Origin of the sequence: Psychrobacter sp. MES7-P7E (assembly GCF_002863645.1) — a bacterium.
Classification (GTDB): domain Bacteria; phylum Pseudomonadota; class Gammaproteobacteria; order Pseudomonadales; family Moraxellaceae; genus Psychrobacter.
Map to the genome: position 1 here is coordinate 1 of NZ_PJBU01000100.1, position 51,136 is coordinate 51,136.

Below are 51,136 nucleotides of genomic sequence, written 5' to 3' on the forward strand. Positions count from 1 at the left end.
AGCAAACTTTTGTAGGTTTTTATACAGTATTTTTAGGCAAGAGTTGAAGAGTAGTAATAGACGTATGGACATACGATTATTTAGTAAGCTATCGAACTTCAATATTCCGATATGTATAAAGTGGTAAAAGTACAGAGTTCACTGGCGAGCTAACAGCAAAACAATGAGCCTATAAAATCTTGCTTTGGCTTGTGCTACACTAGCTGAGCAATATATCATTCACACAATAATAATAGGCAATACGCCATTTAAAATAAGGAACATCTACAATGTCAGAATCAAAAGCAAGCGTCATATGGCAAGAGAATAAAGCTTTTATGGGCGTGTCACCATCAGGACATAATGTACAAATCGATGCTGATAAAGAAAAAGGCTCAAGCCCAATGGAGCTGATTTTGCTAGGACTAGGTGGTTGCGCCAGTTATGATGTCGTAGAGATTTTACAAAAATCACGCCAAGCAGTGACGGATGTACGTTGTGAGCTAACCGCCCAGCGCGCTGAAACTGTACCAGCGGTCTATACTGATATTCATATGCATTTCGTTGTCACTGGTCAAGATGTCAAAGAAAAACAAGTCGAAAAAGCCATCCAGTTATCAGCAGAAAAATACTGTTCTGCCAGCCGTATGTTAGTAGCAGGTGGGGTCAATATCACCCATGATTTCGAAGTGGTTGCAGGCTAGGGACTTATATAATGATAAGTGCATTCTTTGAGTTGGTAACTGATAAAGTGGCGTCTGCCATTTTAGCCATGGTGGTAGCAAGTCTATTGCCATGGGCGGTGTCAATCGTTGCGAAAGTATCTGGTGGCTTTAGAATCAGAAATAATGCACATCCTCGCGAATTTTTTCAAAATGTGACAGGCATGGCAGCACGTGCTAATGCAGCACAACAAAACAGCTATGAAACCTTGCCAGTATTTTTGGCGGCAGTGTTGGTAGCGATGCTGTTCTTTGTACCGCAGTCGATTATCAACGTATTGGCTTGGCTGTATGTGATGATACGAATTGGTTTTTGTGTGGCATATATTACTAATTTGGCAATGTTCCGCTCTATCCTTTGGGTATTATCAATGACCTGCTGTCTAATGCTATTTTATTTAGCGATACGAGTCAGCGTCTAGGGCATGTCCTCAATTCAAAAGACAGTTATCTAAACGGATTAAAAATGGCTAAGTTTTGCCAAACAGCGTCAAATCGCTTGCTAGTATCTCGATATTATCTACGCTATTTTTCTCGTTTGACGGCAATTTATCTCATTTTTATCTCCATTTTTGAAATGAGGACACACCCTAGTAAAAATACCCGTAACCGCCAAAACGCTCAAATACAAGCAAGTGATTAATCTCGTACGCTTGCTTGTAGGGCGCTAATAATCACCGCTTTATTTTTTTCTCGTTTGATACTTTCCCACACTGTTTGTGCCTCAACATAGCCTTTGGTAAGCATGCCTAGCCATTGTTTATAACGACCGACCAATACCACATCGTTCTTTGCTTCACCTTCCAAAAACTTGATCTGATGCGCGATTAAATCTTGCCATAACAATGTAGCCGTATTCTCTACGCTGTTAGTACTTTTTTCAGTATCATTATCAACCTGTGCCACTAAATCAGGACGCGTTACTACGCCGCGACCTAACATTAAATGCTGTGTACCTGCTTGCGTCATACAGTTTTGCGCATGCTCAAAGTTCCAAATTTCTCCATTGGCAATGACTGGAATATCGAGCGCATTAAAACTCTGAATTTTGTCCCAATAGGCGGGCGGCTTATAGCCTTGGGTTTTAGTGCGTGCATGGATGGTGAGCCAATCAGTGCCGCTAGAAGCAATTGCGCCGCGAATATCATCCATGCGACTGGTATCGGTGTAGCCCAAGCGAATCTTAGCTGATACTGGTATGTGAGCGGGAACGGCTTGGCGTACGGCACTGATAATCTGATACATGGTTTCAGGTTCATCTAACAATACAGAACCACCGCGATGGCTATTTACTGTTTTTGCAGGACATCCAAAGTTGATGTCGATAGCAGGCGCACCGAGCTCACAAGCGTACGCGGCGTTTTCGGCCATAAGCTGTGCTTCGCTACCCAAAATCTGTACATGAATGGGCGTACCAGAGGCCGTTTTGGCATCATGATGTAGCTCAGGCACATATTTATAAAACACATGCGCAGGTAAGACGTGCTGAGTGATGCGAATAAACTCACTGACCGACCAATCATAAGGACACCCCAAGTCAGACGCAATTTGGGTTAAGATTTGGCGCATTAATGGATCGGTTAAGCCCTCCATAGGCGCGAGCAAACGCACGGGAGATGCAAATAACTGATTAATAGTATTTTGACGCGTTTGAAGTTGCTGGCTATTATTCATGCTGGTGATTCACTGCTAAAGGGTCGTTATAAGAGATTGAATAAAACTTGAGGCTGACAAAGGTGTAGGGTAATTAAGTATTACCAAAAATCACTTTTTTGCCCGTCTGTAATCCTGATATCAAGTCTTTAATATTATGAATATCCAAATTGCTTTGCGCACGCGTGCAAGCAACATAAAGCAAACGCAGCTCTTCTGGACTGATCTTGACTGCATTGGTTGTCACATCGTAGTAAAAATCATCATCTAGTTGTACTTTTCCCCATTCAAGCCCTTTGGCTTTATGAGCAGTAGAGATGACATAGTCAGCGTTTTCAATGCTAGTCAGACTATTGACCGCTTGGCTTAGTACATTTGTACCGTGGTCATCGACCAGTTTGACCAGTGTTTTGAGGTCGCTACCCTCATTGGTTTCGGCGTACTCTTGCACATCACCCCAATTATAAAAATAAGCCAGCTCAGGTACACCGTAAGCCGATTTACCATTTTTTAAGTTTTCGGCTGCCTGACAGAATTTGAGCATACGGTCGGTATCCGCTTGTAGCGCCACGCGATGCCCGTGTTTTAATCCTGTCAACAGTTGCGACATAGCAGCAGCATTGGTACGGCACAAAATAGCATCTTTCTTACTGTGTACCATGCCCTTATCGGTAGAGGATTGCTTGTTTGGATTACCCTTTAGCGGTACGTCTTCTTGTAGCGCTTTTAATAAGGTATTGGCCACTTCTGCAATCGGCTCGCCAAAGCGAAAAGACTGTGTCAATAATGTCTGCGGTAGCGGCAGTTTTTTCATCGCATTGACCGCACCGCGCCATTCATAAATCTGCTGGTGTGCATCGCCCACATAGATGACTTGTCTCGACTGCTGAGTCAAGATACCCATCATCAAGGGATCGGCATCTTGGGCTTCATCAAATAAGATAAAGTCCGCTGGAATACTGGGCTTAGACAACGCCCAAAGCTTGAGATAAATATCATGGCCAATACCAGCAGGGTGACGCGCATCAATCGACTGTAACCAGCGCTGCTCAACAGCGGGGTAGAGCATCTCGCGCAGCTGCTCTGCATCTGAGTCATCGAGCCAACTTGGGAAGAGTATGTGCCTTGGCGCAGGGTAGCTGGCATGCGTGCTGCAAAAATTACTTACCGCATCGCTGACGAACCGAGACAATCGTGCGGGTGTCAGCGTAATGTATTTATTAACCCCATCCATTTGTCGACGTACTTGTACAGGCTGTAGTCCTAAATCATCACCGAGACGCTTAGGTGAAAAGCGCGGCAACGACAGCTTGGCAGTAATATCACGAGCGACATGACGATAAGCTAATGAGTGAAAAGTACGACACTCTACATGCGGCGGAAACTTTGAACGAGCATCATTGGCGATCGCTTTGTTAAAGGCTAGATACAGTCCGCGGCCACGTAAGCGCTCACCGATTAGCTTGAGCGTCGTTGTCTTACCGGCGCCCGCATAAGCGACCACTTTAAACGACTTGTGATCCATCGCCATATTCAGCGCGCTCAGCTGCTCGTCAGTGGGATCGCTCATATAAGCTGGCATAGATGCGGACATAATAAAGCTACCTAAATACAAAAATTGATTAAAAATAAAAGGGGCAAAAAAAGCCACTGGGTAAACAATGGCTTATAGATGATGGTGATGCTAAAACGTGATAATAAGCAATCAGCTTACTAATGAGGCAAGAATAAAACGGTGTAATGGTAGTTTAACGCATAGCTATATGTAATCAATAACTTTATTTTAGTCTAGATTAGACTGATAAGTGTTTTATTCTTTGTCTGACGACACGAGAGTAGGACTGGGCTCTTCTTTGATCAAAATCTTCGCCAAAAACAAACCAAGCTCAAACAACAACCACATCGGAATCGCTAGCATGAGCATCGATACACCATCTGGCGGCGTGACAACGGCAGCCACAGCAAAACAGCCTACAATGATATAACGACGTTTTTCTTCTAAGCTCTGAATGGAGACAATACCTGCCAATATCAATAGCAAAGTGACAACTGGAATCTCAAACGTTAAGCCGAATACCATAAATAATTTTAAGGCAAAACTGAGATAGCTGTCGATATCCGTCATGGGTAGTACGTTTTGCGGGGCAAACATGATAAAGAACTTTAAGACCCCTTTGAGCACAATAAAGTAAGAAAAAGCCACGCCTGCATAAAACAAAAATATAGAGGATAGCAGCACTGGAATAGCGATTTTCTTTTCTTTTTTATACAGACCGGGCGCTACAAATGACCAAATTTGATAAAGAATGTAGGGCATCGCCAAAAACGCGGCTACGAATACGGTCAGACGTATCGGTGCCATAAAGTTTGACGTGATATCGGTGGCAATCATGGTCGAATTGGCGGGTAACTGTGCCACCAACGGGTCAGACAATAAGTTATATAGCTCGCGCGAATAACCGACCAAACCTAAAAATATTATCAGTACTGCCACACATATTTTGATCAAATGCCGACGCAGCTCAATCAAATGCTCGGTAATAGGCATATCAGCCAAAGGGCTTAAAATATCCTCTGATTTTTTATCTTGAGTGGTATTGGTCGTTGCTTCAGCACCTTTATTGAGGGTTTTTTGATCAATAGCTTCTTGATCAATGACATTTGGGTCAGTAACGGCGATTTTCTCTTGACGACTTTTTTTGCGCTTGAATAATGACATCAATCAGTCTCCTGCTTATGGTCAGAAGTCTGCATGTTGGCAGGACTGTTGAGTAGAGCGTCCGCTTTATAGTTTGGCACATATGGCGGCATTGGGAGCCGACGTGCTTTGTCATAAGCACCAAGTCGAAACCACATATTTTCCCATGGACGGGTAGTGATGGTCTGAACAACTGGCGCTGCCTTGGCGTTGTCACCTATATTTGCATCACCTACATTTGCATCATCCACATCGTCACCGCTGTGACCGCGCTTCGATAAGTGACCATTTTCTAATGTATCTGGCTGCTCTTCAGTGGCATAAGCATAGTCGAATGCTTTTGGCGTGGCTGGTTGCTGCTTTTGTGTGCGGTTATTTTCATGAGCTTCGTCACCCTTACTATTTTCAGCATTCGTAGATGCTTCAGAAGCTATCGAAGCAGGACTATGTGAGCTTTCAAAAGCTTTCATATTGCCGCGCATTTCAGCCATTTCACGCCTCATCTCAGCTTCGGTCTGGCGAATTTTGGCCAGTTCTTTTTGCATTTGCTGACGTGTCTCAGCCAAGTCAAGCTCAGCCTCTATTTCAGACTGCAATGTTGAGACTGTGCGGCGAATTTTGGCATACCATTGCCCAGCCGTGCGCGCTGCCTGCGGCAGTTTTTCTGGGCCCAGTACGATTAGGGCGATAACGCCAAAGAGGAGTAGTTCAGAAAACCCGATATCAAACATAATGGTCCGATGTCACTGTTTAGATGCTATACGTTATGCTTATCATCAACTTTGGTGGTTGAGCGCTCTTCAGTGTGTGCCGTTGTATCGTGGTCAAGAACCGCGTGTTTCTTAGCATGCTCTGTATTTTCATCTTTAACAGCTTCTTTAAAGCCTTTAACAGCACCGCCCAAATCTTTACCAGCATTTCTGAGTTTTGAGGTGCCAAACACGACAACGACAACTACCAATAGTATCAGCCAATGTGTAATAGAAAAACTACCCATAATGGTATCCTTGTGACTTGGTTTTGTGACCTAGTTTTGTGACTTGGTTTTCAGTCTTTATATGCCTGCTTTTAGTCTGCAAAAAGGTCTATCTAGCAAACAAAAAGCATCGACATATAATGCGAGATAAAACAGAGCTATATTATAACCTGCACTTATTACAAATAGGTGAAAGCAACAATAATCAAATAAAATAGACGTTTATTTTTTATTTAGGCTTATCTAGCGGCTTTTTCATCGATACCGGATAACCCAAAACGTCTGCCTAGCTCGTTTAACACAGCATCCGACTCTATATCAAACCATGCCAGTCCAACCAAGGTATGGAACCAGACATCGGCGACTTCATAGATTAGCTCATGACGAGCTTCATCGTAGCTTGCTTTGTCTGTACTCTCATCGCAGTTAGCAAAATCTTTGGCAGCGATGATACTCTCTGTGCTCTCCTCACCGACTTTTTCTAATATCTTATTTAATCCTTTAGCATACAGACTGGCGACATAAGAGCTGTCGGCATCGGCTTGTTTGCGCTCTGCTAATACGCTATCAAGCTGCTGTAAGACAGAAACTTTATCGACTTGTGCTTGAGCAGTAACAGATTGTGATTGAGACATATCAGTAGAATCAGTATTCGAACCAGTGTTTTCAATTTCAAGAGTTTCGCTAGTAGAGTCATGAGAATGATAAATATCTGCAGGGTCTTTTAATACTTTATCGACAGTTTGCCATACAGGCGTTTGACCTGATAAATCCAACCGCTGATAAAAGCAAGATTCACGTCCCGTATGGCAAGCAATGCCGCCAGCCTGAGTGACACTAAGCACAATCACATCTGCATCACAGTCTAGACGAATATCATGCACAGTTTGCGTATGACCTGATGACTCACCTTTATGCCACAGCTTGGCACGTGAGCGTGAAAAATAAACCGCTGTTTGGGTTTGCGCGGTTAGCTGCAATGCTTCTGCATTCATCCACGCCATCATCAAAATACGACCTGTCTGATGATCTTGAGCAATTGCAGGAATCAAACCATCATCATTAAAAGTTACGGCAGTCAGCCAAGCAGGTAAAGTCATAATGTATTTGTCGTCTTATAGGTAGAAAGTGAAAAAGAGTGATAAGCAATTATACTACTTATGATTAAAGCGGGGAGATTATCTGAAATGCTCTGCAATATGCTGACAGCTAGCAATATGATGTCAGCTAAATGCGCTATAGAGTGCAATTATGCTAAATCTAAATGAACAGCATACTATTGATAATAAGCGATTCTACAGTCTAAATAAATGCGGATACAACGCTTCTTTAATCGTATTATCAAGCTTAGTCACTTTATTGAGGTTAAAGTCGTAACCTCTAAAATGCTGGCGCGCTTTTGCTACTATTTCGCCCGTGTGCATCCGCGTGACCTTTAGGATTATATTACCGCCATTATCATATATTGGCTCAACACCAACTTCAAATAACAGCTCTTCTCGTACGCGGATACGGCTTACAATATCTAGCTGCAATTTATCTATTATCAAGCCTTGATGGTCTGCGTTGATTTCTTTGACACCTTTAGCATATAGAAACCTTAGCCGTGCTTCGGACAATAGTGCTGTTAGAGATTCGACCGTCATGTGTTGTCCTGCGTCGGCTTCCGTATGACGCACACGCATCACTGTCTCAAAAACAAACAAGTCGTCGTCGAATACTAACTCTTGTTTTGACACACTATCTCCTAGAGTGATGGCCAAAGATTATTCTACTTATCGTGCTGTAGGTTGGCAGCATTGTTATCGTTATCATCGTTATGACTATACATTACAGCCTAAGTATTCACGGTGAAAAAGTGGGTTTTAATAGGGTTTATATGAAGATATAGCTTAGTCTCTACTAAAGCACAGCTTAGGCTGACATTCAATCTATTTGGATAAAAATCAGCCGTTTTATTAGCGTTTTTAGGAGAGCTGCTATCGCTTATTTGATGCTGATTACTTGTCTATATTGTCTACTAAAACCTCGCCAAAACTTTACTTGGCAAAACAAGGCACTATCTGCTAAAATAGCGCCTCCCACCTCGAGGCAAATAGAGGTTTAGTGGTTATTTATATAACGATTATTCAGTATGACTATTTGACGACCAGGTTCTAAAACAGAAAAAGAGGCAAATCATCATGAAAGTTAAGATGAAAACCAGAAGCGGCGCAGCTAAACGCTTCAAAAAAACAGCGAATGGCTTCAAGCGTAAGCAAGCATTCAAAAGCCATATTTTGACCAAGAAATCAGCTAAGCGTATTCGCCAATTGCGTGGTCTTAAGTTGGTGCACAAGTCTGACGAAGCAGCAGTTCGTCGTATGTGCCCATACATTTAATAGCCTACCGTCATCTATCTTTGATTGAAAATATTTGACTTTGCAATCTGACAATGATGTTTGTTATTTAACGGCATCATCACTCGCTTAACAGTGATTAAAAAATCTTGGAGTAAATTATGGCCCGTGTAAAACGTGGTGTACAGGCAAATCGCCGTCACAAAAAAATCTTAAAGCGCGCAAAAGGCTACTACGGTGCCCGTTCACGTGTTTACCGCGTAGCGGTACAAGCAGTGACCAAAGCTGGTCAATATGCTTATCGTGACCGTCGCAACAAGAAACGTACTTTCCGTCGTCTTTGGATCGCACGTATCAATGCTGGTGCACGCTTAAACGGCTTAAGCTATAGCCGCTTCATCAATGGCATGAAAAAAGCAAACATCGCAATCGATCGTCGCGTTCTAGCAGACATCGCTATGCATGATGCAGCGACTTTCACAGCATTGGTCGAAAAAGCAAAAGCGGAATTGGCCTAAATATTAACCGTCCTTTAGGTATGATGCTTTTAAATAATTATTTATAAGCAATTGTCTAAATGGATAGGACTAATATTGATTAATAGTATGATATTAATAAAAGCTACCGCTGGTCGGTGGCTTTTTTTATATTAAATTATTTTAAGCGTGCTCTATATTGAACCTTGTTGAGCAAAAATACGCTTATCATCGTCTAAATATTCAAGCCATTCTTATAACCAGCCTTTATATCAATTTTTTATATAAACATAACTGGATAAATGGTTTGCAATATTTGGTCAAATCCCTACAATTAATAGTCCGTTCAAATCAGGAATAATGCGTCTTATGACTAACCCTGCTGCCACCAACGACTTGTCGGCGCTACCGACCTTGTCTTCAGAGCTCAATGAGCTTAACGAAGCTCAGCTTACCGAATTTGCGAGTGCTGCTGAAGCTCTAATCCTACAAGTAACTGATGCGCGTACACTGCAAGATTTGCGTGTGCAATTGACTGGTAAAAAAAGTTCGTTAACGGGCTGGTCAAAGCAGATGGGCAAGCTCGATGCTGACGATAAAAAAACTTATGGCGGCTGGTTGCATCAAGTGCGTAGCCGCATTCAGCAAGCACTGACAGACCAACAGCAGCAACTAGAAGTCGCAGCGCTCAATGCCAAGTTAGAAAGCGAGAGCATTGATATTACTTTGCCTGCTCGCGGTGGTCAAAAAGGTCATCTGCATCCAGTGACCATGATTACTCAGCGTATGCAGCAGTACTTTATTCAAGCGGGCTTCAATGTCGCAACCGGCCCTGAAGTCGAGAGCGACTACTATAATTTTGAAGCGTTAAATATCCCGTCGCACCATCCTGCGCGCGCGATGCATGATACCTTTTATTTTGATGCGCATTATCTATTGCGTACGCATACTAGTCCTGTCCAGATTCGTACCATGGAAAAAAATGAGCCGCCGATTCGCATCATTTGCCCAGGTCGTGTTTATCGTAATGACTCAGACCAAACTCATTCGCCGATGTTCCATCAGCTAGAAGGCCTTATGGTCACCGAGTCGAGCACTTTTGCTGAGCTAAAAGGTTTAATCAGTGAGTTTCTAGAAGCGTTTTTTGCCAAAGAGCTGACCGTACGTTTCCGTCCGTCATTTTTCCCGTTCACTGAGCCTTCTGCAGAAGTGGATATCTTAGATGACAATGGCAAGTGGCTTGAAGTGATGGGTTGCGGCATGGTGCATCCACAGGTATTAACCAATTGCGGTATTGATAGCGATAAATATACTGGCTTTGCTTTTGGTATGGGTATCGAGCGCTTTGCGATGCTTTATTACGGTATTGATGACTTGCGCTTATTTTTCCAAAATGACGTGCGCTTCTTAAAGCAATTTGGCTAGAGTTTTCTTTATACCTATATAGTCAGTTTAAGATAATTTAGATCCAAGGAACGTGAGTGAAAGTGCTACAAATCGTAGACTGAGCGAGCCTGACATTGTATCTAATTTATATAGGATTGACTATAGCAAGCGAATTCGCCAAGCTTTACTCCAACATCTTTATTATAAAATTCTGATCCGAGATATTTATGAAAATTAGCGAACAGTGGCTACGTCAGTGGGTAAACCCTACAAATACTAGCGAACAGTTAGCCGAACAGTTGACTATGGCAGGTCTTGAAATTGATGATCGCTATGCGGTTGCCCGTGCTTTTAGCGGTGTGGTAGTCGGTGAAGTCATCAGTGTTGAGCAGCATCCTGATGCAGATAAACTACGTGTTACTCAAGTAAATATCGGCGATGTTGAGCCATTACAAATTGTCTGCGGCGCGCCTAATGTGACCGTCGGTATGAAAGCACCGGTTGCTACCGTTGGTGCGGTATTGCCAAGCGATGATAAGAAAGGGTTTAAAATCAAAAAGAGTAAGCTACGCGGTGTGGCCTCAAATGGCATGCTATGTGGCGCTTCTGAAATTGATTTAGTCGATGATATAGATGGCTTGCTTGAGTTGCCTGAAGATGCACCAATCGGTACTGATATCCGTGAATATCTAGGTCTAGATAATCAAATATTGGATATCTCTATCACCCCAAACCGTGGTGATTGCTTTAGCGTACGTGGTATCGCTCGCGAAATATCAGTCATCAACGATTTACCTGTACAAATGCCAGAAATCTCGGCCAATACTGCTGGCACTGCTGCAACGCCAGCCGTGACAGTCGATGCAAAGGAAGCGTGTCCTCGCTATCTGCTGCAGTCGATTAGCAATATTGACCGTAGCATCGATACTCCAAAATGGATGCAAGATGCGCTAGTACAGTCAGGCCTACGTTCACACAATTTCTTGGTCGATGTGACCAACTATGTGTTGATGGAGTTGGGTCAACCGTTACATGCGTTTGACGCAGACACGATCGAAGGTGATATCGTTGTACGTTTGGCACAGCCTGATGAAACCATTACTTTGCTAAATGAGCAAACTGTTACCTTGACCGGTGACGAGCTTGTGATTGCTGATGACAAAGGTGCCTTGGCACTGGCTGGCATTATGGGTGGTCAGCGTAGCAGTGTCACCGATAGCACTACCAATATCGTTGTAGAAAGTGCTTTCTTTAATCAGTTAGCTATCGCTGCGCGCGCACGCCGTTTTGGGCTGCATACGGACGCATCTCAGCGTTTTGAGCGTGGCGTCGACTTTGAATTGCCAGCATTAGCGTTGGCACGAGCTTGTGATTTAATCACCAGTATTACTGGCGGGGAAGCAGGACAAATAGTCACGGCCGAAAATCTTGAGCATTTGCCAGCACGCGCACCGATTACATTGCCAATCGCGAAAGTTAGCGATGTCATTGGGATTGATATTGAGCCATCTGAGATGGTACGTATCTTGACCCAACTGGGTTTTGACGTAGAGCAGCAAAGCGATTCACTGATTTGTAAGCCGCCATCTTACCGTTTTGATATGAGTATCCGCGAGGATTTAATCGAAGAGATTGCTCGTATCTATGGCTATGACAATATTCCAAGCGTCCTGCCACATTTGCAAGTCAGCATGGATTATGATGATACTGCAGATTTAACCCATGAAATGAAGCTATCATTAGTCGACAACGGCTATATGGAAGCGATTAGCTTTAGCTTTAGTGATGCAAAACTAGAAGCATTGCTTGATGACGAAGCGCTAGGGGAGGTGTTGGCACTGGCAAACCCTATCTCTAGTGATTTGGCGGTTATGCGTCGTACCTTGCTATCGAGCCTATTACCTTGCGTGCAATATAACTTGAATCGTCAACAGCCACGTGTACGTTTCTTTGAAACGGGTCTTAGCTTTGTTGGACAAAGTGTTAGTGACTTAGTACAAACGCCAAGTATTGCTTTCGTCGCAGTTGGTGATATATGGAGCGAGCAAGCTTATCAAAACCGTGCGTTAGATTTTTATGACCTAAAGCATGACATTGAGCAGCTATTACCAGCACAAATCGATAGCGCACGTATCCGCTACGAGCGTAGTACGCTAAGCTTCCTGCATCCAGGACAAAGCGCTGAGTTGTATATTGATGATGTATATATTGGTTGGTTGGGTCAGTTGCATCCAAATACTGCTAAGCAATTAGATCTGCCGAATACATGGGTCGCTCAATTGTCACTGGCACCGCTATTGACGATTGCACGTGAGCAGCATGCTATCACAACACCAAGCAAGTTCCCGCAGGTACGCCGTGATATTGCTATCTTGGTAGACAGTGACATCAGTTTGCAGACGCTAGAGACAACCGTGCGAGCTGCAGCAGGTAATATGCTGACTGATCTTTGGTTATTTGATGTTTATCAAGGTGACAAAGTACCAGCAGGCCAGCGCTCACTAGCGTTTGCACTGATATGGCAAGACAGTACGCAAACGTTGTCTGACGAAGCTGTTAAGGCTGCTACAGATAAAGTGGTACAAGCGCTAACTGGCCAGCATTCTGTACAGCTGCGCGACAGCTAACATTTAGTAAGTATTATACCCAATGCTCTGTAGTCTTTTTACCATGAGGCTACGGAGCATTGCTATTCATAGAATAAGTTAAGTAGTTATTAATAAAGGATTTTAATGAAGACTTTGTTAAAAAACGGTCAAAAAACCTTTATAATAGCTAGCCTTAACCCTCATACCGCTAAACCATGATATTCGACATCACGACATAGCATAGGAGTCGTACTGTGAGCACCTTAACCAAATCTGACATGATTGAGCATTTGATGAGTCACCTAAACCTAACACGCCAAGAAGGCCGCTGTCTGGTGGAGAACTTTTTTGATGAGCTGTCAGAGAGTTTGATTGATGGCAAAGAGGTCAAGTTTTCAGGCTTTGGCAACTTTGAGCTTAAAGATAAAAACAGCCGTCCAGGCCGTAACCCGAAAACAGGGGAGCCTGTTGCAGTATCTGCACGCCGTGTGGTTACTTTTAAGACAGGGCAAAAATTTCGTCAGAAGGTTGACGAGCGTTTGTTTGATAGCTAATACTTAGTTTGGCACTGCGCTGAACGATAGTGTGTCTGTTTTATCGTGAGTTTATAAGAATGCTAGTGCGTATTTGCACTTAGTTATTTTTGCGTACATCTATATATTTCGATATTGCAGCACGCATCTTATATTAGAGTTATCTATAAAGTAGAATCCTACTAAATTCATAAATGATAGACATAAAAAAAGAGAGCATAGGCTCTCTTTTTTTTACTACAGTTTATCTATTGTATGAACAATAAATTACTGAGCTTCTTCAACTACTACTTCGTCAGAAGCTTCAACAGCAGCAGTATCAGTTTCGCTAGCTACGTCTACGCTAGTGGTATCGCCGTCTACAGGAACTTCAGCGTCCATTTCGTCAGTAGCAGTTGCAGCTTGTGCATCAGCGATGTCAGCTTCAGCGCCAGCAACAGCAGCGTCAGCATCAGCAGTCATTTCGCCTTCAGCAGCAGCTTCGTTTAGCTCTTCAGAAGCGTCTTGCACTTCTTCTTGCGCGTCAGATAAATCTTCAGCAGCGTTTTCTTTGCTGCTATCACAGGCAGTAAGGCCCATAGTTGCAGTCATGATACCAGCTAGAGCAAGTAATTTAAGTTTCATATGGTTTTCTCCGGAAAAATGAAATGAGCAGTAGCAGCAACAAAGGTCGAAATCCGAGATTTCTTCAGAATTCAACTAGTCTTAGTCGCAGCTACTCAGCTTCCACGCATTCTATAGGTTTTCTAAGTAAATAGAAATAGCCTGTACAATTAAGTAACAATAAAATTTAAAATAATATTTTACTTTCTCTATCCGATATACTTTTTAATACAAGAGGCTAGATTAATCGACGTATAATCAATGACATCAGAGGGATTAAGACCTCTTTTGGTTCTCATTTTTTGTCTCGAATTTTCGATATTAGCCCCGTTTTTATGGGTGAGAATTGAATTAAATAGTCCGATTATGGTCCTATATTACATAAATCCTAGTTAAGTTAGCAATTTTATGGGTTTCTACTTGCTTTTAGGATAGTAGACTAGGTCATAGCGTGGATTAACCAGCCAAATAACATATAACATAAGTAAAGATTAATAGAAGTAGTGGTTAATAGAGATAGTGGTTAGTAGAAATAACGAATCAATCTATATTTGAGGAATAGAATTATGAAATGGCAAGGTAGACGAGGTAGCTCGAATGTGCGCTCTAGCACAGGTGGCGGTAAGATGCTCGGCGGTGGTATTGGCGGTATTATTATCGCTGGTATTTTATGGTTGGTATTTGGGGTAAACCCAATGACCGCATTACAGACAGGTCAGGCGGTCACAGGTGGTGGCAGTGAATCATCTACTGAGCTGGCAACCAGCACAGACCGAGACACGCAATTTGTGAAAGTTGTACTAGCAGATACAGAAGAAGTCTGGCATCAAATCTTTAATGAAGCTGGTAGTACTTATCAAGAACCGTCATTGATTTTGTTTAATGGTCAGGTCAGCTCAGCATGTGGTAGTGCTAGCTCTGCAACCGGTCCATTTTATTGTCCAGGGGATCAGACTGTTTATTTGGATACGTCATTCTTTGTAGAGATGCGTCAGAATCTTGGTATTTCAGGCGATCAGCAAGGCTCTGGTGGTGAAGAGAACCAAGGCAAGGCTGGCGATTTCGCACAGGCCTACGTGATAGCGCATGAGGTCGGTCATCATGTTCAGACGCTACTGGGCATTAGCCAACAGGTCAATGAAGCTCGTCAGCAAGTGACCCAAGCACAGTCCAATAAGCTATCAGTATTGCAAGAGTTGCAAGCGGATTGTTTTGCTGGTGTATGGGCACAGCGCAATCAAGAGCGTGTACAGTTTTTAGAAGCTGGAGATCTTGATGAAGCGGTGAATGCAGCTAGTCAAATTGGTGATGATCGTCTAGCGAAAGCGAGTGGTGGTGCAGTAGTGCCCGATAACTTTACTCATGGTACCAGTCAACAACGTGTCGAATGGTTCACCCGTGGTCTAGAAAGCGGTAATGTACAATCTTGCGATACGTTCAGCGGTGCACTTTAATGGCCATATGTATTAATAACTGTGTATTTGACTAATGATGTATTTCTAATACTAATGTTTTTGATTATAAGTCTAGCGCATGGACTTATAATCAAAATTAAGACATAAAAAAGTCTGCAACGAATTGCAGGCTTTTTTATCATCTTTTATCTGATATTACTCAATCAATTGTCAAATAATATCAGCGTAGAAAGATTTAGTTGTTGTCAAGAACATAACCACCAGCACCGCCAATCGCTGCACCAGCCAATGCGCCACGAGCGATATCTTTGCTGTCGCCTTTGCTTCTAATAAGAGCACCAGCTGCTGCGCCAGCGGTAGCACCTTTAGCTGTATTGCTCATACCGCTATAAGAGTTACAACCAGTCATGATTAGGGCTGAGCTAGTAATTGCAGTCATTGCGATCGTTTTAGCAAATTTCATATTATCACCTATTAAGTCATCAAGTTTAAAATACAATACCTTTAACATACTATAGTCTAATCCAAATAAAACCGATACAATCTTATTAACAATTGCATTTAATGAAATAAACGATGACTTATTCAATAGACTATCGCAAACAGGTACTTTCTAGCATCACTGATGGTATGACCATACGAGAAGCTGCGCTATTTTATGGACTTAGCACCAGCACCATTCACAGCTGGCAGAAGAAATTAGCGCCTAAAACAACCAGAAATAAAGCACCGACTAAAATACCTGATGACGCATTGATTGAAGACGTAAAAAGATACCCAGATGATTATAACTATGAAAGAGCTCGTCGCTTGAACTGTAGTAAAACGGGCATCTTTAATGCTTTAAAGCGTCTTGGTATCAGTCAAAAAAAAGACCTTGGAACATCCAAAAGCGTGTCCGATAAAAAGAGCGATATTCCAGAGTAGGCTTGATCGCTTTACGCAGCAAGGCTATCCCATTGTCTATATGGATGAAAGCGGCTTTGAGGCTGAAACCATTCGTTCTCATGGCTATGCACCGATTGGTAAACCCTGTATCGATAGCTACAACTGGCAAGCTTCGAGACGTACTAATGTCATCGGAGCTCTCTATGAAAAAATGCTATTTGCGCTTGAGTACGTTGAGCAGAATATCAATAGCAATATATTTTATGATTGGTGTAAGTTCACACTTATTCCAAGTCTTAAAACCAAGTGCGTGATTGTCATGGATAATGCTCGGTTTCATAAGAGTAAGCGTATTCAAAAGCTACTTAATAGACATGGTCATCGTATTTTATGGCTGCCGCCGTACAGCCCTGATCTAAACCCTATCGAGAAAAAATGGGCACAGGCTAAGTTTCTACGCCAAGGATGGATGGAGAATAATCTACCTAAACTGTTTCATGATATGGGCTGTATCGATTTTATAAAGACTTAACTATATGTCCATGATATTTTCAAGTATATTCCTACTGTCTGTCATAATAGTCGGTTACTAATAATATAGTCGTAGTAAAAGCGCTAAACTTTGCAAACGAGATGTAAGCGATGTTGCCGTACTGTATCATCAGCAACGCATGTGAGCGACAGTGCAGATTACGTCCTAATGGGTTTAACCATTAATATTTTGATGCTGTCATAAAAAAGACTACCTATAGGTAGTCTTAATATCAAATCGAAGCTGAATATGTCTAGCAAACTAACTAAGAATTAGTTTTGTGATTTACGCTTCATTTGCTCAAAGAATTCATCATTGGTTTTCGCTTCTTTTAGGCGGTCCAACAAGAATTCAGTGGCTTGTACGCCATCCATCGGTTGAAGCAGTTTGCGTAAAATCCATACTTTACGCAGCTTGTCTTCGTCCAATAGACGCTCTTCGCGGCGTGTACCAGATTTTTTGATATTAATCGCAGGGAATACACGTTTCTCAGCCAAGTCACGCTCAAGCGTAATCTCTTGGTTACCCGTTCCCTTAAATTCTTCAAAAATAACGCTATCCATCTTACTACCAGTATCAATCAATGCACTGGCAATAATAGTCAAACTACCACCTTCTTCCACGTTACGCGCAGCACCAAAGAAACGTTTTGGACGTTCTAGAGCATTGGCATCCAGACCACCCGTCAACACTTTACCTGACGATGGAATAACCGTGTTATAAGCACGTGCTAGACGCGTAATTGAATCAAGTAAAATCACCACGTCTTGCTTATGTTCAACCAAACGCTTGGCTTTTTCGATGACCATTTCAGCCACTTGTACGTGACGCTGTGGCGGCTCATCAAAAGTAGAAGCAACCACTTCACCGCGTACTGTACGCACCATCTCGGTGACTTCTTCTGGACGTTCATCAATCAATAATACGATTAAATAGCATTCAGGATTATTACGAGTGATTGATTGTGCGATGGTCTGTAGCAACATCGTTTTACCCGCTTTTGGCGGTGCAACGATGATAGAACGCTGACCTTTACCAATCGGAGCGATTAGATCGATGATACGACCAGTCAAATCTTCAGTGGTTCCGTTACCAAGCTCAAGTTTTAAATGCTCAGTTGGGAATAGAGGCGTCAGGTTCTCAAAGATAAGCTTATGACGTGAGCGATCTGGCGTATCAAAGTTGATTTCGCCAACTTTTAATAACGCAAAATAACGCTCAGAATCTTTTGGTGGACGAATCGTACCAGCGATACTGTCACCAGTTTTTAGACTGAAACGGCGAATCTGGCTTGGGCTGACATAAATATCATCAGGACCGGCTAAATATGAGCCTTCTGATGAGCGCAAAAATCCAAAACCATCAGGAAGAACCTCAAGTACGCCGTCACCATAAATGGCTTCACCGTTACGCGCATGGGTTTTTAGAATAGCAAAGATAATGTCCTGTTTACGGCTACGCGCCATATTATCAAGACCCATTTCTTTGGCGATAGCCAATAGCTCAGCGATTGATTTTTTCTTTAATTCTGTAAGATTCATAGATAGGTCATTAGCAATTGATCAGATGAGAGATGCCATTAGCAGCACAAGTCACGACAGTGATTAAAATAACGGTAATATGATGATATGGGTGTGTGCACAGCGCTGTAGTTTATGTAGTTTTGGTTTTATATGTCTGCTTATGTACGCATTGCCATCATTGGAGGCAAGGTAATAAGAAATAAGGATAAAAAAGGCTACATAAGAGTCTGCGTCAAAAACTCAATATCAGTAATTGCGTTTAGTCATTTTGTTCAGCAATGGTGTTTATAATGACGATTGTGTTTTTGTTGATAAACACGAGGAGAATAGCGACAAGATACTTAGGAAAACAGTTGGTTTTCTCTTGTCAGCAGACTATACGGTCTTCACAATAGCGTTGTCAATAAATTTTGCCAAAAAAGTCATATTATCGAGTTTTTTGCACAAAAAACAAGCAAAAAAGCCACTATCTTAGTCAGATAATGGCTTTCTCGGTTATTCTATTTTACCCGCTCAAGGTAACCTAGAGCGAGCAAATGTAGCTTATAAATGCTTGTCTAGTACTTTAGCCAACTCAGCTTTTGGCTGTAGGCCCATTACTGAATCAACTTTTTCGCCGTCTTTGAACACAAATAGCGTTGGGATGTTACGAATACCAAAACGGCTAGCCGCTTGTGGGTTGTTGTCTACGTCTACTTTAACGATTTTAACTTTACCTTGGTACTCAGTCGCTAGATCTTCTAAAATAGGAGCAATGGCTTTACAAGGACCACACCATGGTGCCCAGAAGTCTACTAGTACAGGTACGTCTGATTGTAGAACGTCTTGATCAAAGTCTGTGTCGGTAGTATGTACAATAAGGTCTGACATAATTTTATCTCTCTTGTTTTATTACTTCTATCACCACTCATCAACCTATATATTGGTTTAATAATAAATCAGTTGGTGGTCAAAGAATTGTTTAGAAGGGGTGAAAATGTGCCATTATATTAACATGTTTGCCCTAATTTGACAGATACAGGCTGGTTAAATTGTTTAACAACTAGTATTAGCACAATAAATCGAAACGGTGCAGCACAAGAGTGTCTAATCTGTTATTCAATACGATTATCCTTATCAAAGTATGTATCTCAGTGCGATATAAGTCGTATTTTATACCTCATTTACATAGTAGCTAGTGATTAGCAGCTAGCGATATTAATAACGTTAAAAATCAGTCAAAGTTTTGCCATTTTATCCGAATAACCGTTGTTCCTAAAATGGCTGTCGTGCCAAATATAGCTATCGTGTCTAAAAGACTAGCCACCAAAAATCCTTATCTTAAAACCAATTTACATAAGTAGTTAAATTTATGCCTTTTACTGATGAAGAAGTTAATGCCCTCAATGACCAAGAAAGCGCTTATCCGCTTGAGTTCTTTAAAAATTTTGCGCAAGAAATTACGGTTTACGAAGACGATGATATTTGGGTAGTTGATAAACCTGCAGGCCTATTGAGCGTCGATGGCAAGACACTCAAAGTCAGTCTGCTTGCTCGTCTTGAGCGTGCCAATCCAGCTGTCAAACTGATTCACCGTTTAGATATGGATACCTCGGGACTGCTTATTTTTGCAAAAAATGCAGCAGCGCAAACCAATATCAGTAAGCAATTCATCGAGCGTTTACCGCAAAAGAAATACCAAGCACGTGTCTTTGGTGAGTGGGAGCAGGTCGGCGCAACTGGTGAGATATCAGTGCCAGTACGCTATGAGCCAAGTACCAAACCGCGTCATATCGTCGACCACGACTGGTCAAAGCATGCACTGACGTTATATGAAGTTGTGGCTCATGAAACCTGTAGTGGTGAGGCAGTCACTCGGGTTATGCTAAAGCCAGTCACGGGCCGTAGCCATCAGCTACGCGTACATATGGTGCATGTTAATCATGTGATGATTGGCGATCCTATTTATGCTGAAGGTGCCGCACTAGAGATAGCTCCAAGGCTCAACTTACATGCACAGCAATTGCGTTTAAAGCATCCAGTACTGGGTGCTTGGATGGACTGGGAGAGTCCTTGCCCATTTTAAGAGTTAGATTTTACCGCTTGCTGTTAATAGATGCGATAAACAGCGGCTCTAAAGCCAGCTATAAAATGCCAGTCATGTAAATACAAGGATGAAAGTATGCTTGATATCACCACGACCAAACAGGCTATCAAAAACCGCTTTAAAGGTAACAAGTCAAAGACAGATAAAGTAGCCGACTATGAAGTATTGATCATCGGTGCGGGTATTGCAGGTATTGGTATGGCTTGCCGTTTACAGCAACAGCAGCATAAAGGCCTATTCGGTCATAAAGCTCCCAAAAAGCAAAAGCAGGTAAATTCGACTAATAAGCATAAACCTCCACAGCGCTTTGCTATCTTAGAAAAGCGTGCTGATTTGGGTGGTACATGGGATTTATTTACCTATCCGGGGATTCGCTCTGACTCTGACGCACTTACCTTTGGCTATAATTTTAGGCCGTGGCTTGATTATAGAATGCTTGCAGCAGGCGATGATATCAAACGCTATATCGTCGATACGGCACGCGAGTTTGGGGTGACCGAACATATTCATTATCGGCATGAAGTTCAGCAGATATCATGGTCTAGTGAGGATCAACAGTGGTCAGCAACCATCAAAAACTATGCAAACGGTGAGAGGTTTGTTAAAACTGCCAAGTTTATCGTAGGTGCCACTGGTTATTATGATTATGAGCAAGGCTATCGCCCTCATTTTGATGGAGAAGAGAATTTCCACGGTCAAATCGTTCATCCGCAGCACTGGAATAATCTAGACTATAATGATAAAAAAGTCGTCGTTATTGGTAGTGGTGCCACAGCGATGACATTGCTACCTGCGCTAGTAGACAAAGACAGTAATCAGTGTGCGCGTCATGTCACGATGCTACAGCGTACGCCGACCTATGTGGCAAGCGTGCCGGGTGATGACCATGCTATTGACTGGTTATCAGGCAAGTTTTCACCATTATCAAAAGAGCAGGCCTATACGCTACTGCGTGCGCGTAATGTGCTGAGGCAGCAAGGCCTGTACAAAGTTGCGACTCATGCACCCAAGGTGATGAAGGCAGTCTTAAGAAGTGGGGTGAAAAAAGAGTTAAAAGGTAGCGACGTCGACAGCAAGCATTTTATGCCTGACTATAATCCATGGGATCAACGAGTATGTGCGGTGCCTGACGGTGATTTATTCAAAGCCCTGCAGGACAAACGCGCAACAGTAGTGACCGATCAAATCGGCCACTTTACGGCAACGGGAATTATGCTGCAATCTGGCCAGCATCTCGACGCTGATATCATCGTTACTGCGACTGGCTTAAAGCTACAGATGTTGGGTGGGGCCGCGGTATATATCGACGGTCAGGCCGTCGATATCGGCACGCGTATGACTTATAAGGCAGTCATGATAGAAGGCATACCTAATATGGCTGCACTGTTTGGCTATACCAATGCCTCATGGACACTAAAAATCGATTTGGCTTGTCAGTATGTAGTGAGGCTACTGGGGTATATGCATAAGAACCGTTATCAAGTCGCCATGCCACAAGCACAGACTGCAGATATGACAGCCTGTGCTCAAGTAGATACCGTAATGGGTTCGCTATCGTCTGGATATGTCAGACGCGGCAAAGACGAGCTACCTAAGCAAGGCGATCGCTATCCTTGGTTCGTGACCAACAACTATCTAAGCGATCGAATCATGCTTAAGTATCGCAAGATAAAAGACGACTGGTTACGATTTAGCCGTTAGCGTCTTGGTAATTATTGATGATGGTTGTCGATGAAATCGGCCACTTGCTTACTTAACATCTGCCACAAGGTCTCCTGAGCGCTTTTGCTGCCCCATGCATTGTGCGGACTAAAGATAACACGCGGATGGTCGCTGATACTGAGCAAAGGGTCATTATCAGCGATCGGTTCTTGTTCAAACACATCGCTAGCATAGCCGATGATTTGCTCACTATTAATCGCGTCAGTTAATGCTTGGCTATCAACGATGCCGCCACGTGCGACGTTGACGATGAGCGGTTGTTTGTCCATTTTCGCCAGAGTATCTTTATTAATAAGATGCTCAGTTTGTTCATTCAATGGACAGTGTAGGCTGATCACATCCGCACGCGCTAGCACTTCATCAAACTCGGTATAGTCGTCGCTGCGTGGCTCACGTCCTTGGTGCTCTGCCCACAGTACGGTCATACCAAAGGCACGAGCGATTTCGGTTACGCGCTTGCCGATAGTGCCGATACCAATAATACCTAGCGTCTTATCTTCCAAATCTATCAGCGGAATATCCAGCAGGCAAAAATTGCCGTTTGCCAGCCACGTGCCATCAGCGACTTTCTGATGATAATGAATACCAGCACGCATCGCTGTCAGCATGAGCATAAATGTGTGTTCGGGAACGCTTTTGACCGCATAACCAGCGACATTGAACAGCGCGACACCGTGCTTATCGCAAGCGGCTTGATCGACGTTATTCATGCCAGTGGCAGTCAGTTGGATCAGCTTAAGTTTCGGCAATTGCTCTATCACCTCTGCACCAATCTGGACTTTATTGGTAATAATAATGTCAGCATCTTTGCAACGTTCAATGATGACAGCTGTGTCTTTTGGCGTGTCGTTATAAGTGATGTAGTCGCTCACACCCCTTGGTGCAGGCAGGTCAATACCTTCAGAAAAAGTACCTTTGTCTAAAAAAACGGCTTGCATGGCTAGTCCTTACTTATTGTTGTCTTATAGATAATCAGCGAATAAATGGCTATCGCATGAATCCTTATCGACTTAATGTAGCACGTTGGTATTTTTAGTCAAAAACGAATTGGCCAAATATCGATCGAATAGATATAAGCTGCTGATAAAATAGGATAATCTGTATTATTTAATAATAGTGTACTGGTCTGACATAGTATCGATTAAATAACTTATAAAATCATAGCTATCGCAAGCTGCCTCTTGAAAATTCAACTTAACGCACTCATCTACCCGCTAACGTTATATAATGGTGTGACTGAGCTGCTGGCTCTACTAAGATTACGACATTTATTTTGCGTCTATTGACGATTTATGTTCTTTGTAATCTTACCGCTATCACAATCTACCATTGCTATCTAAATTTCATTATCTGAGTACAAAAGACATCGCCTTATGACTATCTCTATTGCTTCATTGCACAGTACTGAATTCGCCGTTGGTCAACGTTATTTATCTGATACGGAGTCTGAGCTTGGCTTAGGTGTGGTCATCGATGTTGACGACCGATGTGTGCATATTTTATTTCCGCAAAGTGAAGAGACACGCGTCTACGCAAAAAACTCTGCGCCATTATCGCGCGTGGTGTTTAAAGTGGGCGATAGCATCTACGATCAAGATGGCAAAAGCTATACGGTCAATGCTGTTGATGAGGTGATGGGCGTACTTAAATATGGTGTCGATGAGCACGAGCGCGGCATCATGGAAACCCGTCTTGCTGCCAATATCACGTTGGCCAAGCCGCTTGAGCGCTTGCTTGCTGGCCGTATTGAACGTGGTGACTGGTATGAGCTGCGCCAAGACATCTTGCGCATGCAGTCAGCGCTAGCAGGCCATCCACTAAAAGGCCTAATGGGTGCACGTGTCGATATCATCGAGCATCAGCTATATATCGCACATGAAGTTGGCAAGCGTATCGCGCCGCGTGTACTATTGGCTGATGAAGTTGGCCTTGGTAAAACCATCGAAGCGGGCATGATTATTCATCAGCAGTTGCTAACAGGCAAAGCTGAGCGTGTATTGATTTTAGTACCCGATAGTTTGCAGTATCAATGGATGATTGAGCTGCGTCGTCGCTTTAACCTAAACTTTGCATTGTTTGATCTAGTACGTACTGCGGCTATCAAAGAACACGATCCTGAACAAAACGTCTTCGCCACTGAGCAATGTATCATTGGTGGTATGGATCTATTGCTCGATCACCCAGACTTATATGACCAAGCGATGGATGCAGGGTTTGATTTATTGGTCGTTGATGAAGCGCATCATCTGCATTGGGATGAAGCACAGGGCGGCAATGATAAGTATGACTTGATTGCAGATTTCGCAGAAGAAACGCCAGGCGTGATGCTATTGACAGCAACGCCAGAGCAGCTTGGGGCGCAAAGTCACTTTGCCCGTTTGCGTCTACTTGATCCAGATCGCTTTGATGATTTGGATGAGTTTATCGATGGTCAAGAAGCTTTTGCAGAAACAGCAGCAGTTGCTGGCGTCTTAATAGAAGAAAAGCCATTGAATGAAGGTCAAATCGCTGCTTTAAGTAGCCTACTAGACATTAGTATTGAAGAGCTATCCTCAATCAATGAAGATGAAAAACTACGAACGCATGCACTAAATGAGCTGTTAGATCGTCATGGTACAGGTCGTATTTTGTTCCGTAATACTCGTGAGAGTGTCAAAGGATTCTATGGCCGTAGTAGTCAGCCATATCCATTGCCACTTCCTGAAGCATGGAAAGACAGCTATCAAACCAATGGCAAGTTGCGTGAGCAGCTATGGGGCGAAGAAAACCAACCAGACGGTGGCTGGCTAGAAGATGATCCACGTGTTTCTTGGTTGATTGATATCTTACGCGGTGAGCTTAAGCATCAAAAAGTGCTATTAATCGCTCGTAGTGGGGCGACGGTAGAGAGTTTAGAGGCGGTATTGCGTCTGCATGCAGGCATTAAGACAGCTATCTTTACTGAGCAGATGACTTTGCTTGAGCGTGACCAAGCGGCCGCATTCTTTGCAGATAGTGAAGGTGCTCAGATACTACTGTGTTCAGAAATTGGTTCAGAAGGTCGTAACTTCCAGTTTGCAAGCCAGTTAATACTATGGGATCTGCCTGCTAACCCAGATACCTTAGAGCAGCGTATCGGCCGTCTAGATCGTATCGGTCAGACGCAGCAAATTATGCTACATGTACCTTATGTACAAGGTACAGCGCAAGAGCGTCTGTATCAGTGGTATAACGATGCGCTGAACATGTTCAATCAGATATCGCCAACGGCACAAAGCGTACAAGAGCAATATATTCAAGAGCTTAAGCCAATGCTTGAGGGTGCTGATACCGCTGAAAACAATGTCATCTTGCAAGACATTATTGACGAGGCGCTACAGACACGTTTGGGACTAGAAGCACAGCTACAAGCTGGTCGTGATCGTCTGTTAGAGTACAACTCATGTCGTCCGCGTGTCGCAGGTCGTATCGCCGATGCTATGCGTGACTTCGATGGTAATAATTTGCTGCCGCACTTTATTGAGCGTTTCTTTGCATCTGCCAATATTGATCACAACATCCAACGTGATGGCTCGTGGGTGATCGCACCGATCGATAGCACCGAGATCAGTGACTATATTGATGGTTTACCACTTGGTGATGAAGACGGTATGACGTTGACCTTCGAGCGTGAGCAAGCGCTTCAGCGTGAAGATATCGAATTCATCACTCATGAGCATCCATTGATGCGGGCAATTTATGAGCTAGCGAGCACCAGCACGTTTGGTAACACCACGGTTGCCATGCTAAAAAGTGCCGCGGTTCCGCAAGGTATGGTACTGCTAGAGGTGAACTTCCGTGTTGAAGCAATCGCGCCAAAAGTGCTTAATTTGCCAGCGACTTTGTCCACACAAAATATCCGTGTCTTTATCAGTGAGCAGGGCAGTGATTTATCGGCTCGTATCAGTGCTGAGATGATTATGCCGCACGTTGAGCGATTGGATAAAAACCGTGCTCGCCAAGTCATTAAAGTACGCGGCGATGTGATTGAGCAGCGTTATTACGAAGCTGAAGACATTGCTCGTCAGCAGATTGCTGAGATTGGTGAGCAAGCAAGTAGCCGCTTTAGCCAGCAGTGGTCACGTGAAATCAAGCGTCTAAAACACCTACAGACGATCAATCCAAACGTACGCCCTGAAGAGATTGAGCGTCTAGAGCAGCTTAAAGCTCAAGGTGAGCAAGCACTTGGTAACTTGTCATTAGTACCGGATTCTATTCGCGTACTCGTAGCAGTTAAGCCATAAACATCGGCGTATTTGTCAAAAACGAGGTGTTATTATACATCTCGTTTTTTTATGGTTGAGATTGCTTTTTTTGCTCTTTAATTGCGATTTGTCTGGCAAAAACTGACAAGCAATACTTATGAGTAAGCCGACAGTAACTAGTCAAAGCCACCAATATTGGGTAAGATGTTTACCTTTTCTATAGAAAATAAATATTCGGTGATAACATCGCTAACGATGTCTGTATGCTTATTTTAAGGTCTCCTTCAACAGATCTTAACAAGTGATCTCGCATTATTTTACATTCAAATATGATGGCTATATGGCATCAATATCATCAGATGCTGAGCGTTTTTGATAAAAATAAGGAAACATATCGTCATGTCCGATAATCTACAACTGATTGATGAGCTGCTGGCTACTATCGCGCTTATTGAAGTTACCCCTGATGTGTTTGAGGGTAAAAGCCATGACTATGTGGGCAGTCGTATATTTGGTGGGCAAGTGCTCGCTCAAGCGATTATGGCAGCGGCGCATACATTAGATCAAGACAAACCTTGTCACTCACTGCATGGGTATTTTTTGCGTGGTGGCGATATCAACCAACCGGTGATATACCAAGTCCGTCGATTGCGTGATGGTCGTAGCTTGTCTGCACGTGAAGTCACGGCTATCCAGTACAAAGAAGTACGTGGTAAGCCGCCTGTTGAGCAAGTGATATTTTCAATGATTGCCTCGTTTTCACCGATGGAAGATGGGCTTGAGTATCAAGAAGATATGCCTGTCTATCCACCGCCAGAAGACTTGCTGACAGAGCAAGATCTAAAAGAAGAGAATGTCGGAAAAGTGCCAGAAGCGCTAAAAGCAAGATTTATGCGCCGCCGTCATGTCGAGATTAAGCCAGTGAAGCCGCGTAATCCGATTAGCCCAGAACCAATGAAACCTAAGCAAGCAAACTGGCTACGTATTCGTGAATTGGGTAATCAGCCAGTGGCCATTCAACAAGCACTATTGGCATTTTCGTCAGACTTTTATTTGGTTGGTACAGGGCTAATGTCACATGGTGTTAGCTTTATGACCAGTGGTCTGCAAGCTGCCAGTATTGACCATTCAATGCATTTCCATCGTGATTTTGACTTGAATAAATGGATGCTGTATGACATGTGGAGTGATACCACGTCTAATGCGAAAGGGTTGAACCATGGTCAGTTTTGGCAAGATGGCAAACTGGTCGCTACCGTGCAACAAGAAGGACTCATGCGTTTACGTGTGCCAAAATCTTAGAGTTATTTAAACCCAGTTATCTTTATGTTTGAATAAAAAAAGCGACTCACTATTAATAGTGAGTCGCTTTTCTATTGCAACTTTTTACTCTAAGATCTTAACCATCGCGCGAGGCAGTCCTAGGCTGTCTTGCGCTTTTTGTTCGGTTAACCATTTAAAGTCAATTTCAGCCGCTGCTAATTTTTGATTTAGCTCAGTTACCTGCGTCGCGTCAATCGTCAATTTACGCGGGGTCAAATACCAGTGAAAATGCGTCAGCGAATGCTTGATAGGGACGTCATCGAGCAAGGTATTGCTGACTGATTTTGCCACCAGTTCATTTTTTATCAGCCATTCATTAATGATTTGCTCAGCGGTAGTAAACTCTGCTTCGTATACTTTTTCATTACTACGTACGTCATTTGGCATATTCGATAGTTTGTCATCGTTAGCTAGTGTCTTTTTAACGGTAGCCTTGTTATTAGTTTTACCATCAACTTTTTCCACAAACTGTAAAGGCAAGCTCCATAATCCACCCCAGATTCCGTTGTCAGGGCGCTGTAGCCATAGTATGTCATCGTCGACACTTTCAATTAGCAATGCATTACTAAATTTACTAGGTTTGGGCTGCTTTCTGGCTTTGACGGGATAATCAGTCTCGCGCCCCTCAGCATGGGCTAGGCAGTCTTCTTTTAATGGGCATAATAGGCAGGCAGGCTTGCTACGGGTACATAATGTCGCGCCCATATCCATCATGGCTTGCGCAAATAGTCCTGAGTTCTCTGTCGGTGTTAGTCGCTCTGCTAATGCCCATAAATCTTTGGTGGTAGCAGATTTAGTAATATCGCCATCAATTGCCGCCCAACGTGTCAGCACTCGTTTGACATTGCCATCACAGATAACGCCATAATGATGCAGTCCCATCGCCATAATTGCACCCGCAGTCGATGGCCCAACGCCCGAAATCGCTTCCCATCCTGCTAGTGTCTGCGGAAACTCGCCCGTTTCATCGATGATCTCTACCAACTGCTTAGCACCTTTATGCAAATTACGCGCGCGTGCATAGTAGCCAAGCCCTGCCCAATGCTCTGCTACGGTATCCCATTCTGCTGCGGCCAAATCCTGCACGGTCGGAAACGATGCCATAAAACGTGCAAAGTAGGGCAGTACAGTGGTCACTTGTGTTTGCTGAAGCATCACTTCAGATAACCAAACGATATAAGGGTTGGGCGTATCGGTTTGATGCTGTTGCCAAGGTAAATCATGGCGACCATTTTCGGCAAACCAATCTAGTAGGCGTGAGGCGAAGGAGTTTAGAGCAGTAGGTGATTGAGAGAATTGAGTAGGCAAAAGCATTCCTTGTAAGTTGAACAGGGATATATAGGATTTGGAGTTACGACGGGTAAGCGAGAAGGTAAATAGTTAAAATCATTTACCAGTATATGAGGCTTAATTGTTTATAAATAAAGGGGATAGATAGTATCATTATAGAGAAGTAAAAGTTTATCGATAGACACTGTCTAAAGTCTCACCCAATTCATTTTTCCACTCAATCCATCCGTTGGTTGAACGTCCTGATACTAGTGCGCTAGCTCCACTAGGAGTCTTAAATAAATGGTTTTCAGTGAGTTTATAACTTTTATCGTTTACGGCTACGAGTTTGCCGCTACTGAGCAGACTCTCTTTTAATTTAGTCACAAATGGCGGAGCTGATGATGTCTGTGTTTGTCGTATGAGAGAGCCTGCCAATATTACGAAGCCATCGTCGTCATAATACCCTTTAGCATGACCATCTTTTACCTTGTAGTAAAACAGGGATGGAATAGGTTTCGATGGAGCTTCATCGATTATTTGAGCGACTTTAGCAATGGTGGAATTAGTCGTTTTGTTTTCGTAAGTCTTGTTGGTATGAAGGCTATCATGAATAGCCAAGGATTCGAAAATAGGCTGTCCCAAGGTGGATAGTAAAACGTCAAGGGTGTGGAATAATTCCTCGCAATCAGCCTTTAATGGGTCAGGTGTATGCGGTTTATTACCATTATTTCCATTTTTTAGTTCGTAACGACCCACCTCAATGGCAGTTGCGATAGCTTTATGTTCCATATATAGCGCATGGGTTTGTGTCATAGAGTTATTGGTTGAGAGCATGACAAAAGCCCGTGTCCAGAAATCTTTGTCATCATGTTGATTAAGACGTCTTTTAAGATCGCCAGTTTGTCCAACATAGAGTAACGGCTTCTCTATACTATCGGTATCACCAATCAAAAAATACAAACCAACTTGATTGGCATCGGGCATCGCAAAAAAGTCGTCAATGTGGATACGTGGGATTTCAATCAATCTTACTGTGCGCGTAGTCATCTCTGCCAAACGCAACCCACGAGGGTTACCTTTTGGCAGATAAATTTGAATGGTTTTAGCTGATGGTATTAAAGGATTCATAGTAGCTTATATTATTGGATGTCTACTTCCGATTCTTCCGCGTTTTCAAACGACGTAAGCGTTTTTCTTCCTCTTTCGCCTTTTTCTTCTCTTCAGCAGCGAGTCGTTGTTCAGCGACGACGATTTCTTCCGCTTCAGTCATTGCTGGTGTTTCTAGCGTGATGCGACCAATCTTTGCGCTACGCAGCTCGTTAATCAGAATCTCAGACATACGGTAAGTATCGACTTGGTTGCCCGCGCGTACACAGCCGCGATTACGCCCAGCCACTTCAAAAAACTCCCAATCAGTCTTTGGCAGCTCTTCAATTTTGTAGCGAGTTTTTAGCAGCTCAGGATAGGCTTGCATTAGATACTCAGCGGTATAGCTGGCTACATCAGCGAAGTCAAAAGCAGTATCACGAATACCGCCTGTCGCTGCTAAACGATAACCAGAGTTTTCGTTTTCAACTTTTGGCCATAGCATACCAGGTGTGTCATAGAGCATGATGTCATCGTCGAGCTTAATTAGCTGCTGCGATTTGGTCACGGCTGGCTCATCGCCTGTCTTCGCCACAGCGCGTCCTGCTAGCGTATTGATCAGCGTTGATTTACCAACGTTTGGAATACCCATAATCATCGCTTTGATTTGGCGACCAGTCCCGACTTTATTGGGTACGAGATGCTTACAGATAGCGATAATACGTTTTACATCATTGGCTTTTTCAGTATCGCACGCAATGGCTTTGACCCCATCTTGCTGCTCGAGATAATCCATCCATGCTTGAGTCAACTCAGGATCGGCAAGGTCAGCTTTGTTCAGGATTTTGATAACAGGTTTTTCACCGCGTAGTGCTGCGACCATTGGGTTTTCACTACTATAAGGAATACGCGCATCGATGACCTCGATGACCAAATCCATCTGCGGCATGACTTCTTTGATTTCGTTACGGGCTTTGTTCATATGCCCAGGGAACCACTGAATACTTGCTCTCTTATCCATCTGCTTTCATAACCTTTTATAAAAAATGCTAAAAGTAAAACGATCAACGTTTACTTTCTAATGGTGTCCAGTTTACTACAGAACCACCTTGCTCACGGCACAATTTCACCCAACCAGTTTTGTCATCACGCTTGATTTGGGTTTTCTGTTTCCTCATGCGCGGGTGGTAATGGGGCAAGGTAACCAATTAATAGTATTAAACTGCCTGCGCCAAGGAAGGATATGACTCGCCAAATTGCCTCAGTCTGTGACAAATCTACCAAGACCAGCTTGAGTACGACGATACCTAATAATCCAATACCCATAAACCAAAGCGCGCGTTGCCAGTAGCGACTCGCCATGATGGTGGCGACCAATGCCAAGAGCGTCCATAGAATCGTTAGTCCAGTTTGTACTTGCTCACTCTTCCATGCGCCGCCCTGAGCACCGTCCCAAAGTGGTGTACCGATAAAGGCGTGTAGCGTTCTGACCAACATGCTGGAGATTAACCAAAAACTGATTAGTCCCAATATGATTAGCAAATTCTCAGTGGTGAATATGCGCTTAGATTTAGCAGCTGCACTCGAATCGATGACGGTTTCATTGCGACGGCGTTGGCTGATGTAATACAGACTAAAACCAACCGATAGTGTCAGCCACGATGTGATGTCGTATAGGTTAAATAATGGAAAATAAGACATTCCCCAAATCACACCGTCATAATACCAATTAGTAAGCACAACCCACAGTAAAGCAACGGGAGCAAAAATGGCAGCGCATCCTAATAGTGCCTGTCGCCAATCAAACCAATACAGTAGACCGTGTTCTGAAACTTTATTAGTTGAGATGCTTTCTTTAGTTTGACTGAGATAACGATGATTGAACCATAACCCAAATAATATGAGTGTCGCTGAAAACAAGAAAGCCATCACGCCATCAGAGTCTGGTAGGCCATAATGCGCAGCGGCAGCGATAAGTAAGATGCCCGTACCTAGCCAACTTGCAGCAGTATAGCGTGAGGTATTGTTGTTATCGGACAATGTATCAAATAATGTATCAGACCATGTTTTTAGCCATAGCTGCCCCATGACCAACCAACCGATTATTAAGCCTACAAACACCAACCATTCCGCTGTTGCCCATGTTAAATTTCGCTCAAACTTTTGGGGCAGTTGCAGTACTAGCATGAAGTAGAACAGGGCTAATAATCCATGACTAAGCTGTCTGATTTCCGCCCACGGACGATAGCGATTGATGACCCAATAAGCAATCAAGCTGATGAGTGCTGCCAGTGCAATTACCGTCGTGCTTGATTGCCAGATATCAAACCAATGATGTAAATCAAGCATTAGTACTTGTAGCACCCAAGCCATCGCAGTCAATGTCAAAAATTTGATGAATCTAGGGCTATGCCAAACAAATTTGAATACGCGGCTCTGACTATTGATTGAGGTCAGCCATTGCTGCGCCGCTTGCGTACTGACACCCAGCGCACGGGCATAGCTGGTCAATACATCTGATGTACCGTCCAATGTTTGTGATTGTATTACTGAGGATTGTGATTGTATGACCGAGGATTTTGTAGTGCCTTTATTGTTAAGGCTATTAAGTTTGTTACTACTATCTAAGCTATTAAGCAGCACAACTGGGGAGTTGCTAGCGCGTAATATAAAGACGGTCGCTAGATAACTGAGCGCTGAAATACTAAAGGCTAAAACGGGATAGTCTACGATAGAGAATATCGCTGTCGTCACTAGCATACCAATACTAACGAGCTGTAATAGCAAGCCGAATAACACAGACCACGACCGCAGCGAGCGTCGTCCAAACCATACTAGCGCCAATCCTTGTACTGACCAGCCAAAAGCAATCCATTCAGCATCTAGCGCCAGCGGAATAACGAGCGCAAAAAATCCTAACCCTAATGCCAGCATGCCTTCGGTGATTAAAGCATAGCGTCTACTGCGCTGGATAAACAACCAGCCCATCCCAAGATAAACCATAGCCAAAATGGCACTGGTAATCGTAAGTGCGTTAGAGATGTCGTTTAGTAAGGCAGAAAACAAACCAAAAGCCAGTAGCGGTACTGAAAATAGTAAGCCCGTGTCAATAGGGAATACATAGGAGCTGCCTATATGGGCTCTGTCCAAGTGTTTTGTGTCATCTGTATTGTCAGCATGACTGAGGTCTTTTTCGTTTAGCGCGTTATAGGTGATGATTTGCTGCGCATAACGAATGACGACAAATAAATAAAGTAGCCAGTGTAAGGTTACTAATGCTACCAATGCCCAGCGCTGCGTTTCAATGACGGCGCTCAGGTTTTCGCTGATACCCCAATAGTATGCCAAGCCAAATGTCACAGTCACACCGAATAGATTTAATGTTTTCCACGGTCGATAATGAGCAATCACGGCAATTGTGACATTTAACAGTAAATAGTAGCTGAATAAGGTGACCAAGCTACCAGTATCTTCACTGGTCAAAATCGGTGCAAAAAATCCACCCGATAATGCCAATAATGCCAATGGGAAGGCGTTTTGACGTACGGCGAGCGCAATAGTGACGGCAGACAATAACCCAAGCCCGATAAAGCTTGGGATACTAGGAATGATTTCATAAACACTGTAAGCAAAAAAGGTGCTTAGATAAGCAATTGCTAAGCCTGCGCCTTGTAGCGTAATCCCATATGAAAAGCGTTTTGCCGTTAGCTTTAATCCAAGCGCTGCCAATGCTAACCCTGTAACGCCGACTGCTATCAACTTCGTGGCAATAGAAATCTCGATATATTCGCTTAATAAGCGAAGCAGGAGCACCACACCTACCAGCAGCACCAGTACGCCGACTCGCACGACTAAATTTCCACCGAAAAACCAGTTTTTGATTGAATGAATCAGTGAGGTCACAATAGGTAATGATCGTTCATCCGGCCCAATCGGCGCCGTATTTTTCGTATTTATCGAGGCGTTATCGTCTACAGGTTTATCGTCATAGACGTTTGATGCTGCATGTATGGTTGAGTTTGAAGCAACGGTAGGAAGCGGTGGTGGTGATACAGGCAGCCGATTATCTGGAGAAGAGTGTTGTGAGTTGAAAGTTGTTTCTTTATCATCGTGGTCTTTAGCGTCACTGTCTTGAGGGATTTTGTCTTTAGAAACATTGTTTTTAAGATCATTATCGTTAGTAGTAGTGTTGCGTGCGTAATTGCTTTTATCGATTAAAGGTGCAGACGAAGGCGTCATACTACGATGTCTTTGCTGCTCAAGCTCAGCTTGTAGATTCGTTACATCACGGCGTAGATGCTCCATTTTTCGAGCTATCCTAGTATATAGCGCGACCACTACAATCAATAAAATCGTAAAAGCCAGCCAGCCCAACTGGGTCACCATTAGATACAACATCTTCGTCACTCAATCCAGTTTATAGTAAAGTGATAATGACGTGATTTGATAAGAAGCACAAGACTACTCTGATTACTGGGCTAAAAGACAAATGCTAGAATGACACTCAAAATAAAAGGGCAGCTTAATAATTAAGCTACCCTTTTTAATAGTCTTTATACCAAATCATTTCTTATGCTAAATTGGCTTTCATAAACTCAATCATATTTTCCCAGCTTTGTTTAGCAGCGGCTTCATTGTAGCCAAGATCTACTTCATTTTTAGCTGCACGCTCATCGGCATGCGGGTTGGTAAAGCCATGTTTGGCATTGTCATAGACGTCGATAGTGTAGTCAACATCGGCTGCATCTAGCTCTGATTTTAGACCTTCGATAGCATCCATTGATACCATTGAGTCATCACGGCCATGAGCGACCAACACTTTTGCTGCAAAGTTTTTGTCTGCTGGCTGCTTTGGCGTTGGGTTACCATGGAACGTAGCAACCGCTTTTAGTGGCATGCCTTCGCGAGCTATATCTAGTACAACTTTACCACCGAAGCAGTAACCGATTGCGCCTAGGTTGTCACCATCGACTGATAACTGATCGCTGAAATCATTCAAAATTAAGCGGCAGCGTGCCATTAGCATGTCTTGATCGGCCAGTACTTGCTCCATCCACATGTTTGCCTGCGCCGCATCGGTAGTTAGTTTGCCTTCACCGTAAACGTCCATAGCGACAGCCGCATAACCTGCCTCTGCCAAACGCTCAACCACTGATTTCGGATGATCGACCACGCCCCACCATTCCGGTGCAACCAAAATACCTGCTGCTGGATTTTCATCTGAAGCGTTTTCTGGTAGTGCTACATAACTGATAAGTTCTACACCATTCTCGGTAGTACTGATTAATTCAAAAGTCTTAATTGACATATTATTGTCCTTTTTTATGTTGTGAGTTTTAATTATTCGTCATTGTGATGGTTCGTTTTTCTAACTCGTACTACCTTAACGCCCATGTCTAGCAAAAACAGCTATAATACTGTAACGCTCTTTATCAAAATGCTACTGCGACTTTATGACTATAAATTTGTTAAACAAAAATAATGACCAATCAGACTTAAACTTAGGTCTCGATGCAGCGGCCACGCCTGCGCAATCGGTGAGTTTGTTCCCTGATAGTACCGATGTCGATTCTGCTGATTCTGACTCTAAGTATGAGTCTGAGCCACTACGTCCGCAGTTTTGGTCGCGATTTGCGTTAACAGAACTAAATCATAGCGAATGGGAAGCGCTGTGCGATGGTTGCGGCAGTTGCTGCTTGATTAAGTATATCGATGAAGATGAAAGTGGCAATGTAGATGAGGAGCTGGTCGAATATACCGATGTCACCTGCCAGTTGATGGACTGCGCGACGGGATATTGCAGTCACTATGCAACGCGTCAAGAGCACGTGCCAGACTGTATTCAGCTGACTATGGACAACTTACCCAAGATGATGTGGCTACCATCGCACTGCGCTTATAAGCGTTTATATAAAGGGCAGGGCTTACCAAGTTGGCATTTATTATTGACTGGGGATGCTGTGGTAACACAACAACAAATGCGAGCGGCCAACGTGGGCGTCGCCGGTCGCTGTGTCACGGAAATCGGTATGTCTGATGAAGAGATGGAAACGCGGGTGGTTAACTGGGTTAACCCTTAGTCTACAGTTAGTTAGATGCCTGAGCAGTAGATTTGGCCTTTGCTTCAGCACTGGCTTGCGAGTTAGCCAATGCTGGTATCGGAATATCTTGACGAATCTGCTGTGAGAATTTACGGCTGTTTTTATCTCTATTGGTATCAGACTGTGAGTTGACTTGATTATCAAAGCCTTTTGCTTTTGGGTTGATATGAGTGCGCTCATACCACGTATTCATTGACCAAGGCTGGTTGTTCTTTTCGGGAGCAGCATCCAACATGCCTACATCATATAGATAGTTCGGTAACCAACCAGAGACCCAAATTCGATAATCCCATGGCAAACGATCGCCACTGACGATACGCGCCATATAAAAGATAATATTGGTACAGTTGCTGATTAATGTATTGTACCAAGCAGGTTTAGCGTTCAAATCATCAGCCGCAGTCAGATAAGACTCAAATAGTGATTTGACTTCATGCTGTTGCAAATTGCTAATAGGAAACAGATAAACCTGCTCGCCGCGCGCATTGCTGCGAGTGTAGATAATATCGCGCTCTTCTGCGGCAATCAGGCTCAGCTCATAACGTCGAAAAAAGCCAGCAAGCGCTGAAAAAGACTCGCCGTCTTCTTTACGAATTTCAAATGAGAAGGCAAGTGGTCTATCATCTTCAAATCGAAAGCTAACTAAGGTATGAGCGATTAGCGGTCCCATCCAATAAGAGTTGGTCACATCAACGCCGGATAACTTAGACAAATCAATCGTACGGGTATCCCAATGTTCAATGGCGTCTTCTTCAGTTTGCCAATCAAAGTTACGAACATTGGTTAAGGTAATTAAGTCAGGGTTAGTCGCATCGCGCTCATAGGAGACTCGCTGGTCGACTTCAGCCATCCATTCTCGATCTTGTTTCGGTTCGATAGACAAAAACCAACCTAGACCCACGAGCCAAACAGCGCCATATATACCGATAAGCAGCTTAGTTGCTGTGCCTTTGCTAATTGATTTTTTATTAGATAGTGAGTCACTGTGCAATACTCTTGTGACGACATTCCAATAACGTGTACTTAGCAGCGCAGCTAATATGCCTACAATTGCTATTGTCGCAAGCCAAGTTAATACTGAGCTGACGCCGTATTGATACCAAATCGCGAGTAATAACCATAGCGCTGATAACAATAACGTAACGGCAATTAAAAAAGTCACAAGACGCTGGTGCCATGTAGGCTTTGGGTGTTTGCTATCTGATGGGCTGTTTTTTGATGTTTCGCGTTTTAAGTCAAGACTCTCTAAACCACGGCTCTCTAAGCCACGACTGTCTGACAGTCGACTGCGTGAACGCGACGAGAGTAAGCGAGAAAAAACGGAACGTAGCGACATAGGGTTTGCTTTGATAAATAAAGGCTTTGACCATAGCAAAGTTTATAACACGCTGACAATACAATTTGAGTGAATTTGTCGTTGAATGTCGGTGAGCCTTGCGATAAAGTGAAGCTAATTTGTACTAGCAAATTTGTTATTCATGCAGTAATTAATAACAAACTAGCTGTTTTATTTGCTACTTTTATCCCCATCTAGGCTCTACTTGTTTTTTTATTGAGTATTGTTCGTTTTTCTATTGAATACTATTCTGATTTTTATTAACTAAAGAGGTTAAATCACACCACCATGTCTGACGACACTCCCAGCCCGAGTAGTTGGTCGATGCGCGGCTTAAAACGCTGGCTATCGACCGCCCCCGAAACCCGTGATGAATTGATTCGTCTGGTACAAGACTCGCGCCAGTTTTTAGAGCCTGATACTGTCGATATGCTAGAAGGCGTGCTAGATTTGCCTGCGACACAAGTCCGCGAAATCATGACGCCGCGTCCGCAAGTAATTGGTCTGCACGAGAGCACCAGTCTTGCTGAAGTGATGGACATCATTCTTGAGACCACCCATTCGCGCTATCCTGTTTTTGACAGTCAAGATGATGATGCCGTCATCGGTATCTTATTGGCAAAAGACTTGATTCCGATTCTGGTACATATGGTTCGCAACCAAGAAGACAAAATTGACAGTAAGCGTCTTAGAGACTTGGTGCGCCAGCCGTTATATATCAGTGAAACGGCTCGTTCTGATACCTTGCTACGCTCATTGCAGCGTACCCAAGTACACATGGCGATTGTCGTTGATGAGTTTGGTAACTTTGGTGGTGTCGTCACCATGGAAGACTTGTTGGAAGAAATCGTTGGCGACATCGTCGATGAGCATGATGACTTTGATGAAGACAGCGATATCAATAACATCGTTCCTGATCCAGAAAAACCAAATACATGGCGTGTCCAAGCGTCTACAGTAATTGAAGACTGTAATGATGAGCTGGGTAGCCGTTTTGACGATACCGATGTCGATACGATGGGCGGTCTGGTCATGCAAGCACTTGGCTTCGTTGGTGATCTAGAAGGCGAGAGCGTCGTGATAGATGATTGGAAAATTACCATTACCGATGTAGAAGGTCGATTTATCCAAAATCTAGAGCTGACCAAAACCAATGCTGAGCAACAGATATTGATAGGCAGCCACTAGCTTGCTTATAGTGTCACGATAATTGGTCAATGAAAAAAACTTGTTAGCAAATGCCATAAAAAACACGATGAAAAATCGTGTTTTTTGCTTTCTGCCTTTTGGTCTTTAGAATGAGGTTTTAGCTACGCAAATTTACCCACTTGCAGGTTTTGACTGGTATCATGGGTGGGTTTTATTTGTGGCCCTGCATAAAGCATTGTGCAGTCAGGTTTTGCGTGAGTGTTATCTCATCGCTTAGCTGAGAAATTTTAGTAAATATGGTTTTGGATAACTGCTATGCGTCTGTCTACTGTTGATTTGCAAAAACGTCTGAACCCCGATAAGCCAAAAGGTTTACACATGGGACTGACGGTACTAATAGCTTGGCTGGCAGGGGCCGCTTTTATACTCTCGCTCGCGCCTTATGGTATTTGGCCAGTTGCCTTGGTATCGCCTGCTATTTTGTACGCGTTATTGGTACCAGCGATGACAGGTCGCCGCGCCTTTCTAATTGGTCAAGCGTACGGTACAGGGCTGTGGTGTGTTGGCGCTTTTTGGCTATACACTTCGATACACGTTTATGGCGATACGCCCGCATGGCTTGCGCTGATTATGATTGCGCTCATGGGTTTAGGCATGGGACTATTCCATGGCTTTTTGGCGCTCATCTTTAATCGTGTGGTCGGCAAGCAGCCGTTATCTTTTGCCGCCTTGTGGATACTTCAAGAGTGGATGAAAACGTGGCTATTTACTGGTTTTCCTTGGCTATTCGTTGGTTATGCGTTTACTGAGCAGTATTGGCTGTCTTCGCTAGCACCTGTAGCTGGCGTCTTTGCGGTTTCTTTTGTAGCGGTATTATTGGCTGCCAGTATCGTTGAGCTATTGCGTCGCCGCGGTGGCTATATGATTCCATCGATAGCATTGCTTATCATTAGTAGCACGCTATGGTTGATCAATCCGCAGTGGACCAAACCAAAAGGAACCCCTGATCTATCGGTATCTTTGATTCAGGGTAATATCCCGCAAGATCTAAAATGGCTCACCGAATATCAGATTGAAACGTTAAAAATCTATGCAACGTTGACTCGTGACGAGTGGGGACGTGACATCGTGCTGTGGCCTGAATCTTCGATTCCTATGTTTCAGACAGAAGCTGTGGGTTTTATCAGTGAAATGGTCGCGATGGCCAAAGAGACTGACACGACATGGGTGACAGGTATTCCTTATAAGGATGAAGCAGCGTTTGATGCCAGTACAGATAAATATCCGCCGTTCTACAATAGCGTGGTAGCGCTAGGGGCACAGGCAGAAGGGCTGTATAAAAAGCAACGTCTGGTGCCATTTGGGGAATATATTCCATTCCAAGGCGTGCTCGATATTTTGCCTAATCTAGCAGGTAGCCAAGATATCATGAGCTATAGTCGCGGCAGTGATCAGCAGTCGCCGCTGCGTGTTCGAGGGCACAACCTAGGTGCAGCCATCTGCTACGAAGTAGCGTACCCAGATACCACGCGTAAAAACGCGATTGGCACAGATTTCCTATTAACCATTTCAAACGATGCGTGGTTTGGTACGTCGGCAGGCCCGCTACAGCATCTACAAATGGTACAGATGCGTGCGTTAGAAAATGGTCGCTGGTTTATGCGTGCGACCAACACAGGTGTGACAGCTATTATCGACCATAAAGGTCGTATCGTAGAGCGTGCACCGCAGTTTGAGCGTACTGTATTGCGCGGCGATATTCAGGCACGAGTTGGCAACACGCCATTCATGCGTTTTGGTCAATATCCTATTTTGTTTATCATGGCACTGTTGCTGATACTTAGCTATTTGGGTAAACGTACTAAGTCTCCAGTACGTTTGGTTAAGTAATATTATTAAGTAAGATGTGTCGATAGCGAATAATAGATAACTGATTAAGTGGTTAGCTGTCACAAGTGCCAAAAATGAATAGTTAAATTATGGATAATAAACCCTTTAAATACTTAAGGGTTTTCACAAATCAGTATAAATTGCGATATAATAGGTCAATATTTCAAATATTTTGTGCAAGGTGGATAAGGTATGTCAGAAGGTATCGTTAATAACAATCCAAAAAAAGAGCTGTTATTCGCTTTAGGTGGCATTGCCATGTTCCTAGGTATTGTCTTACTTATTGGTGTTTCTGCATTTTTGCGTCCAGCAGGCGAGCATATCACTGCTGAGACGACTGAAGCGTCGGCTGCGGCAGATGAAGCAGAAGCCACTGCTACTGAAGAAGAAGCGGCTCCAACCGATGCAGAAGCTGCAACAACAGCAGAGGCGTCAGATGCTACAGCGCCTGAAACTGCAGCAGATGCAACACCAGCGGCAGATGCAGATAGTGCAGTCGTTACTGCGGAAGCAGGTACAGCGACTGCCTCTGGCACTGTAAACCAAGCCGCTGTTGCTGATGCTGATTTGACAGCTGAGCAAGCGGATGGTGACTTAGAGGCTGGTGAAGCTACTGAAGAGACCGCAGCACAGTAAGCTGTAGTATGACTGTGTAAATGATCTAAAATAGTGCTACTTAATTATAAAATGAGTCTTATTATGAAGTCTCTATCAACAGTGCTATAAGCATAATGATACAGTTCTAAATAGTCATAAAAAGAGCCCGTTCTCAACCATTGAGAGCGGGCTTTTTTTTATGAGTATTTGTGTAATTTTTGACCAACTTTTTCTTTACTTGATTATAACCAAGTGAAACAATGTTCCGCCTATATGACCGTCCATCTGGATAATCAGGGGTTTGGTCATTACAAATATGATCTTTAAAGGAATAAAGTTATGGGCACAGAAACAAATTCGGGGGCTAGTGCAGCAGAGTTAGAAGCTCTAGACAATGGCTTTATGGGACATCCTGCGCCCTTACGCTCATTGTTTTTTACCGAAATGTGGGAGCGGTTCTCCTATTATAGTATTCGTCCACTATTGGTTTTATTTATGGTGGCAACAGTGAGCAGTGGCGGTTTTGGCTTTAGTGAAGTCACCGCTTCTGCTATTTATGGTATTTTTGCGGGTTCGTTATACTTAGCAGCAGTACCAGGTGGCTGGTTAGCAGATAACTGGCTAGGTCAAGAGCGTGCGCTGTGGTGGGGTAGTATCATTATTGCCCTTGGTCACTTGTGTATCGCGCTTTCAGCGATGTTTGGCATGACGCTGTTCTTTGTTGGTTTAATCTGTATTGTCTTGGGCTCAGGGTTATTTAAGACCTGTATCTCAGTGATGGTTGGTGCCTTGTACCCGAAAGGCGACTCTCGCCGTGATGGCGGTTTCACCTTATTTTATATGGGGATCAATATCGGTGCGTTATTAGCGGCACTTATCGTCGGCGTATTCAAAGAAAAAGGCATGTGGCATGTCGGCTTTGGCGTTGGTGGTTTGGGTATGCTGGTCTCATTACTGATCTATCGTTTTGTCGCGCAAAAGAACTTAACGCGTTATGCACGCGCCAAAGGTATTTCTGCTGAGTGGGAAAAATCTAACGACCATTACAAAAACATCGGTCGCTGGGTTGGTGGTTTCGTTGCGTTGCTAGTAGCCGCAGTGCTACTAGTGTCTACTGGCATGATATCGTTTAATCCTGAGATGGTTGCAGAGTATATGACGTATATCATTGCTGCGGTCGTCATCTTGTATTTCGCTATTATGTTTATCTCACCGCGATTGGATAAGACGGACAAACTACGCTTATTAATTTGCTTTGTTTTAATCATTGGCTCGACGCTATTTTGGTCAAGTTTTGAGCAGCAGCCAACATCTTTTAACTTATTTGCCGATCGTTATACCGATCTGAATGTTTTAGGATTTGAGATACCGAGTATCTGGTTCCAGTCATTGAACCCACTATTTATTTTAATATTGGCACCTATCGTTAGTATTATCTGGGTCAAGCTTGGTAACCGCGGTCTTGAGCCTAGCAGTATGGCTAAGTTTGCACTCGGTATGCTACTGGCAGCCGCAGGTTTCGCCTTGATGATTTTCGCCTCAAAAAGCATTTTAGCGCCTGGTGCTGGCTTGGCATCGCCACTATGGTTGGTTGGTAGTTTATTATTATTGACGCTAGGTGAGTTAGCATTAAGCCCAGTTGGTTTGTCTGCCATGACTAAATTGGCGCCAGAAGGTATGCAAGGTCAAATGATGGGACTGTTCTTTGCTTCTATCGCTATGGGTAACTTGGTTGCAGCTTTCTTTGGTGGGCATGTATCTGCTGATAAAATCGAAGGCTTACCAGGTCTGTTCACAACCATGACCATCTTCTTGGTAGTGACCGCTGTACTATTATTGATACTAGCAAAACCTATCAATAAAATGCTTAAAGAAAGCGAGCGTGAGAAACAACTGGCCAAGCAATAAGATAGTCTGATGTACATTTGTGAATAATAACAGCACAAGTGACATATGATGAGACGTGTTACCATTACTGGTAGCACGTTTTATTGTTTTAGTTAGTGAGATATTTGGCACAAGCCATTGAAAGCTTGCTATCTGCCCAAACATCTAATGATAGGGCACTGTGAACCCCAGTGACGCAATATTAATCTCAATTTTTTATTCTTAATAAGTAGAGGCAATTACCCAAACAAACATAATTAAATAGCTAAATAAGTAGACTGTTTGCTTGAATAATTGCTATCGATAATAAATGTCTTATTAAAACTAAAGCGGTAACAAGAACTCAAACAAGACGACTATTAGAACAAGACGATTGTTAATAATCGCTCCAACATCAAATTTTTATAACTTCTATAAGGACACATTCAATGAATAAACAAGCCATTCACGAACGTATTGCTAACTTACGCAGCACCTTAGCCGCGCAAGATCTCACCGCAATCATCGTACCCTCTGCTGATCCACATTTATCTGAATATCTACCAGAGTACTGGCAAGCACGCTTATGGCTGTCAGGGTTTACCGGTTCTGTCGGCACGCTTGTTGTGACTGCTGATTTTGCAGGTCTATGGACGGATAGCCGTTATTGGGTACATGCTGCCGAACAGCTAGAAGGCACAGGTATTACTTTAGAAAAGCTTGCGCCAGGTCAGCCAAATCATATCGACTGGCTAGCCGACCATTTGCAAGAAGGGGATAGCGTAGCAGTAGACGGTAACGTACTATCTATCGCTGAGCAAGATCGCCTGTTAAATGCTTTTGATGCCAATGACATTACTTTGATCACTGAGCGTGATGTGCTGACAGAGATTTGGACAGATCGCCCAGCACTACCGGCGGCCAAATTATACGCGCATGATGAACAGTTCCTTGCTCAGTCTGCCCCCTCAAAACTTGCAGCAGTACGCGAAGGCATGGCAAAAGCAGGTGCGACCCATCATTTACTTTCAAGCTTAGACGACATCGCTTGGTTGACGAACTTGCGCGGTGCGGATGTTGATTATAATCCGGTATTCTTGTCACATATGTTGATTGACGCAGACAAAGCAACGTTGTTTGTTGATACTGATAAAGTAAGCGAAGATATTGCACAGAGTTTAAAAGACAGCGGTATCACATTGGCTGACTATTCTGCTGTGCAAGAGGCATTGAGTGCCTTAACGCCAGACGATTTGTTATTGTTAGATCCGAGCAAAGTCGCAGTAGGTACACTCTCAAAAATAGCAGACGATGTTGGCTTTATTGAGCAAATGGCGCCTAGTACATTACTCAAATCTGTAAAGTCAGATGCAGATATCGATCATGTGCGTGAAGCAATGCGTCAAGATGGCGCTGCCTTAGCTGAGTTTTTTGCGACATTTGAGCAGCGTCTAGCAGCACGTGAGCGTTTAAGTGAGCTAGATATTGATAGCATGCTGATAGATGTGCGCAGTCGTCAGCCGCATTATGTCTCGCCAAGTTTTCCGACCATCGCAGGCTTTAACGAAAATGGCGCATTGCCACATTACCGTGCAACGCCAGAAAAATTCAGCTACCTTGATGTGGCCGAGGGCGAAGGCGGATTGCTACTGATTGACTCAGGCGCACAATATCAAAATGGTACGACTGATATCACCCGCGTAGTCGGTATTGGACAAGTCACTGCTGAGCATAAACGCGACTTTACGATTGTGTTAAAAGCTCACATTGCGCTGGCTCGTGCCCATTTCCCTGATGGTATCGCCTCACCGTTGATCGATGCTATTTGCCGTGCACCATTGTGGCAAGCACAGATGGACTATGGTCATGGTACAGGTCACGGTGTTGGGTATTTCTTGAATGTACACGAAGGCCCACAAGTCATCGCCTATAGCGCAAGCACGCCAAAAGAGCGCGCGATGAAAGTCGGTATGATTTCTAGTAATGAGCCAGGTCTATACCGCGAAGGCAAATGGGGTATTCGTATCGAGAACTTGGTAGTGAATACGCCAGTTGCCAAGCCTACTGAGACAGAGTTTGGTGATTTCTTGAACTTTGAGACCATCACTTACTGCCCAATCGATACGCGTCTGATTGAGCCATCGTTGTTGGATCAAACCGAGATTAATTGGTTGAATGACTATCATAGCCAAGTCTTCGCAGAGCTAAAAGATCGTGTTGAAGGGTCAGCGCTTGAATGGTTGACTGAACGTACCAAAGCCATTTAATACCAAGCTCAAAATATTAATTACAAGTACTAAAAAGCCCCGTAAATTATTTACGGGGCTTTTTACTGTTCGTTATTTAATACTTACTACTGAGCGACTGTTGCTAACTGTAGGTTTAACACTGAAAAATAATCACTGTTAGTGGATGCTTTTCTTAGCAGCTTCATTATTAGTAGTTGAATCACTCTGCTCGCTAAAGTGTTGAGTGACCTCAGCACGTAGCCAAGACTTTAGGTTTTCAGACATCAGCATCATTTGCTCACTTAAATAATCATCGACCTGTGTTTCTAGCTCACGGATTAGCTGTTGGTGTGTTGCATCTAGTTTAGCGTCTTTTAAGGCCAAATTAATCGCTGCACTGGCTTTACTATTGATATCTTTAATATGGTTATCGCTAAGTGTATGAGCCTGTTCGCCAATGGTTTTGTTGTCAGCATTTTTATTATCGCTAGCATTACCTTCAGTATTTTTTGCTTCTGATGCGTCTTTTTCAGTCTTCGCGCTAGAATTCTCAGTAACAAAATCGTCAGTAACAGCGCTATCTGTCACGACTTTATCAGCGTTTACTTTAGCTACGTCGGTAGCAGCCAGTTCTTTGTCATTGTCTTTCTCTAACGCTGACTGCGTATTCTTTTCTTGTTCTTTTCGAGTCGCTTCTGCTTTGAGTGTGGCTTCTTCTGTTTCTTTTTTCTTCTGCTCGTCTTCTAGCTTTTGTTTTGCAGCGGCCGCGTCTTCTTGCTCTTGTTTGTCTGTGATCGCTTTCGCAATGGCTTGCTCTGCATTGTAGTTGTCGTAGAGCTCGTCTACATGCGCATCTAAGTCATGGGTATTAAAAGTGAAGTCTTCAAATGAGGTGTCAGATTGCAGCAGAGTAGTGATGTCTTTTAGTTCTTGGGTGATCGCTGCGCGTACTGGCTCAGGTGCACACGTCCAGCGTTGATAAAACTGATGGGAAAATGAGTAGCTTGACATGGTATCTTCCATAAATGTTCCAAAAATTACCCCTTATCATACGCAAGTACGATAAGGGGCTGCAAGTGGACAAACGTAGCAAATCTGACACCAACGTTACAACGCATTTATTACCATGCGCTGCGAGGTAGTTGGGTGGCTGTTATTGATTGACAGGCCAGCGAGCAAATACCAATGAGCCATTGGTACCACCAAAGCCAAAGCTGTTGGATACTGCATACTGCAGGTTATCAACTTTGCGCGATTGATTAGCCACATAATCAAGGTTACAGTTGTCCTCGACATCGTCTAGATTGATCGTAGGTGGTACATGCTGATGTTGTAGCGCTAATACTGTAAAGATAGCTTCAACTCCGCCAGCGGCACCAAGTAAGTGACCGGTCATCGATTTGGTTGAGCTAACTAAGATGCTGTCTTTTACAGGATAAAATACAGTTTCGATAGCAATAGACTCAGCCACGTCACCCGCAGGGGTACTGGTACCATGAGCGTTGACATAGCCGACGCTTGATGACTCGATACCAGCATCGTTTAGTGCATTTTGCATCGCTCTTGCCGCACCGCTACCGTCTTCTGGTGGCGCAGTAATATGACTGGCATCATCGCTCATACCGAAACCGACTAACTCTGCCAATATCGTTGCACCGCGTGCTTTGGCATGGGCAAGGCTTTCTAATACGACCACACCAGCACCATCACCAAGGACAAACCCATCACGACCTTTATCAAACGGACGTGAGGCTTTGGTTGGTTCATCGTTGCGGGTAGAGAGTGCATGCATAGCACTAAAGCCAGCTATACCAAGTGGGCTAGAACCTTTTTCACTACCGCCTGCCAGCATGACATCGGCATCACCGTAAGCGATCAAACGAGCGGCAAGACCCATGGCATGAGTCGCCGTGGTGCAAGCTGTTGATGTCGCAAGGTTTGGGCCTTTTAACTTATGCTTAATCGCTACCAGTCCAGCGGCCATATTAACGATAGAGCCTGGAATGATAAAAGGTGAGACTTTGCCTGCGCCTTTTTCGTGTAGGGTATCACGGCTGTTTTCAATTGTTTGAATACCGCCAATACCTGAACCTAAAATAATACCAAAGCGATCTTGATCAACGCCTTGCACAGGCGCATCAGCAGCACTGACTTCATCGATAAAACCAGCGTGCTTTAGTGCCATGGCAGAAGCGGCAACCCCATAATGCATGAACTCATCATAGCGACGTGCATCTTTAGCATTCATATATTGCTTGGCATCAAAGTCTTTGATCACGCCAGCGATTTGCGCACGGTAGCCTGTGGCATCGAAATGCGTAATCGGTGAGATACCACTCTCGCCATTGAGCAATTTGGTCCATGAGCTATCGACGTCTAGACCGAGCGGCGTAATGGCGCCCATACCTGTGACTACCACACGCGTATCATCAGAACGCTCGTAGTGAGGTGGTTTTTGACGCGATTTATGTACAGGTGCTGCAGTCATATTATTTGTGTCATCAGTGGTGGCTTGGTCGATAGGTGAACTACTATTCTGGCTCATGCGATATATCCTATACTTACAGGTCCTAAGAGGATGGCGTTTCAAAAGTCATTATAAAACACATAGGTGCACGTATGTAAACTAAAATTTAACTGGTCAGGCAAAACATACTTGACCCAATACCACGCCTTTATTTGCACCAGTTACCGCTGGTAAATTACCAGTTTCACCCATCAATGTTTGTCTGGCCAACCATGCAAAAGCAACGGCCTCGACCCATGTTGGCGCAAGCCCTAAATGTTCAGTGATTTTTACTGTGCAATGGGGTAGGTGTGCTTGCAAGCGTGTCATTAAATATTCATTCAATGCGCCGCCACCGCAAACATAAACCGAGCTGTTTTTTGAAGTGCTGACAAACATATTGATTTGCGTACTGGCACTGATAGCCGTTAGCTCAGTCAATGTGGCTTGTACATCTGCAGATGAGTAGCGGGTATAGACAGAAGTCTGATCGAATGTTTGTAGCTCATCCTGTAGCCAAGCCAAGTTAAAGTCTTCGCGGCCCGTACTTTTGGGATGAGATTGAGCAAAGAATGGATGTGCCAACAGCTGCTGTAATAGCGGTTCAATGATGACTCCAGACTGTGCCCAAGCACCGCTCGCATCATAGCTATTATCAGTATGCAATGCTGTCCATGCATCCAATAACAAGTTGGCAGGTCCCGTATCATAGCCAACAACTTGAACTTCTTCACTGGCTGGCAAGACGGTTATATTAGCAATACCACCTAAGTTTAATAGCACACGGGTACTATCAGGATTGGCAAATAGTGCCTGATGAAACGCAGGTACTAAAGGCGCACCTTGACCACCAACTGCCATGTCACGACGTCGGAAATCACTGACCACGCTGATACCTGTGCGCTCAGCGATGATATTGGCATCGACCAGTTGCAAGCTAAAACCCATCTGCGGGCGATGGCGTACGGTCTGTCCATGACAGCCAATCGCTAACACTGACTCAGGATCGGTATTTGATTGCTGCAATAGCGTATTGACCACTTCGCTCGCGAACTCAGCATACGCGCGACTTGCCCAACCGAACCAATCCAATTCACTTTTTGGTTCATCGGCCTCTGGTAAAAGTTGATTTACACCATTCGGCTGACATAATGCCAGTAAAACTTCACGCAGACGGGGCGGAAAGTCTTGGCTATAGGTCGCAAGCAGTTGCATTGGCGGTTGAGTGTTGTCTTCGTTGCTCATCTCAGGATTAAATTGACAAAGAACCGCATCCATACCGTCCAAACTGGTGCCAGACATCATGCCGATATATAAGCCATCATCGAAGCTTTCAAACACCGTTTGCTCAAGGGCATCGGTCAGGGTGGCGTAGTTCGAATCATCAAAGGTCAAATCATCAATATCGTCTGAAGGGTTATCCAAACCATTATTCATAAGCAAGTCTGCGAGGGCATTATGGTCAGTATCAGCAATCGATGCGGGGTTGGTCATGGCAATTTACCTTAAAAAACGCTAGTATATCCGTCAAATTCTAGCATTTTTTCCAACCTTTTGAGGTTCTAAACTTCCTAAGGTGTTGAGCCAGTAACCGTCATTCATAAAAATCCCAATTAAAGTGATATATAGAGAGCATCATGACCAATCAAACTTACACCCTAGAAGAACAACTGGCCCTTATTCAGCGCGGTACGCAAGAGATATTGTCTGAAGATGACTTAGTGGCTAAGCTAAAGCTCAATCGTCCACTACGTATCAAGGCTGGCTTTGATCCTACCGCCCCTGATCTGCATTTGGGTCATACAGTATTGATCAATAAGCTTAAGCATTTTCAAGATTTGGGTCATGAGATTTATTTTCTAATCGGCGATTATACTGCCAAGATTGGTGACCCTTCTGGCAAAAACAGCACGCGTCCACCGTTGACTGATGAGCAAATCAAAGCCAACGCCATGACTTATGCTGAGCAAGTATTTAAAATCTTAGACAAAGAAAAAACTCGCGTGGTCTTTAACTCTGAGTGGTTCAATGACATGAGCGCCGCTGACATGATTCAGCTTGCCAGTCAGCAAACCGTCTCGCGTATGCTAGAGCGTGATGACTTTTCAAAACGCTATGCATCACAAACGCCTATCTCAATTCACGAATTTCTCTACCCGTTAGTACAAGGCTACGATTCTATCGCCCTAAAAGCAGACGTTGAGCTTGGCGGTACCGATCAGACTTTTAACTTGCTAATGGGTCGCACGTTGCAAGGACGCTATGGCCAAGAGCCACAAGTGTGTATCACTGTGCCAATCTTAGAAGGGCTGGATGGTGTCAATAAAATGTCCAAATCATTGGGCAACTATGTCGCTATCTATGATGCACCAGGCACGATGTACCAGAAAATCCTGTCGATGCCGGACACACTTATCCATCGTTACTTTGAGTTCTTAAGCTTTAAGCCAATGGAAGAAGTGGCAAGCTTGATGCGTGAAATGGAAGATGGCCGTAACCCACAAGAAATCAAACGTATCTTAGCCGAAGAATTAATCGAGCGTTTCCATGATACTGATGCCGCTGCCAATGCGCACAAATCTGCCGGTAACGTCTTGGCAGATGGCGAACTACCGGTTGACTTGCCAGAAATAATGTTAGATCTGGAAGGGCAAGATGCGTTATTTATCACTCAAATCCTGAACCAAGCTAAGCTCGCTAAAAACAACTCAGCTGCCAAAGACATGGTAAAACGTGGCGCGGTCAAAGTAGATGGCGAAGTCGTTGATGGTGGCTTTAGTCTAACCTCAGGTCAGACGGTCGTAATTCAAGCAGGCAAAAAAGCTTATGCAAAAGTGACGGTTGGTTAGACCCAATAATATTCTTATAAAAAACAGGGATGTTTTCTTATGATGAAATTAAAAAAAGTAGAAATACTGAAATATAAGTCTTATACGGAAAAACAAGTTTTTGAAGTGGAAGAAGATATTACAATTTTAGTGGGAATGAATGAATCTGGTAAAACTGCAGCTTTAGAGGCTATTGCTAAGACTAATTATTTCCAAGATGATGATGATTTTAAGTTTAATGTCACTCATGATTTTCCTAGGCGTGAAAAGAAAAGAATGGAAAAATCAAGTGAGGATCCAGTTGCCATAGTTTGTACATACAAACTGGATGAACTTTTGATTGAAAAAATTGAAAATGAACTTGGTAAAGATACACTCAAGAAAACTGAATTCGATTGTACAAGTAACTATGCGAGTGGACGTACTTGGTCAAATATTACTATAGATCGTGACAAGTTCGTAAAATTTCAAACTGGTAAATTAGGGATATCTAGTAAAACTCTGAATGATAAACTTGTAAAAGTTAATTCTAAGGAAGAGCTTAATGACTTGATTTCAAGTTACAGTGAGGTTCAGTACAAAGAAGGACTTTTATCATTTTCTAAATTTTAT

43 protein-coding genes are annotated in these 51,136 nt (G+C 43.6%); 22 read left to right on the forward strand and 21 right to left on the reverse strand.

Annotation, left to right across the window (positions count from 1 at the left end; genetic code table 11):
* Positions 1 to 269 precede the first annotated feature (269 nt).
* Positions 270 to 683: an OsmC family protein gene (locus CXF62_RS08470; protein WP_102093887.1), complete on the forward strand. Its 414-nt coding sequence runs from the start codon at positions 270 to 272 to the stop codon at positions 681 to 683.
* A gap of 11 nt (positions 684 to 694) precedes the next feature.
* Positions 695 to 1,123, forward strand: a complete 429-nt coding sequence (locus CXF62_RS08475; RefSeq protein WP_416220486.1) for an MAPEG family protein — start codon at positions 695 to 697, stop codon at positions 1,121 to 1,123.
* Positions 1,124 to 1,340: 217 nt separating this feature from the next.
* On the opposite strand, the gene CXF62_RS08480 is transcribed toward CXF62_RS08475, so the two are convergent.
* The 7 genes from CXF62_RS08480 to CXF62_RS08510 all read right to left on the reverse strand — a co-directional run bounded on the left by CXF62_RS08480 (position 1,341) and on the right by CXF62_RS08510 (position 7,767).
* Positions 1,341 to 2,375, reverse strand: a complete 1,035-nt coding sequence (locus CXF62_RS08480; RefSeq protein WP_102093889.1) for a tRNA dihydrouridine synthase — start codon at positions 2,373 to 2,375, stop codon at positions 1,341 to 1,343.
* 73 nt (positions 2,376 to 2,448) lie between these two features.
* A complete protein-coding gene (locus CXF62_RS08485; protein WP_057761950.1) occupies positions 2,449 to 3,948 on the reverse strand; it encodes a UvrD-helicase domain-containing protein in 1,500 nt (499 codons plus the stop codon).
* A 216-nt stretch (positions 3,949 to 4,164) separates the two neighbouring features.
* Positions 4,165 to 4,902, reverse strand: a complete 738-nt coding sequence (tatC, locus tag CXF62_RS08490; RefSeq protein WP_371548113.1) for a twin-arginine translocase subunit TatC — start codon at positions 4,900 to 4,902, stop codon at positions 4,165 to 4,167.
* 170 nt (positions 4,903 to 5,072) lie between these two features.
* Positions 5,073 to 5,783, reverse strand: a complete 711-nt coding sequence (tatB, locus tag CXF62_RS08495; RefSeq protein WP_101204897.1) for a Sec-independent protein translocase protein TatB — start codon at positions 5,781 to 5,783, stop codon at positions 5,073 to 5,075.
* A 26-nt stretch (positions 5,784 to 5,809) separates the two neighbouring features.
* A complete protein-coding gene (gene tatA / locus CXF62_RS08500; protein WP_102093892.1) occupies positions 5,810 to 6,049 on the reverse strand; it encodes a Sec-independent protein translocase subunit TatA in 240 nt (79 codons plus the stop codon).
* Positions 6,050 to 6,267: 218 nt separating this feature from the next.
* Positions 6,268 to 7,128 carry a bifunctional phosphoribosyl-AMP cyclohydrolase/phosphoribosyl-ATP diphosphatase HisIE gene (gene hisIE, locus CXF62_RS08505; RefSeq protein ID WP_102093894.1) on the reverse strand — a complete coding sequence of 287 codons (861 nt, stop codon included), beginning with the start codon at positions 7,126 to 7,128 and terminating at the stop codon, positions 6,268 to 6,270.
* Positions 7,129 to 7,323: 195 nt separating this feature from the next.
* Positions 7,324 to 7,767, reverse strand: a complete 444-nt coding sequence (locus CXF62_RS08510; protein ID WP_102093896.1) for an acyl-CoA thioesterase — start codon at positions 7,765 to 7,767, stop codon at positions 7,324 to 7,326.
* Positions 7,768 to 8,211: 444 nt separating this feature from the next.
* On the opposite strand from CXF62_RS08510, the gene rpmI reads away from it, so the two are divergent.
* The 5 genes from rpmI (at position 8,212) to CXF62_RS08535 (ending at position 13,371) form a co-directional block, all read left to right on the forward strand.
* Positions 8,212 to 8,409, forward strand: a complete 198-nt coding sequence (gene rpmI, locus CXF62_RS08515) for a 50S ribosomal protein L35 (RefSeq protein ID WP_057761939.1) — start codon at positions 8,212 to 8,214, stop codon at positions 8,407 to 8,409.
* A 119-nt stretch (positions 8,410 to 8,528) separates the two neighbouring features.
* On the forward strand, positions 8,529 to 8,885 hold the full coding sequence (gene rplT / locus CXF62_RS08520; protein WP_011281252.1) for a 50S ribosomal protein L20: 357 nt from the start codon (positions 8,529 to 8,531) through the stop codon (positions 8,883 to 8,885).
* Between the two features lie 327 nt (positions 8,886 to 9,212).
* Entirely contained in the window at positions 9,213 to 10,268 is a 1,056-nt protein-coding gene (gene pheS / locus CXF62_RS08525) for a phenylalanine--tRNA ligase subunit alpha (protein ID WP_102093897.1), read from the forward strand.
* A 188-nt stretch (positions 10,269 to 10,456) separates the two neighbouring features.
* Entirely contained in the window at positions 10,457 to 12,856 is a 2,400-nt protein-coding gene (pheT, locus tag CXF62_RS08530) for a phenylalanine--tRNA ligase subunit beta (protein ID WP_102093899.1), read from the forward strand.
* 215 nt (positions 12,857 to 13,071) lie between these two features.
* Positions 13,072 to 13,371, forward strand: a complete 300-nt coding sequence (locus CXF62_RS08535) for an integration host factor subunit alpha (protein ID WP_102093900.1) — start codon at positions 13,072 to 13,074, stop codon at positions 13,369 to 13,371.
* A 246-nt stretch (positions 13,372 to 13,617) separates the two neighbouring features.
* On the opposite strand, the gene CXF62_RS08540 is transcribed toward CXF62_RS08535, so the two are convergent.
* On the reverse strand, positions 13,618 to 13,974 hold the full coding sequence (locus tag CXF62_RS08540) for a hypothetical protein (protein WP_057761933.1): 357 nt from the start codon (positions 13,972 to 13,974) through the stop codon (positions 13,618 to 13,620).
* A gap of 545 nt (positions 13,975 to 14,519) precedes the next feature.
* Here CXF62_RS08540 and CXF62_RS08545 point away from each other — a divergent pair.
* Positions 14,520 to 15,407, forward strand: a complete 888-nt coding sequence (locus CXF62_RS08545; RefSeq protein WP_102093902.1) for a KPN_02809 family neutral zinc metallopeptidase — start codon at positions 14,520 to 14,522, stop codon at positions 15,405 to 15,407.
* A gap of 196 nt (positions 15,408 to 15,603) precedes the next feature.
* Here the strand turns inward: CXF62_RS08545 and CXF62_RS08550 are convergent, their stop codons facing one another.
* On the reverse strand, positions 15,604 to 15,831 hold the full coding sequence (locus tag CXF62_RS08550) for a hypothetical protein (RefSeq protein ID WP_101204904.1): 228 nt from the start codon (positions 15,829 to 15,831) through the stop codon (positions 15,604 to 15,606).
* Positions 15,832 to 15,944: 113 nt separating this feature from the next.
* Here CXF62_RS08550 and CXF62_RS14855 point away from each other — a divergent pair, with 113 nt between their 5' ends.
* Both CXF62_RS14855 and CXF62_RS14860 read left to right on the forward strand, forming a co-directional pair.
* Positions 15,945 to 16,295: an IS630 transposase-related protein gene (locus CXF62_RS14855; RefSeq protein ID WP_101204408.1), complete on the forward strand. Its 351-nt coding sequence runs from the start codon at positions 15,945 to 15,947 to the stop codon at positions 16,293 to 16,295.
* On the forward strand, positions 16,246 to 16,788 hold the full coding sequence (locus tag CXF62_RS14860; RefSeq protein ID WP_416220487.1) for an IS630 family transposase: 543 nt from the start codon (positions 16,246 to 16,248) through the stop codon (positions 16,786 to 16,788). Before CXF62_RS14855 ends, CXF62_RS14860 begins: the two co-directional genes overlap by 50 nt.
* A gap of 272 nt (positions 16,789 to 17,060) precedes the next feature.
* Here CXF62_RS14860 and rho read toward each other — a convergent pair whose 3' ends face one another.
* A complete protein-coding gene (gene rho / locus CXF62_RS08565; protein ID WP_055125334.1) occupies positions 17,061 to 18,329 on the reverse strand; it encodes a transcription termination factor Rho in 1,269 nt (422 codons plus the stop codon).
* Between the two features lie 525 nt (positions 18,330 to 18,854).
* Positions 18,855 to 19,181, reverse strand: coding sequence for a thioredoxin (gene trxA / locus CXF62_RS08570; protein ID WP_057761928.1), 327 nt, complete (start codon positions 19,179 to 19,181; stop codon positions 18,855 to 18,857).
* A 481-nt stretch (positions 19,182 to 19,662) separates the two neighbouring features.
* Here trxA and CXF62_RS08575 point away from each other — a divergent pair, with 481 nt between their 5' ends.
* The gene (locus CXF62_RS08575; RefSeq protein WP_102093905.1) at positions 19,663 to 20,376 is read left to right on the forward strand and encodes an RluA family pseudouridine synthase; all 714 of its coding nucleotides are present in this window, start codon (positions 19,663 to 19,665) and stop codon (positions 20,374 to 20,376) included.
* 96 nt (positions 20,377 to 20,472) lie between these two features.
* The gene (locus CXF62_RS08580) at positions 20,473 to 22,098 is read left to right on the forward strand and encodes a flavin-containing monooxygenase (protein ID WP_102093907.1); all 1,626 of its coding nucleotides are present in this window, start codon (positions 20,473 to 20,475) and stop codon (positions 22,096 to 22,098) included.
* 11 nt (positions 22,099 to 22,109) lie between these two features.
* On the opposite strand, the gene CXF62_RS08585 is transcribed toward CXF62_RS08580, so the two are convergent.
* Positions 22,110 to 23,057: a D-2-hydroxyacid dehydrogenase gene (locus tag CXF62_RS08585; protein WP_102093908.1), complete on the reverse strand. Its 948-nt coding sequence runs from the start codon at positions 23,055 to 23,057 to the stop codon at positions 22,110 to 22,112.
* A 435-nt stretch (positions 23,058 to 23,492) separates the two neighbouring features.
* On the opposite strand from CXF62_RS08585, the gene rapA reads away from it, so the two are divergent.
* Positions 23,493 to 26,381 (forward strand): RNA polymerase-associated protein RapA, encoded by a 2,889-nt coding sequence (gene rapA, locus CXF62_RS08590; RefSeq protein ID WP_185156624.1) that lies wholly within the window; start codon positions 23,493 to 23,495, stop codon positions 26,379 to 26,381.
* 360 nt (positions 26,382 to 26,741) lie between these two features.
* Positions 26,742 to 27,644, forward strand: coding sequence for an acyl-CoA thioesterase (locus CXF62_RS08595; protein ID WP_102093910.1), 903 nt, complete (start codon positions 26,742 to 26,744; stop codon positions 27,642 to 27,644).
* Positions 27,645 to 27,728: 84 nt separating this feature from the next.
* Here CXF62_RS08595 and mutY read toward each other — a convergent pair whose 3' ends face one another.
* The 5 genes from mutY to CXF62_RS08620 all read right to left on the reverse strand — a co-directional run bounded on the left by mutY (position 27,729) and on the right by CXF62_RS08620 (position 35,331).
* Positions 27,729 to 28,979, reverse strand: coding sequence for an A/G-specific adenine glycosylase (mutY, locus tag CXF62_RS08600; RefSeq protein ID WP_102093911.1), 1,251 nt, complete (start codon positions 28,977 to 28,979; stop codon positions 27,729 to 27,731).
* A 147-nt stretch (positions 28,980 to 29,126) separates the two neighbouring features.
* Entirely contained in the window at positions 29,127 to 30,065 is a 939-nt protein-coding gene (locus CXF62_RS08605; protein WP_102093913.1) for a GIY-YIG nuclease family protein, read from the reverse strand.
* A 22-nt stretch (positions 30,066 to 30,087) separates the two neighbouring features.
* Positions 30,088 to 31,044 (reverse strand): ribosome biogenesis GTPase YlqF, encoded by a 957-nt coding sequence (ylqF, locus tag CXF62_RS08610; protein WP_057761911.1) that lies wholly within the window; start codon positions 31,042 to 31,044, stop codon positions 30,088 to 30,090.
* Between the two features lie 125 nt (positions 31,045 to 31,169).
* Positions 31,170 to 34,421, reverse strand: coding sequence for a DUF2339 domain-containing protein (locus CXF62_RS08615; protein ID WP_102093914.1), 3,252 nt, complete (start codon positions 34,419 to 34,421; stop codon positions 31,170 to 31,172).
* A 172-nt stretch (positions 34,422 to 34,593) separates the two neighbouring features.
* A complete protein-coding gene (locus CXF62_RS08620) occupies positions 34,594 to 35,331 on the reverse strand; it encodes a dienelactone hydrolase family protein (protein ID WP_102093916.1) in 738 nt (245 codons plus the stop codon).
* Between the two features lie 235 nt (positions 35,332 to 35,566).
* Here CXF62_RS08620 and CXF62_RS08625 point away from each other — a divergent pair, with 235 nt between their 5' ends.
* Positions 35,567 to 36,103: a YcgN family cysteine cluster protein gene (locus tag CXF62_RS08625; RefSeq protein ID WP_228153206.1), complete on the forward strand. Its 537-nt coding sequence runs from the start codon at positions 35,567 to 35,569 to the stop codon at positions 36,101 to 36,103.
* 7 nt (positions 36,104 to 36,110) lie between these two features.
* Here CXF62_RS08625 and CXF62_RS08630 read toward each other — a convergent pair whose 3' ends face one another.
* On the reverse strand, positions 36,111 to 37,460 hold the full coding sequence (locus CXF62_RS08630) for an Lnb N-terminal periplasmic domain-containing protein (protein ID WP_102093919.1): 1,350 nt from the start codon (positions 37,458 to 37,460) through the stop codon (positions 36,111 to 36,113).
* A gap of 288 nt (positions 37,461 to 37,748) precedes the next feature.
* On the opposite strand from CXF62_RS08630, the gene CXF62_RS08635 reads away from it, so the two are divergent.
* The 5 genes from CXF62_RS08635 to CXF62_RS08655 all read left to right on the forward strand — a co-directional run bounded on the left by CXF62_RS08635 (position 37,749) and on the right by CXF62_RS08655 (position 45,229).
* On the forward strand, positions 37,749 to 38,648 hold the full coding sequence (locus tag CXF62_RS08635) for a CBS domain-containing protein (RefSeq protein ID WP_057761902.1): 900 nt from the start codon (positions 37,749 to 37,751) through the stop codon (positions 38,646 to 38,648).
* Positions 38,649 to 38,924: 276 nt separating this feature from the next.
* Positions 38,925 to 40,499: an apolipoprotein N-acyltransferase gene (lnt, locus tag CXF62_RS08640; protein WP_102093920.1), complete on the forward strand. Its 1,575-nt coding sequence runs from the start codon at positions 38,925 to 38,927 to the stop codon at positions 40,497 to 40,499.
* Between the two features lie 192 nt (positions 40,500 to 40,691).
* Positions 40,692 to 41,135: a hypothetical protein gene (locus tag CXF62_RS08645; RefSeq protein WP_102093922.1), complete on the forward strand. Its 444-nt coding sequence runs from the start codon at positions 40,692 to 40,694 to the stop codon at positions 41,133 to 41,135.
* Positions 41,136 to 41,435: 300 nt separating this feature from the next.
* The gene (locus tag CXF62_RS08650) at positions 41,436 to 43,004 is read left to right on the forward strand and encodes a peptide MFS transporter (protein ID WP_102093924.1); all 1,569 of its coding nucleotides are present in this window, start codon (positions 41,436 to 41,438) and stop codon (positions 43,002 to 43,004) included.
* Positions 43,005 to 43,411: 407 nt separating this feature from the next.
* Positions 43,412 to 45,229, forward strand: coding sequence for an aminopeptidase P family protein (locus tag CXF62_RS08655; RefSeq protein WP_102093925.1), 1,818 nt, complete (start codon positions 43,412 to 43,414; stop codon positions 45,227 to 45,229).
* 138 nt (positions 45,230 to 45,367) lie between these two features.
* Here the strand turns inward: CXF62_RS08655 and CXF62_RS08660 are convergent, their stop codons facing one another.
* From CXF62_RS08660 to CXF62_RS08670, 3 genes are all read right to left on the reverse strand, one after another.
* The gene (locus CXF62_RS08660) at positions 45,368 to 46,213 is read right to left on the reverse strand and encodes a hypothetical protein (protein ID WP_102093927.1); all 846 of its coding nucleotides are present in this window, start codon (positions 46,211 to 46,213) and stop codon (positions 45,368 to 45,370) included.
* Between the two features lie 130 nt (positions 46,214 to 46,343).
* Entirely contained in the window at positions 46,344 to 47,678 is a 1,335-nt protein-coding gene (gene fabF, locus CXF62_RS08665) for a beta-ketoacyl-ACP synthase II (RefSeq protein WP_102093935.1), read from the reverse strand.
* A 153-nt stretch (positions 47,679 to 47,831) separates the two neighbouring features.
* Positions 47,832 to 49,190, reverse strand: a complete 1,359-nt coding sequence (locus CXF62_RS08670; RefSeq protein ID WP_102093928.1) for an anhydro-N-acetylmuramic acid kinase — start codon at positions 49,188 to 49,190, stop codon at positions 47,832 to 47,834.
* Between the two features lie 143 nt (positions 49,191 to 49,333).
* Here CXF62_RS08670 and tyrS point away from each other — a divergent pair, with 143 nt between their 5' ends.
* Both tyrS and CXF62_RS08680 read left to right on the forward strand, forming a co-directional pair.
* On the forward strand, positions 49,334 to 50,545 hold the full coding sequence (gene tyrS / locus CXF62_RS08675; RefSeq protein ID WP_102093930.1) for a tyrosine--tRNA ligase: 1,212 nt from the start codon (positions 49,334 to 49,336) through the stop codon (positions 50,543 to 50,545).
* Between the two features lie 39 nt (positions 50,546 to 50,584).
* Positions 50,585 to 51,136, forward strand: a 552-nt coding sequence (locus tag CXF62_RS08680) for an AAA family ATPase (RefSeq protein WP_185156625.1), incomplete at its 3' end; no start/stop codon positions are given.

Bases quoted from the DNA above. Each gene is read 5' to 3' on its own strand.
- CXF62_RS08470 (WP_102093887.1), top strand. From the start codon at position 270: ATGTCAGAATCAAAAGCAAGCGTCATATGGCAAGAGAATAAAGCTTTT.
- CXF62_RS08475 (WP_416220486.1), top strand. From the start codon at position 695: ATGATAAGTGCATTCTTTGAGTTGGTAACTGATAAAGTGGCGTCTGCC.
- CXF62_RS08480 (WP_102093889.1), bottom strand. From the start codon at position 2,375: ATGAATAATAGCCAGCAACTTCAAACGCGTCAAAATACTATTAATCAG.
- CXF62_RS08485 (WP_057761950.1), bottom strand. From the start codon at position 3,948: ATGTCCGCATCTATGCCAGCTTATATGAGCGATCCCACTGACGAGCAG.
- tatC (WP_371548113.1), bottom strand. From the start codon at position 4,902: ATGCCTATTACCGAGCATTTGATTGAGCTGCGTCGGCATTTGATCAAA.
- tatB (WP_101204897.1), bottom strand. From the start codon at position 5,783: ATGTTTGATATCGGGTTTTCTGAACTACTCCTCTTTGGCGTTATCGCC.
- tatA (WP_102093892.1), bottom strand. From the start codon at position 6,049: ATGGGTAGTTTTTCTATTACACATTGGCTGATACTATTGGTAGTTGTC.
- hisIE (WP_102093894.1), bottom strand. From the start codon at position 7,128: ATGACTTTACCTGCTTGGCTGACTGCCGTAACTTTTAATGATGATGGT.
- rpmI (WP_057761939.1), top strand. From the start codon at position 8,212: ATGAAAGTTAAGATGAAAACCAGAAGCGGCGCAGCTAAACGCTTCAAA.
- rplT (WP_011281252.1), top strand. From the start codon at position 8,529: ATGGCCCGTGTAAAACGTGGTGTACAGGCAAATCGCCGTCACAAAAAA.
- pheS (WP_102093897.1), top strand. From the start codon at position 9,213: ATGACTAACCCTGCTGCCACCAACGACTTGTCGGCGCTACCGACCTTG.
- pheT (WP_102093899.1), top strand. From the start codon at position 10,457: ATGAAAATTAGCGAACAGTGGCTACGTCAGTGGGTAAACCCTACAAAT.
- CXF62_RS08540 (WP_057761933.1), bottom strand. From the start codon at position 13,974: ATGAAACTTAAATTACTTGCTCTAGCTGGTATCATGACTGCAACTATG.
- CXF62_RS08545 (WP_102093902.1), top strand. From the start codon at position 14,520: ATGAAATGGCAAGGTAGACGAGGTAGCTCGAATGTGCGCTCTAGCACA.
- CXF62_RS08550 (WP_101204904.1), bottom strand. From the start codon at position 15,831: ATGAAATTTGCTAAAACGATCGCAATGACTGCAATTACTAGCTCAGCC.
- CXF62_RS14855 (WP_101204408.1), top strand. From the start codon at position 15,945: ATGACTTATTCAATAGACTATCGCAAACAGGTACTTTCTAGCATCACT.
- rho (WP_055125334.1), bottom strand. From the start codon at position 18,329: ATGAATCTTACAGAATTAAAGAAAAAATCAATCGCTGAGCTATTGGCT.
- trxA (WP_057761928.1), bottom strand. From the start codon at position 19,181: ATGTCAGACCTTATTGTACATACTACCGACACAGACTTTGATCAAGAC.
- CXF62_RS08575 (WP_102093905.1), top strand. From the start codon at position 19,663: ATGCCTTTTACTGATGAAGAAGTTAATGCCCTCAATGACCAAGAAAGC.
- CXF62_RS08580 (WP_102093907.1), top strand. From the start codon at position 20,473: ATGCTTGATATCACCACGACCAAACAGGCTATCAAAAACCGCTTTAAA.
- CXF62_RS08585 (WP_102093908.1), bottom strand. From the start codon at position 23,057: ATGCAAGCCGTTTTTTTAGACAAAGGTACTTTTTCTGAAGGTATTGAC.
- rapA (WP_185156624.1), top strand. From the start codon at position 23,493: ATGACTATCTCTATTGCTTCATTGCACAGTACTGAATTCGCCGTTGGT.
- CXF62_RS08595 (WP_102093910.1), top strand. From the start codon at position 26,742: ATGTCCGATAATCTACAACTGATTGATGAGCTGCTGGCTACTATCGCG.
- mutY (WP_102093911.1), bottom strand. From the start codon at position 28,979: ATGCTTTTGCCTACTCAATTCTCTCAATCACCTACTGCTCTAAACTCC.
- CXF62_RS08605 (WP_102093913.1), bottom strand. From the start codon at position 30,065: ATGAATCCTTTAATACCATCAGCTAAAACCATTCAAATTTATCTGCCA.
- ylqF (WP_057761911.1), bottom strand. From the start codon at position 31,044: ATGGATAAGAGAGCAAGTATTCAGTGGTTCCCTGGGCATATGAACAAA.
- CXF62_RS08615 (WP_102093914.1), bottom strand. From the start codon at position 34,421: ATGTTGTATCTAATGGTGACCCAGTTGGGCTGGCTGGCTTTTACGATT.
- CXF62_RS08620 (WP_102093916.1), bottom strand. From the start codon at position 35,331: ATGTCAATTAAGACTTTTGAATTAATCAGTACTACCGAGAATGGTGTA.
- CXF62_RS08630 (WP_102093919.1), bottom strand. From the start codon at position 37,460: ATGTCGCTACGTTCCGTTTTTTCTCGCTTACTCTCGTCGCGTTCACGC.
- CXF62_RS08635 (WP_057761902.1), top strand. From the start codon at position 37,749: ATGTCTGACGACACTCCCAGCCCGAGTAGTTGGTCGATGCGCGGCTTA.
- lnt (WP_102093920.1), top strand. From the start codon at position 38,925: ATGCGTCTGTCTACTGTTGATTTGCAAAAACGTCTGAACCCCGATAAG.
- CXF62_RS08645 (WP_102093922.1), top strand. From the start codon at position 40,692: ATGTCAGAAGGTATCGTTAATAACAATCCAAAAAAAGAGCTGTTATTC.
- CXF62_RS08650 (WP_102093924.1), top strand. From the start codon at position 41,436: ATGGGCACAGAAACAAATTCGGGGGCTAGTGCAGCAGAGTTAGAAGCT.
- CXF62_RS08655 (WP_102093925.1), top strand. From the start codon at position 43,412: ATGAATAAACAAGCCATTCACGAACGTATTGCTAACTTACGCAGCACC.
- CXF62_RS08660 (WP_102093927.1), bottom strand. From the start codon at position 46,213: ATGGAAGATACCATGTCAAGCTACTCATTTTCCCATCAGTTTTATCAA.
- fabF (WP_102093935.1), bottom strand. From the start codon at position 47,678: ATGACTGCAGCACCTGTACATAAATCGCGTCAAAAACCACCTCACTAC.
- CXF62_RS08670 (WP_102093928.1), bottom strand. From the start codon at position 49,190: ATGACCAACCCCGCATCGATTGCTGATACTGACCATAATGCCCTCGCA.
- tyrS (WP_102093930.1), top strand. From the start codon at position 49,334: ATGACCAATCAAACTTACACCCTAGAAGAACAACTGGCCCTTATTCAG.